We start from the raw sequence: 56,729 nt of genomic DNA, 5'->3' as shown, positions 1-56,729 counted from the left end.
TCAACCACTCGAGATGGCGCACTGTCGTGAACGTCCCCGTCGTGTCGACGAACTCCGCCGGCAGCGCCGTCCCGGCTTCAAGATGCATGGCTAGCCATTCCTGAGCTTCAGGAATATCGGCGCGTGCGGCCATTTCAAGCGCGTGCCACGCCTTACTGCGCACGGCCTCCGAGCCAATAAGAACGTGTTTTTCTAAGATCAGGCGCGCAAATACATACCCGGCGTTCCAGACACCGGCGTCAAACGCCATCTCGTACCAGCGCAGGGTGCGGCCGGGATCGGGCGTACGTAGCACGACGTCGAGCGGAATATGCTCGCCAATCAGTAGCCAGGCTTCCCGTTCATTCTGCAGGGCGGCTTTCTCAAGCCAGTAAAAGGCAGTCATATGATTGACCGTGCAAGTACCCTCCCCGTACAAATAGCGTTTACCTAGTGCCACCTGCGCAGTTGTCTTTCCTGCGCGTGCTTCCCGCATTAGACGTACTTCTTCAATAGATGCCATATTGCGTTATCTAAATAGCTTTCGTGATTAGAACGGCACGACCGGTCTGGAGGCCGAATGTCAACGATACCAGTACTCTCATGGCGCACGTCGGAGTATGCTGTCGTGAAACCGCTTCACTGCGCCATTCAGCTGGGAGGCTTGACCGGGAACCGCAACCGGAACGTCGTCATCCCGTTGAGGACACTTTCTACCTCTACTTTACCACCATGCAATTTCATAATTGAATCAACAATTGCCAGACCCAGCCCGGTGGACGACCCCGACCGACTGCGTGACTGATCCGCCCGGTAAAACCGGTCGAAGATCCTGGCGAGATGAGCCTGTTCGATTCCCGAGCCCGGGTTGGCCACGCCGATGACATTCGATGTCGAGCCTCGCTCCAGATACAGGCGTACCGTGTTGCCAGCCGGTGTGAAACGGATCGCATTGGCGACCAGGTTGCTAACAGCTCGGCGAAACAGTGCGGGATCGGCGGCGATGGTCCCTTGCCCGTCAACGGTAATTTTGACCTTTGCATCCTCTGCAATGCCCTCAAAATAATCTGCAATCCGTTGCAGTTCGTTGAAAGCGTTAAGCGCCTGTACCGAAAGGGCGACCTGTGCATTGTCGGCGCGGGCGAGAAACAGCATGCTTTCGACCATGCGTGACAACCGCTCATACTCTTCCAGGCTAGAGCTAAACAGCGCAATGTATTCCTCGTTGGAGCGTGGCTGCGACAGTGCAACCTGTGTTTGCATTGTCAGGTTGTACAGCGGCGTTCTCAAGTCATGGGCAAGGTCGGCGGAAAACTGGGACAGCCTTTGGAAGCTGTCCTGCAGCCTGTCGAGCACCGCATTGAAGGATGCCACCAGGGTTTGCATCTCTGGCGGGGCCAGATGCGCATCCAGCCGCCGCTCGAGGTGCTGGGCGGTAATCGAGTGTGCTTGGCTGGCAATAATTTTTAATGGCCGCAGCGCCCGGCGTACGGCGAGATAACCAAGCAGCGCCGCCAGGACCGACGCGCCGATCATAGCGGCGAGCACTTCCTGTAGATAATCGGCCAATAGCTGCGTACGCTCGGAAGCCGTACGCCCGACGACCACCTTGACAGGTTCAGCGGCCTTATCAAGCTTTGCCCATGCTACGATGGTACGCGCTGTCTTTCCCGAAGCATATTCCCAATTCCAGATCAAACGAGGGTGCGGTTCCTGACCGATGGGAACAATTTGCGATGGCGTAAGTGCACCGGCCGCATCATGGTTTTTCATGAGCGTTTGTCCATTCACATCGACCAGCATCACGATTAGGCCATGATGTCCCATTGCGGCATCGATGAAGCGATGTTTGTCTTTAATAATGGCGGCGGAATCGGGCGTCTCCAATAAGATATGACGGAATTGCTCAATTTTTTCAACTAGCTCATGATCGTCGCGTGCGGCCAGCTGGCTCGCCAGGGCACGATACAAATAGGTGCCCACACACGCAAGAATGATCAGCGTGGCGATTGCATACAAGCTTGCCAGCTTGCCTGTCAATGTCATCGGCAAGCGGGCAATCAATCGCGTTCCTCTAAGACATAGCCCATGCCCCTAATCGTATGGATCAGTTTGTGCGAATAGGGATCATCGACCCTCACCCGGAGCCGCCGGATTGCAACATCCACGACGTTGGAGTCGCTGTCGAAGTTCATGTCCCAGACTTGGGAAGCGATTAGTGAACGCGACAGCACCTCGCCTTTACGCTTGGCCAACAGATACAGTAGGGCAAATTCCTTTGCTGTCAGATCGATGCGGTCGTTACCACGCACCACACGGCGCCTGACCACATCGATCTGCATATCCGCGATCCGGATCTGTTCAGCCTCGCGGATCGGACCTCGCCGCAACAAGGTACGAATGCGCACGACCAGCTCTGCAAACGCAAAGGGCTTGACTAGATAATCATCCGCCCCCAGCTCAAGCCCCTTGATCCGGTCCTCAACTTCATCCTTTGCCGTCAGGAACAGCACCGGCGTTTCTTGAGTAGCGCGCAATTCTTGGATGACCTGCCAACCATCCATCTCCGGCAGCATGACATCCAGAATCACGATGTCGTAGTGGGCCGACTGGGCCATATGCAGGCCATCTACTCCCGTGCGAGCCCAGTCGACGACGAATCCGGACTCGCTGAGGCCCTTGCGCAGGTATTCGCCGGCCTTGGCTTCATCCTCAACGACTAGCACGCGCATGGCTCACCCGATGGCAATATGGTTGTGCAAAATGATCAAGAAAAGCATGATAAGGCGGCGTCCATGCTTGGCATGAGCGCCGTACAGGAAACCACACGTTGTTGAAGATCATCAATGCCTCGTGGTCATAGTCGGGTGGCAGCTTGTGGCAGGGAGACTCACTAATGGTGGTGGTGTGCATGGCCTGCGTGGTTGTTATCGTGTCCCGGCCCTTCACCGATGATGCAAAGTTCACCTTCGAGTTCGACATCGACGGTGACGTGTTCAAACGTACGCTCATCAAGCAACCGACGAACGTGTGCCTTGGCCCCAATCATGTCGTCCCGGCTAGCCTCGCGGGCCATGACCAAGTGCGTGGTCAGCACGTGAACCTCTCCGTCAACGGTCCAGCTATGGGTATGGTGGAGGGACAGCACCTTTGGATACGCGAGCACTGCGCGCTCGAACTTGTCGATATCAAACGCCTCCGGTACTTTCTGGATGAACACGTTAAAGACCTTGCGCAGGTTGCGGAGGACGTTCCAGAGCACGAACAGGGAAATGCCAATCGACAGCAGCGGGTCGATAATAGGAAAGTCCCACAGTGTCATCACGCCGGCGCCGATCAGCACTGCCACCCAGCCGAGTGTGTCTTCGAGAAGATGCCAGCTGACCACCTGCTCTGTCAGCGATGATCCGCGCTTGACGCGCAACACGGCCGCGCCATTGAAAATGACCCCGATGATCGCCAGTACCATCATGCCTGGAGCATCGACCGGTTCTGGGGAAAACAGGCGGCTAACGGCATTCCAGAGCACAAAGCCAAGGCCAAGAATGAGCACCAGCCCGGTAATCAGCCCACCTAGCAGCGAGTAGCGGCGATAGCCATAGGTATTTTTCGCGGTGCTGCCACGTCGGGACAACCTGTCGAAATACCAGGCGAGGCCGAGCGATATGGAATCGCCCAGGTCGTGCACGGCGTCGCTAAGGATAGCGATGCTGTTGGTGTACAAGCCGCCGATCACTTCAATGATCGTAAACGTGAAGTTGAGCAGGAACGCCGTCCTCAAATTACCCGTGCTTGCGTGCCCATGTCCATGGCCATGACTGCCGTGTGAATGTCCGCCGCCCATAATTGCTCGCTCTTGTTATGTTGGTGTGACACGCTTGCCCCGATCGGGGCAAGCCATGTCTAGAGTGGTTTAATTCAGCGTGAAGCGTACGCTCTGCGGTTTGCCGCCGCTGGTTACAGACGCGACCACCTTGGTGCCCTTCTCTACTTTGAAGTTGCCTTTGGCTTCCAGCTTATTGCCCCCGGCCGGAACCAGCTTTACTTCAGACTTGTCGGCGGCCGACAGCAGGGTCAACGTCGCCGATGCATTTTTTGTGTCGACCGGCTTGCCATGGTCGGTCACGTACAAGGTGATCGTATCAGGCTTGGCCACCAGCTCGTAGTTGACATCCTTGATGACGGAGACGATGCCACCGTACGCAGGCTTGGCGTCATGCGCGTGCTCGCTGCCTTTCTTGTCGTCGTGGCTATGGCCCTTATGGTCATCGGCAGCCGTAGCGAGATGGGTAGTCGAAAGGGCAAGTACTGCGATGGCGGCCGAAGCCAGCTGATGCAATTTCATATCTTCTCCTGATGGTGGTAAAGAGGTGTTAATGAACGGGATCCAATGGCTCCGGCATCTGAATGCCGGGGCCATTGGGTTAGGTGGGCAGTTGCTGCGCAACCGGTGTAGCCAAAACCGGCTGCACGTCCGCGTCTTCTTCCTTCCGGTATGCAATGCGATATAGCAAGGGCAATACCAACAGAGTCAAGGCTGTCGACGACAGGATGCCGCCAATGACCACGGTAGCCAGCGGGCGCTGGACTTCGGCACCCGTTCCAGTGGCAATGGCCATCGGAACAAAGCCTAGCGACGCCACCAGTGCGGTCATCAGCACCGGACGCAGCCGTGTCAGCGCGCCTTCCCGGACTGCTTCGTCCAGAGAGCGGCCTTCCTCCCTCAAGGTACGGATGAAGGAAATCATCACTAGACCATTGAGCACCGCAACCCCTGACAGCGCGATGAAGCCGACTGCTGCTGAAATTGACAGCGGAATGCCGCGCATCCAGAGTGCTACCACGCCACCGGTCAGTGCGAATGGAATGCCACTGAACACCAGCAAGCCGTCTTTGATATTACCGAACATGGCAAAGAGCAAGGTGAAGACCAGAAGCAGAGCAACCGGCACAACTACCTGCAGGCGCTGTGCTGCCGATTGCAACTGCTCGAACTGTCCGCCCCAGGTCGTCCAGTAGCCGGCAGGGACCTTGACTTGCTCATTAATCGCGCGCTCAGCTTCAGCGACGAACGAGCCGATATCCCGACCGCGTACGTTGGCGCTAATGACGATACGTCGTTTGCCATCCTCACGGCTAATCTGGTTCGGCCCCGGCGCCAATTCCAGCGTCGCCACTTCGCCCAACGGGATGAACGCAGGGCGGCCGTTACCGTTTTCGCCGCGGGGTAACGAAACAGGCAGGCGTTTCATCGCTTCAAGATCGTTTCGCAGACTATCCGGCAGGCGGACAATGATGTCGAACCGGCGGTCCCCCTGGAACAGGGTTCCGGCTTCCTTGCCGCCAATAGCGGTGGCCACCATCTCCTGCACATCGCCGACGTTCAGACCATAGCGGGCCGTTTTTTCGCGGTCGATATTAATGGTCAGCATTGGCAGACCCGTAGTCTGTTCAACCTTGACTTCAGCAGCGCCGGACACACGACCAAGAACAGTGGAGATTTTGGCTGCGGTGTCATTAAGCACCTCCATGTCGTCGCCGAATAACTTGACCGCGACGTCACTGCGCACGCCTGAGATCAGTTCATTGAATCGCAACTGGATCGGCTGCGAGAACTCATAATTGCTGCCGGGGACTTTTGCGATGGTTTGCTGGACGGCGGCCAACAGCTCGTCTCGAGTCTTCTTCGGCTCCGGCCACTGGTCCTGCGGTTTGAGCATGATGTACCCGTCCGAAATGTTGGGCGGCATCGGATCAGACGCAATTTCGGCGGTACCGGTACGCGCGAAGATCCGTTCAATTTCGGGATGCTTCTGCTTCAAAGTTCGTTCAAGCTGCTGCTGCATAGCTACCGATTGCGACAGGCTGGTACCTGGGATTCGCAGTGCCTGGATCGCAAAGTCGCCTTCATTCAAGCTCGGTACGAATTCGCTTCCCAAGCGAGTGGACAGCAAGCCCGACAGAATGACGGTGACGGCGGCGAAGGCCAGCACGACCGGCTTGTTGGCCATCACGAAGTCCAGCACCGGACCGTAAAGTCGCTTGGCGCCCTGCATCACAATGTTTTCCTTTTCGGCGACCCTGTTGCCGATGAAGAGCGCCACGGCTGCAGGAATGAAGGTAATTGACAGAATCATCGCACCCAGCAAGGCGATCACCACCGTCAGCGCCATCGGATGGAACATCCGTCCTTCCACACCGGTCAGTGCGAAAATCGGCAGGTACACGACCATGATGATGAGCTGGCCGTACAGCAGCGGACGGCGGGCCTCACGTGAAGCGGCAAATACTTCATGGAAGCGCTCGGCGCGGGTCAGTGGCCGCCCGTGGTGGGCCTGCGCGTGCGCCAGGCGGCGTACACAGTTCTCCACGATCACGACAGCGCCGTCAATAATGATGCCGAAATCTAATGCACCCAAGCTCAAGAGATTCGCACTGACCTTGTTCGACACCATGCCACTAAACGTAAATAGCATCGACAGGGGAATGACCATCGCGGTGATCAGCGCAGCGCGGATATTGCCGAGGAAGAGGAACAGAATCGCAATAACAAGCACCGCCCCCTCAATGAGGTTTTTCTTGACCGTATTGATGGCCTTGTCAACCAGCAGCGTACGGTCGTAGACCGTGACCGCCATCACACCTTCGGGAAGCGTACGATTGATTTCAGCCATTTTCTTGTCAACCGCCTGAGACACGGCACGGCTGTTCTGGCCAATCAGCATGAATACGGTGCCAAGAACGACTTCCCGCCCGTTTTCCGTTGCAGCACCGGTACGCAGCTCACGACCTATATCGACCTCGCCGATATCGCGCATCCGTATCGCCACGCCCTGTACGTTGCCGAGAATGATGTTACGGATATCGTCGATCGACTGTACCTGACCCGGCGCGCGAATCAGCAGTTGCTCGCCGCGTTTTTCGATATAGCCGGCACCGGCATTGCTGTTGTTCCGGTCGAGCGCGTTGACGACATCCTGGAGCGTCAGGCCATAGGAAGCCAGTCGTTCGGGGATGGGCGCGACTTGATACTCCTTCTCGAAACCGCCAATCGAGTTGATTTCGGTGACACCAGGCACATTGCGCAGCTGGGGCTTGATGATCCAGTCTTGAATTTCACGTAGGTCCATCGGCGTGTACGGTGCGCCGTCCGGTTTTTTCGCGCCTTCCTTGGTTTCCACCGTCCAGAGGTAAATTTCGCCCAAGCCTGTTGAAATCGGTCCCATGGCCGGCGTCACGCCTGCCGGCAGCCGCTCCTTTGCCTCCTGTAGCCGTTCGTTGACCATCTGCCGCGCAAAATAAATATCGGTGCCGTCCTTGAAGATGACGGTGATTTGCGACAAGCCATATCGGGACAACGACCGGGTCTGCTCCAGATTAGGCAGGCCGGACATGACTGTTTCTAGCGGAAAGGTAATCCGCTGCTCCGTTTCAAGCGGTGAATATCCTGGTGCCGACGTATTGATTTGAACCTGGACATTGGTAATGTCAGGGACCGCGTCAATGGGTAGCTTCTGGTAACTGAAAATGCCGATAGCGGCCATGCCGAAAACTGCCAGCATGACCAGCCATCGCTGCTCAATGGCAAAACGTATGATGCGCTCAAACATGGATAGGTCCTTTTCGCATCAATGAGTATGTTCGGCGCTGGCTTTACCCTGCTCCGACTTGACGATGAAGCTACCGGTGCCTGCGTACTTACTACCAGCCTTCAATCCCTTGACCACCTCGACCACCTTGCCGTCGGTGCGGCCGAGGGTGACTTGCTGGGGAATAAAGCCGCCGGGAACGCGAACGAAGATGGTCGGCTTATCGTTGACCGTCTGAATGGCATCAGTGCTCACTGCGACCGGTACGTCGGCCTGATTCGAGACAATTTCGACATTCACAAACAGGCCCGGGCGCCAGGACATGTCCGGGTTAGGCAATGACACCCGAGCTTTGGCGGTACGGGTTTGTTCGCCTAGCAACGATCCAACAAAAGAAATCGTGCCAGACGCTTTCGCATCGAATGCCGTCGCCTTGACGGTGACTTTCTCGCCAACGCGCACTGCATTCAGGTCTTTGGCAGGGACAGCCACCTCCGCCCACACCGTTGATAAATCCGAGATAGTAAAAATGCTGGCATCTTCCTTGATTGCCTCGCCGAGGGAGATGTGCTTTTCCATTACCATGCCGTCGAACGGTGCACGAATTTCATAGGCATTCAACGACCCGCCACCGCTAGCGCCGACACCAAATGCAGCCAGCTTTTGCTGTGCATTACGTACGGCAATGTCGGCTTCCTGCATTGCTTGTTGCGCCTGCAAGTAGTCCTGTTCGGCTGAGATCTTTTCCTGCCAGAGTTTCTTTTCACGTTCGTAAGTGGTCTTGGCCAACGCCAGGCGCTTCTGCGCGGCGAGTAGCTCGCTGCGCTGTTCGGACAGGCCCGAACTGGCAAGAACTGCCAACACTTGGCCCTTCTTGACCTTTTGGCCTAGATCGACCTTGACGCTTTCTACGACGCCGACCATGCGTGGCACGACATGCGCGGTACGGTCCTCGTTGTAGCGGATTTCACCAGGCAGCGTCAGCGCACTGTTGATCTTTGCCGGGCCAGCGCTATTGATGACCACGCCGGCCGTCTTTGCCTGCTCGTCGCCCATTTCAATGGCGCCTTCCATCTGCTCGAAGGTAAACAGATAGGGTTCGGTACTGGTCTGGGCAGCGATGGTCGCCTCAAAGACATGCGGCTCGGCCACCGGTGCAGTACTTTTTAGGTAGTCCTTTTCAGGCGCAAACGCCAGTTCCTGCTTCTCACCATCCGGGCGTGTCAGCGTAACAGAGACTTTCGCCGCGTTGGGTGCCATCGGCTTGTTCTTCTCAAACAGGTAGACCCGGAAGCGCGGCTCACCGCCCTCTTCAGACAGCACCACTTCCAAGCCAAAATCGCCCTCGGCAAACAGCTTTCCGCCGTGCGGACCTTTCGCCTGTTCTTCCTCGTCACCGTGGCCATGTTCATCGGCCTTGCCGCCCTTTTCCCCGGCATGGGCGTGCTTGTCGCCGCCTTTTTCTTCGGCGTGTCCGGCATGGTCGCCATGTCCGCCCGCAGCCGGCTTGGCATTATCCATGGTCATGATCAATGCGCCAAGCAGGACGCCGATGATGACGATGGCAAGAATCGAGAAGAGCTGTTTCTTTGTAAGATTTTTCATGATCTGCTTTTATCTCTGAGTCACGGGCACAGTTTCACCGAGAATGCGGTCGATGTCGGCAGCAGCGCGGTGCGCTTCGGACAGTGCACGTAGATATTGGGATTTCACTTGCAACAAGGTGCGTTGCGCATCGAGAACATCGAGGAAGCCAAACTTGCCATACTCAAAACCGGTGGCTGCTGCATCGTAGGCGCTTTGTGCGCCCGGTATCACTTCGTTTTGCAGCGACTGTGCTTCCTGCCGGGAGATGCTAAGCTTTTCGTAGGCCTGCGCGAGTTCGCTGTTTAAGCGAATTTCAGTGGCCGATAGTTCGTCGCGCGCCTTGTCGGCGCGCCGCAGCGACTCGAGTACGTTGCCACGGTTAGTGTCGAACACTGGCAGCGGGATCGAAACGCCCACGATGGCCTGATTGCGGCCGAGTTCTTCAGAACGCTTGACACCAAGGGTGACCGCCATGTCCGGGATGCGACGGCTGCGTTCAACTTGGGCCAGCGCCTGGCGTCGGTCAACTTCGTGCCGGGCTCGTGCTAGTGCGGGTGCGCTGGCTAAGCGCTGGGTCAGCGCAGGTTGCTCTGGCAACTCCGGCAGGGCATCAATGCGGCCGTCGACCTGATCAAAGCGCGGGAATGTGTTGCCCCAGGTGGCACTTAGCCGCTTTCGAACCGAGGCCAACTCGCTTCGTGCCTGAGCCAGTTCCAGGCGCACGCTAGACTCGGCGACCCTCGCCCGGGTTTCTTCTACCGGCGATACCTTGCCCGCGAGCACGCGCTTGTTGGCCACGGTGGTGGCTCGCTGTGCCAGCTCACTGGCTTGCTGGGCCAGGCGGATGCGTTCCTGTGCAGCGAGTACATCGAAAAAAGCGGCAATGACGTTGGCGCGGATATCTGCCTTGGTGGCATTGAGGTCAGCGACGGCAGCATCGAGGCCGCGTTCCGCCGCACGCATGCGGGCCGAACGCTTTCCACCGAGTTCAATCGGCTGGCTAATTTGCAGCGTGGACTCACGCGTTTCCCGGCGGCGGTCTTCCACACCAACCTCCAGTGAAGGGTTTGGTAGCACATTGGCCTGCACGACGGTCGCTTCTACGGCTTGAAGCTCGTACTGGGCAGCAGACAAGTCTGGGCTGTACCGCATAGCAAGATCCAACGCTGCCTGCAGCGTCAGCGAGCCCGCCGGTTCGACTGCGCGGGGAGCATACGCCTGCGCAGCGACATGCGTTTGATCTGATCCGGTCGTTAAGGTTTGTGCATTCCCCGACGCGCTCAACAGCACCAGACTGAACGGTAAAATATACCGATACATCAAATTCTCCTGATTAATGGGAAAGAATTTGACGAGACGCTACGCCGTGTTTTACGGTGTTTTACCTTGTAATAAGCGTGGCTAGTCGTCTCGTCGCGTTAGGCGACAAGATGCCAATCTGGCTTGTGAGGGCCGTCTGGAATGTGAGATGAATAGGAAGGCGAGAGCGGTGCGATGTGTACAACATCGTTGGGCGGGACGCCCGACACGAATGTTGCCAAAAAGGAAACCTGCGCAGAGAAATGGCAAACGCCACAGTCGCTGTGGACTTGCTTGCTCTTATTCGGCTCCTGCACCTCCTCATCCGTGCTCTGATGTTGATGGGTATGGTGCCCAATATGGGAAGTTTGTTGCGTCTCCTGTTCATGCTGACAATATGCCGCAGCCGCAGCCCAAGCATACTGGAGCGGTAGAAACGTTATCAGCAGAATAAGAAGGAGCTTTTTCACAGCTCGAATCATAGCATTAATTGTGTACTACCTGCGGCAAAGGAATGCCCCCAGCCTTGCCGAGCGATATCCTATTTTCTACCTCGTGTCCGGTCCTTGCGGGAGGCACGGCCTAGCTTGCCGGGAGGCTTGCGTTTTTTTCCAGATCGGCTGAACCAATACAAGGTCCCGAAAATAATTAAACTAGTAATGACAGATCCGATCAGGACCGTATAAATGACTTCGGCGGGGAACCCGGAAGTGGAGCGCATATGTTTCCCTATAAGCAGTTCTCGTAGGTAGTGTGCGGAACTATACCTGAACCCCTTCACTACCCCGGGCAAAACGGACCGGCGCGGCTAGCTGGCCAGCGCGAATCGCGCTAATCGAAATAGTCAGCGTGGCCGGGTCGGTAACAGAGCGGCTGCATTTGAAATTGAGGCCAAGCTGTTGGTCAGGTTGACGTCGACAAACTCTGCATTAAGAGGCCCAGTGTCACGGCGAGCGCCACTCAGAGCGGTCTGTCGTTCTGACCTGTGCACCTCCATGCAAAAGTCCGGCTTCCAATATCCGGGTTGGCTGAATGCTCGAGATGCCTAGCCACAAGGTTTGCAGCAGAATAAAGGCATGAGCTAATTGAGAAAAGATCGCACTTTTTCAATGCCTTTCACATCGGGCTGTCGATACGCGTTAGCGCCCTTTTCGATTTCAAAAGAGCAGACCGCCCTGGCGCTTCGTCCATCGTTTTCAGTTGCCCACTGTAGTTTCCAAAGAGTTGGCTTAAGCTATACTGGACATAATAAAGCTTCCCCGCATCAGTCCGAAGCGAGATAGCCGCGTCCACATCCGTACGGACGCCTATGTGATGCAAGCCGGGATCAACGTCAATAACGACATAGGTGAGTGGCGCCATCTCCGCGACCAATTGCTGATCGACAAAGACCTGAGACCTTTTAATAGGTTCAACAGTAAAGGGCCTCACCAAATAGATGCGGACTTTGTCTGGCAATGCTTCAAAGCGCTTGGCCGCGACATCTTCCTCAGCAAGTGCAAGCGGGACCGTTACGCATTGTCTAGTCCTTCCCTGTTGATTGCAGGGAGCAAAACCTTCCTTCATTGGTGCTGATGTACAGGCTGCCAGTACGGCAGATACGATAACCAAACTGATGCTTTTCATAGGCTTGCCCACTGTCGTCTACTGTTGTTAAAAGTATTGCTTCCATAGCAGGCAAACGATACTTACTTTATACACCATTGTTGTTGATTAATCTTTAGAGGTCCAGATCGCAATACGCCGATGAAGAGGAAGTGATTGGCAGAAGCTGCAGTATCAACCGTGTTCGCCTTTGAGCTCCCCCACCTTCAACCTGTGGCTGCTGCGTGCGCGGATAGGATAAGGAATCCTATCGCCAGACAGCGAGGATCCGCCGCGAAAATGTATCTTGCCGCATTGACGTCGCGATGATGCTTTGTGCGCTCCAGGCGCTGCAAGTCCACGCCCTTATTCAAAGACCTTCCTGCCTAGTTGCACGAGTGCAGCTTTCACGGGAGCAACGGGCCTTGGTTGAATACACGTCATTGACTTCTTCGAACCATACACCTGCGCGGTCGCCCTTATACAGTAGCATGACGCGTAATGCACTCCAGCCTGCGTCCAGCAACGACTTTGCCTTGTCAGTCATGAGCAGCGGTTGCGCATTCGCGTTACCAATGAAGATTGCACCACAGTTCCTGACGAGACAGCTGCTTAACTGATGATGAAACTCTTCCTTCGCGCCGCGATCCCGGCATGAATGGCCTTGAGGCGGGCATTCTTGTAGGTACGCTGTGCAAGGCCATGCATTTTATCCATTGCCCGACAAATCCGTTGCACGTCAATGACTGTGCCGTCATGGGTGGCGATAAAGCTTTTTAAGCCAATGTCGATACCGACCGACTCCGCGAACAATTGCATCTACGCCTAGAGCGCCTGCCTGGGCGTGGCGCAGAGGTTGATGTACCAGGGGGTCAAGGGCATCTTCGCTTATATTGCCCGAACCTGGATTGTAGCCATAAAGCCCGTAGCTGTCCCACAGGCTCAGCCAGTAGCTGTCACGTTACAGACGATTTGCGCCAAGCCAGACGACATTTCTTGTGTTGCAAGCGCCGAGTTACATACCCATAGGTGACCTGCTGCAACACAGCTGAACCGACTTACAGACCTTCCATACCAGTGCTGTCTAGATAGGACTGCGCTTCGGCGGACCTGATAAAGCGCTGCGCGCTCGAGCACCTCGATAGACTGTTCGTTGATGTAAATCCATGCGAGGTTAACTGCATGCAACAGCGGCCTAATGACCTTGCCATGGCGGTCTTGAGGCGAAAATGAAGGGTGCGTCTGGGACTTCGGCGCGGGATTCATACTGGAAAAATCTACAGGAAAATTGCGGTACTTATGTAGCTTATTCAAAGCAACGCTTTACGCCGTATCCCTTAACGACACCTGCACGAAGGAGCCTCTCGCGCATTTCGGTGAAGGCTACGTTACCGAGCGAGAGGGTACGAGGTTCTGCCGCGCGGGTGATTAGATCTAAACATCAAGTCTAAAAAATGCCCCGATGTGACATGAAAGACATCGGGGCAAAAAGGATGTCACCATCAGGATGGATGACAAACTTTATTATAGAAAGTCCTTGGCATTCCACGAACACTTATTTTCCATAATATGACCTTGTGCTTTGGCTGATATGGATAAGCCTCCCGTAATAGCGTTGTGTTAAATCATTGCTTGGTGAAGCGCTTAATGAGCTTTAGCATTGTTCGATAGAGTTCGTGTTGCGTGGGGCCGGAGACACGGCCACTGATGCCTAACGGCATTGAGGCATCTTCTTCAATAAATCTAATCTGAGATTGCTCGAAACCTCGCCAGCAAGAGGACCCATAATCTGCAAGCGAACGGCCGGGGGATGCACACGCCAGCGGGAAATTACCCGGTTGTCCAGTCAAGTAAGGTCTGCATAGCAGACATGTAAGCTGTCCTGTCCTATACTAATACAATTTCTTCGTATCACATCCAACTTTATTCGATCATTCCCTTGAGCACTCTTTCTTCCAATATTGATCTTCAACATGGCGCATGACCAGCAGCCCTCAGTAGTCCGTCGTCTTAATTTGGTTGAGACCGTGCAGAAGGCCATTGTTGAGGCGATCAAACACGGCGAGTTCAAGGTGGGCGAATGCCTGCCTACCGAGCAGCAACTAAGCATGAGATATGGTGTATCGCGCCCGACTATGCGTGAAGCATTGGTCCGCTTACGCGCGAAAAGTCCTTTTTTATCCAGACAAGGCCATCGCACTCACATTGATTTCCATCCCGATGTAGATAAGCCACGCCTATCCTTTTCGGACATTTCATGCATTGAAGATTTTAAAAAATGCTATGAATTCCGTTGCAGCATTGAAGCAGGCTCCGCCAGATTTGCGGCATTAAATAGGAACGACGATGATATCGAAAGGATTTGGCAAGCCTTTCATCTGCTTCACGGTCAAGTCGGTCATGACGAAATGCCGGTAGATGCAGATTTCGCTTTTCATACCTCGATCGCATCGGCGGCAGGGAACCCGCTCTTTCTGACCATGCTCACGTCAATACACGATCAGGTATTGTTCGTCATGGATTTATCACGCAAATTTTCTCATCCGCGACAACTACAGAGGATGGCGGCCGTTGAGGAAGAGCATCGTCGAGTAGTGGAGTCTATTGTCAGGAAAGATCCCGCTGCCGCCGAAGCAGCAATGCGACTTCACATTGATAACTCTGTAGCACGCGTTCTGGGTATTTAAACGTGGACGAACCCAAGATATTGAGACCAAGGAATCCCGCAGTGTGAATATTCATTGTGCTTCACCTGGGTCGGCCCACCGAGCAGTAGCATCTATCTGATTCCGTCGTCATCCGGCACCGTAGACAAAAAGATGGTCCGGCTGGGATGAAACGACGCAGGATCTGATGACCGGCCAATAGAGCGAGGTTTAAATGCGAAGGCTGTAATCACTGATTTGGCCCGTAGGAGCTTCACCCCTATTTTGCGGTATTGCTCGCCTCGAAGGCGATCATATTGGGAACAAAGCATTGGCCAGTTTGCTCCTATGTGGAGCACAACTGCTATTTATGCGGCGACGTTTTAGAACGATAAGGCCTCGCGCGGCACCTGCTCACCTTTTAGATACCTTGTATGCGGACACACATTCAAGCTAGCTTAGTTGAAGCTCGAAATGCAGTTGATCAACTGTTGCGCAACGAGACTGCGCTAGGAACTATTGAGGCGGCCGCAAATTTGCTCATGACAGCGTTCGACCGCGGGGGGCGTGCGTTCTCATGCGGAAACGGTGGGTCCATGTGCGACGCCATGCATTTCGCTGAAGAGCTGACCGGACGATTTCGCAAGAACCGACCGGGCATGGCGGCTATTGCCATCAGTGACGCGACGCATATTACCTGCGTTGCCAATGATTACGGCTATGATCAGATTTTCGCACGCTATATCGAATCCCATGGACGTTCCGGCGATGTGCTTCTCGCAATCAGCACCAGCGGCAAAAGTCCGTCAGTGTTGACCGCAGCACAAACCGCAAAAGATCGGGGAATGCATGTGATTGGACTAACAGGACCAAAAAATTCACCACTGCAAGCGCTCTGTGATATCCAGATTTGCACAGAAGCGGGTGAGTTCGCCGATCGAGTTCAGGAACTGCATATCAAGGTCATTCACATCCTAATCGAATTGATCGAGCGAAGAAAATTTCCCAGCAATTATTTATGACATGCTTTGTGCACGAACTTGGGCGACAAAACAACACCCATGGACGTTGACACCATTCATCCATTTTACAGAGGCTGCCTTCACCGGCCTTCCCCCACCCCAGTACACCTTTATCATTGTTAGAAAGCTATCCCGCTTCAGCGACGCGTACACCGTTGCCGTTTGTCCACCGCTTCTACAAGGTTGCTACGCATAAATTGCAACAATTGAGCTTCTGCTCCTTAGACCAGCCATGTGCATCATCAACTGTGCCAAGAAGTAAGTTTCATGAGAAGTTTCACCATTTAACAAAAGTGAAGACCTGAATTACTTGTTTGACAAGCGGTCGACCCGAGGCGCATGTCCCCTCCCCTAGGGCAAATAACGGCGGCGTAGAGCAAGCGTGAAGCCGACGGTGCGAATCCTGTCAGTCAAACAGCCGCTTTGAAAATCCGCTAGGACCGGATGCTGGAGATCGTCGATGTCTCCGGCCACCGCCATTCCTACAACGCATGCGACGTTGGGAGACCTCTTGCATCAGAACGCCTGAGGGTGTTGCGTTTACCGCCCATAAGCTTCGGTCTCGTGCTCTTAACGAGCACAGCGCAACTGCACTTGCGGGTAACCAGACATGACGATCATGATGCACTAAGTCGTCTGCTCATATCCATGTGACCTGTAGTCGGTAGGCGTCGCTACATCCAAGGAAACGGAGACGGCTCCTACTTCGTTTTATGGCAGGTAAGACAAACCCCCTTGCCGCTAAAAGTTAGCCCCCGCCTCGATAGATGTTACCAAGGTCAGTCGGGTGCTTACTTGTTGGGTTGGCAGGACCTGGCCCAAACGTGGAGCAACCCGCCAGAATTACAACTGTGATTGCGATAAAAAGCTTTTTCATTCTGTATTTTCCTTTCCTACGAATTTCAAATATAGGGTATGAGTGGCTAGTAGCTGAACCAACCGTGCGTCGATTACCTAGTTACTACAAATCACTGACAACAACAGCATGCACACACCGTAGCCCTGAGCGTTAAGTTTAGTCCGTACTCCTGTTTTTCCATACCTCCAAACCAAGAGAAAAATATGCTCCATCTAGGGATACCCAGCATGTCTTGAACAATTCAGACTTTCCCAGACGTTTCCGAAGCACACGAATAGACACGGCTCGTTTCGCCTGTGAAGGGTGGGAGTTCAGTTGCCAAGCGAAATGGCGACATCGCTTTGCATGCGGTAAAGCTATTCAGTCTACTTCCGACGTACGTTGGAAAGAGTTCTTCGAGAATCCCCGTTCGATGACAGTGGTATAAGTGAGGAAGCCTGTCGGCCATCCGGCGGGCCACCGGTCGAGCTGCGCAGGGCCATCCCATACATAAGGGGAAAAGTAACGACGGCGCGGAAATCAGGCTTCGGCTATTTACGAGCGGGACTGGAAGCACAGCGAGCGTCAACGGCGTCATGGCACGCTTGATGACACTACTTGCACTCGTGCAGAGAAGACAGCTTAGTCTTACTCTTTACGCAATTCTTTTTCGTTCACCCATATTTGTCATAGGAGCGAGGCGCAAATGAAAACATGAACGGGTCGATGCGCCAGTTCTTCCCGAAGAACATGGCCTTACGGCATCACTGTCAGAAACATTGATTTAGCAACATATAGCCTCAACCACGGACTAAGAAAGTTCCTTGGCTTTAAAACACCACATCAGGTCTTTATGAGCCAGTTACAATCCATTAACTAGCCGTTGCACTTCAGAAGTGAATCCGCTACGCAGGGCTCACACTTTTATTGCATTGATGTCCATGACTATCGCTTTGAGTACTGCACTTACCACATAATATCTGCTACCGATAATCCCCAACGCTTATTATTGTTTTTCGCAGTCTATTGGAATGGAACACGACAAAGGTGCCTGGCTTGGCACCTAGCCATACCGTCGGATCGGTTCCTAACTGTTTCACGAGAGTTTTGCTCTCAAATACTTCAGCTACGCTTCCGTCTTGCTTCACAATCGTTCGCAGCTTATGCGCGTCTTGGGGAATTATCTCACTTGCTAGCCTTTGTGAGTTGTCTAGCGAGAGCGGTTGGGCCTGATCCCATGTGTAGTACAGCACATGCGTTTTTCCTTTTGATGTGCCAAGAGCGTAACGACCATCATGACGGCAATGTGCATATTTGCATTTGACATCTGCTTCTCTAAAAAGCTTGATGGCTTCCTCGGGACCACTTCCAAGGATTGGAGGCGATATAGCCCCAGATAGAGCGGGAATCAGGAGAAATGCTGCAACACCCAAGTTATGTAAGTGCATGTTATCCGCTTTGTTGGAACTTTACCTTGATGATTTTCCGTAAAAGGCTTGCCAATGATAGCCGTGAGTCAAAGTGCCGCGCAATGGGAACCGCCCATTCACGCTATTAATATTGATTTCTACGATCACAATAACGATTCTGTTTGACACCGGTGTGACAAGTCAACGCGCATGATTGCGTGCTGGAACGACAATTCCGATTCCACAAACGCTCCAAATCATTATATGAATTGAACGTTGAAAGGATCACGCATACCAACAGTGGTCTTGGCCGCAAAGTCATTCAAGCCTACATCGCTTAGCAATAGCGTTGCCCCGACCTCCGGCCCTCTTTTGACCAACCACTCCCCTTGAGAGTACAACGACAATCAGTACAGTAGACCACACGGTCCAAAGTGTATGGGTAGGGAAATGAGCACCACGTGCCCGCTGGGCAAGTCCTAAGGTAAGACCCGGGATTAAGCTGACAACAAATATGGTGTATGCCCTAGCCGGGCGTTCTAGGAGCCGAAGCACAACAATCGACGCTATCCATAGCGTGCTGGAGGCATGCCCGGCGCGAAAGCAATGTCCAGCCGACATCTTTGGAGGTAGGCTATCGAATAGTCTGGGATAGTGAGCGTAACCGCGGTAGCGCGCAAGCTTCCACGGTCAATGGCGACTCGACAGGCTCTTTATCACGTTGAACGAAATCGGCACTAGCGCAGCAGAAGTGGCGACTACAACATGAGCGCAGCGCATGCGGTATTCTGGAGCGTGCTTCGATTGACTCTATCGGCATTTAGCGCCGCAACTGGCACCATGCCGATTCCAATCGTCAGTGATTTCATAGTCTGATTGCATGAATTTGTCCAAGAACCAGCGATCTCGAAATGGCAAATCATTCTTGGCAAAATCAACCACTACATCTGCAAAATAGATATCGACATCAGTGTCTCGGCCTTGTCATATCAACAACGCCGCCGATCTCAGTAAGGGCACCATCGCTCTTCCATATAAACGGTCTGTCATGCGCGTTCTGGAATAAAACGGCATCCCTCGACAACATCACGTTTGGGGTCGTAGACTGCTGTTTGTACGCGCATCATGCCAAGCATTGAATGAAAAAGGTGATCATGGCTGACAGGTTGAGAGGCGCGACTTTGCAAGCAGGCAGTACTGATGTTGCTAGTGGTGGCGAAGCCTTGGGACATCCATATCATCATGGGTACTTCCAACTGTTCACGTGGAGCAATCGCATTAGGCAGACCGTGCAGATAGATACCTTTTTCCCCAAGGGACTCGCCATGGTCTGAAAGGTAAAGCATGGCTGCTTCGTGCGTCTCTTGTGTCTTCAGGCGTTGAATCGTACGCGCTAGAAAGTGATCGGTGTACAGCATTGCGTTATCGTAGCTGTTGACGATCTGCTCGCGGCTACATTTTCCAAGATCCGGATCATCGCAAGTCGGGAGAAAGTGGCGGAATGCATCGGGGTAGCGGTGCGAATACGCTGGGCCATGATTGCCGATCTGGTGCAGAACAATAACTAGGTCACGCTGGTGGCGCTGAAGCTCCCGCTCGAAATCGTCAAGGAGGATCTCGTCAAGACAAGTTCCTGCCTTGCAAAATCGCGGATCCTGTTTGTCTCCGGGACGTTGCACCTCAAGTCCATCGCATACGCCCTTACATCCGGATTGATTGTCGCGCCAGATGGTCTTGACCCCCGCATGTTCTAGCACATGCAGAACCGATTCATGGCGCCTTATCTTCTTTTCGTCGTAATCCTTGCGCCCGAACGGCGAGAACATGCAGGGTACTGATACTTCGGTGTTCGTACCGCAGGAGACTACGCGCGTAAAATTGATGACGCCTTCGCGGTAAAGCTCGGGCGTGGTCTGCCGCTGATAGCCGTTCAAACCCCAGTTGGCGGCTCTTGCGGTTTCGCCGACGACGACAACGAGCAGGCGGGGCTTCCTTCCTCCAGCGGCACCAGCGGAGACCGCATCGGTCCCAATAGCAATTCGGGGCTGCCTAGCCTCATCGGATTCCGCTGCTGCCAGACGCGCGGAGGAGATGAGGAAATTGGCTGGCGTAATCAGATAGCGCATTTCCTTCTGATTTCTCATCAACGCCGACAGGTCCTGAAATCCGAGTATTAGGCTGCCACAGGCTATCAGCAGAGACGCCATAATAAATCCAAGACGGCGCAATATCGTACGTCCATAGGGTTGCTTGCGCAGTCTTACCTGCGTTATCAGCAATGCAGGCAACATGCCGTACACAAGGACGTCAGCAAACATGCCGAATGATACAAGTTCGCGGGCTTCCTTGAGATCAGTATGAAGGACGCTGCGCATCATGCTGATGTCAAAAAAAACCGTGTAGCGGTTCATGTAATGTGCTGCCAGCGCCGACAGCACGAACATTCCGGCAAGTATTGGTTTCGCTGTGCTCCGTACGATGAAGATGCTGAGGATCAGGCAATGAGCGGCTGTGATCAATATCGATGAAGCGGCGGCTTGCAGCCAGGTGGCAACCAAGCTCCAATCATGGCTTGCATTCCATGCTGACCAGAATCGTTGGTTTGCAAAGAGAGTGAAGAAAACACTCGATACGACGATACAAGCCTCTGTGCTGCAGCTAGAGCGCCAGTGCGAAAGCCAGGCGCGTATATTACGCAGAACGTTGCAGCAGTGCTGACATGACTGACGAATGTAGGTCGCGTTGAACACCTGGCACCTGCTGCAAAAGTAAAAGCAGCAGAATAAAAGAGATAACGTTAAGGCCGTGTTAAGGCTTTAGTGTCCCGGCGCAACAGGCGGGAATTCGAGAACAAACCGGCTGCCGCCTTGCTCAGGCTGTTCAAATCGAATGTCCCAACCTAAGTGTTCCGTGACGCGCTTGACAATGGACAATCCTAAACCCGTGCCTTCTGTTGAAGTTTCGCGGCCATGAACGAAGCGCTCGAACAGGCGCTGAGCTATTGACTCGGGCAACCCTGGTCCGGTATCTTCGATGACGATACAGCCGTGACGGAGCCTAACTGTTACGTCGCCGCATTCGGTGTGCTGGAAGGCGTTACGAACCAGATTTCCAACTGCAATGCCTATGAGTTCTGGACGTCCTTGAGCCCACACACCGTCAGCTTCCTCGAAGCGCCACTCCACCGATTTTCCAACTAGCAGAGGAGAATAGCGTTCAAGCTCAATACGGACTAGCGAATTAACGGACACTACTGTTCCTGCCAGCTTTTCCGGTGCGCGCGAAAGCAGGAGCAATGCACTCACTCGTTCGGTGGTCTCTGCGGCCACACGCCTGATTCGTTCGGCTATTTCTTGTTGCCCAGGACTATTGTTGAGACGTAATTTGAGCAACTCGGCAGCGCCGAGCATGATGGTCAGGGGGGTGCGCAATTCATGGCTTACATCACTGGTAAACAATCGTTCTCGAGACAGGAATTGCTGCAGCTCTTCAGTGCGGTGCGCAAATGCACGTGCAAGTATGCCAATTTCGTCATCCGCATCAACGCCTGGAAGCGCGGAGGGCCGAGTGCTAGCGGCTACCGCGTCCGCTAGCGCGGTCAATGGCGCCACAATGCTTCTCGCAGTTGCAAGTCCGACTATCAAGGCCAGTAAAAGGCTAGTAATAAAGCCAATACCTAATGAAGAGAAGATGACGAACTCTAGATGCTCGAACTGCGTCATGTCCTGGACTACCGCATACCGGCCACCATTGTGATCACGCACCAGCGCCTGAGATTCTCGTCCATGTAGAAGCAATTCTTGGATGCCAGGTTGCACGCTACGCAGTTCCTGTGGAATCCCGTCGCCAATGAAAATGCTTATACCTGGTGGCGGCACATATTGTTCTTGCCGACTATTGTGTGCGATCAGCACTTCAATAATTTTTTCGAGTCTATCGTCCATCACTTCGGACTCAATTACCTCAACGGCAGTATAGGAAACCAGGCAAAAGAATAGCGACAGAATGAACGCCAGCAGTGCGAAGGATTGAGCAATACGCCGTTTAAGAGAACGTTCAGGTCTCATTGTCGCAAACCAGTTGATAGCCGAAGCCGGGGCGGGTGATCAGCATAGGGCAATCAAAGGGTTTGTCCAGTGCTTGGCGCAACGCGTGGATATGCGTGCGCAGGGAATCACTGTCTGGGGGATTTTCACCCCAAATCGCTTTCTCCAGCGTCTCACGGCTCGCCATAAGCGGTGCGCAACGCATGAGCGTATGCAGGATCTTGTACGCGGTCGGTGTCAGAGTGAGGTTAGTGCCTTCCCGGGTTGCGGTGCCAGCTCGTATATCCATCCTAATTTCACCGAATGTCAGGACGTGCTGAACTTGTTCATTGCGCATGCGCCGGACAAGCGCCTTGAGCCGTGCATCGAGTTCAAGCAATGAAAAAGGTTTGACGAGATAATCGTCGGCGCCAGCCTTAAACCCTGTTACTTTGTCCTGTTCAGTATCGCGCGCGGTGAGCATCAGAATCGGTACCGGATTGTGATGATCGTCACGCAGGTGACGACAGACCTCGACTCCATCCATTCCTGGAAGAGACAGATCGAGAATAATGGCATCGTAATGGTTGCGTATTGCCAGTATCAGACCGGCATTTCCGCTACGGGCTACATCAAGGGTATAGCCGAGCGGTTCCAGAAATCCAAACAAGTTGGCGATGATATCTGGATTGTCCTCGATGATCAGAGCATGCATACTGTCTTGTCAATTGATGGGCCTACTGAGTCGCTGGGCAATTTTAGCTTCGCGCCAAGAATGCCGATGTGGCGCACGAGATAAGGGAGTGCTCTAACAGCCGGCGTCACGCCTGCGATAAAACATTTTTGTTCACCCGAAGTTATGCGCAATTAGCACGATTGGTTGATGTTAGGCCCACAACGATCGTCCACTTTCCTTATCAAGAAGCACCTCATGGGGTGTTGCGCCGCACTTCCGTCGACCGCGCTGGAAGCCAACTGTGATAATAGCAGCGCAGCATCGCGCACGACTCTCTTGAAACAGCTCGGCCCGGTTTTGTTGCTGCGCGGTTTTGCCAGAAGGTTGAGAGGCGTTTAACGCGAGTCTACTCATGCCGCAACTTGGGTAACTTATATTTCTGCTCCCGGTAGAGCAGTGAAGGCATGATCACATGCGCCATTGCCTTATCGACCTGGGCCTTCTCCGCTGTTTTCGTATCGATGTTCAGTTCACCGGTCAAGGCGTCGTAGCGCCCCGACAGTGGAAGCTGTCCAGGCCGCAGGATCGTGGTCGATGGACCTTCCAGCCACGCAAAGTAATTGTTGAACTGAATCAGTGCACGTCCAGGTGTTGTACTGTCCCTTGCAAAATCTCGGCCAGTCATGGGGTGCGTGCTGGATACCCCCATCAGCGAGAGCAGTGTCGGACCAAGATCGATCTGGCTGGCGATAGTGCTTACCCGCTTTGGCTTGATGTCTGCACCGAGGATGAGTCCAGGGATATGAAACTTCTTGATTGGTACCAGGCTGTTGCCATAGACCCGGTTGTCATGGTCCGCCACAATGAGGAACACTGTGTCCTTCCAATAGGCTTGCTTCTTTGCTTCGGCAATGAATCTGCCAAGCGCGTAATCTGCATACTTGACCGCATTGTTTACCGTTTGCTTGGCTGGGTCATGCAGCGCAATTTTTCCATCCGGGAATTCAAAGGGTTCATGATTCGACGTGGTGAAGATCAGGCTAAAGAATGGTTTTCCTTGGGCGTGCAAATCGGCCAAGCGTTCCAGTGACTTATCGAACAAATCTTCGTCCGAGGCACCCCAACTGCCTATGAAGGCTGGACGCATTTCCCGAATATCAACCACCCGCTTGAACCCATTCCCGGTAAAAAAGCTTCGCATGTTGTCGAAATGCGCTTCGCCACCGTAGACAAATTCAGTGTGGTATCCCTGTTGTCCAAGTCCCTCGGCGAGCGTATAGAAATTTTTCTGGGCCAGCGAGAGTTTGACGACGCTACGCGCAGGCGTTGGCGGAAAGCCTGCGACGACAGCCTCGATGCCGCGAATCGAACGGGTACCGGTCGCATACAGCTGCTCAAACCACCATCCCTCGTTCTTCAGCTTTTCCAGCTCTGGTGTGACGGGCACCCCGCCTAGCGATTCGACAAACGTCGCCCCCAGGCTTTCTTCCAATACAATGACCAGGTTGAGAGGCCGGTCACGCTTGACGGCCGCCTGCTGGAAATGAAGAGTAGGCAGTTTTGGATCCGTAAAGGAATAGTCGCGAAGCCAGTTCGCCGCTTTTACTTCGGGGAATACCTGCGCGGCTGGAAACGCACCGTAAATTTCAGATGAGACCGCCTCTCTTCGCATGGAATATACCGCCTCCAGGACTGACCATCCTGAATTGATGATCAACGAGTTGACCATGGAATCGCCCGTGAGAGCGAACAATGCGGGATTTGCAGGACGGTGTCCGGTCGTAGAACGAATTTGCATGAAGACGACAACACAGAGAATCGGCCATACAAGTAGCAACTTCTTGGCTGGCCACATCTGTGCGCCGTCTGAGGCATGTTTTAGCAGATAAAAGATCGCAAGGCCCAGCCCGATCGTGAGGCTGACACCGGCTATCAGCGCGGTACGAAAACCGTTCCACAGCGTTGAGAATACCTCTTGAGGATACGCGAGATACTCGACGAAAAGGCGGTTCGGCCGAACGTCATATTGCATGATGAACTGCGGCGATGACAGCTCCATAAACAAGATGAAGACGAGTGCGATCGTCCCCCAGGAGACAGTTGCAATCTTCCAGAAGCGGGTAAAGTGCCTGTAGGCGAACAAGGGGGCCAGCAACACTGGAATCGCCATGAAGTATCCGACGAGGATCAAGTCTGCACGTACACCCTGGATAAGAACCGTAGTTGGGACTCCCGTAGCGTTTACACGATCCCATTGCCATGCGACGAGAGCGATTCGAGAAACAGACAGAATTGCAAGTCCGATAAGTAGCGTGAGAATAATGGTGCTGAAAGGACCGGCCGATTTGCCTACTTGTATGAACCAAGCTGCAAAAGTCCGATGTCTTGTTTGCTCGTTTGGTATTGTGTTAATCATTGTCGGAGGGATCATGAAGTGCGACGAAGCCGTAGGCTTTGCCGTGAATGGCATTTTTATAACTGATTCTCTAGTTCGTCACGGGCACATGCCTGTAATTAGATGGAAGTAGAAATTTCAGCGATTTCGAAACGATGACTAGAATAGCTAGGCCGATGTTAAGAACGCGTTAAGGCCGGCGCCAAATGTCGGACAACGCGCTCCAATTTTCTCAATACTCGACAGCACTTTGCGGGGACCTGCTGGAGACATTGGCCTTCCCGCGAGCGTGTGCAGGCCGATGCCGAGGTGGCAGCACTTCGTCATACTTGCCGTCCACACCCCGTTTTGATCCGCTCCGCGCCGATCAGCAGTCTCAGCGGGGCACCATAGAACGGCTTGTTCTCAGGTGTGATTCAATGGAATGAGGGGCTTGAGCAATAAGGTGAAATGCAGACCTGCCCTTTTTAGCATCTGCTACAAATTGACGGTTGCCTCAGGCATCATGTGAGCCGGGAACGTGACTGGCAATCCGATGCTTTTCAGTACTAGATCATTATTCGCTACATTTCTGGGCATGGTTTTCCTACCCGTTCAGCCAGTTTTCGATCTTCAGCCCCGGATATGCTGTGAAGTCGCGTTCGTTATTGGTGACAAGGGTGACATTAAGAGCGACGGCATGTGCGGCGATTAGCTTGTCCAGCTGATCTTTCTTACGATCACGTGTCGCCTCGCGGATCGGACCATATGCCGACGCAGCGCTGATATCAAACGGAGCCACGGGAATATCTTCGATTAGTGACCTAAGGTTAGATCGCGCTCTCTGACTATTCTCGGACACCGTAACACCATACTCGAGTTCGGCATAGGTAATTGCTGACACTACGACATCGCCGACATAACACTGAGCAAATCGTCTTGCGACCTGCTCAGGCTGGTTTTTCATTAGGTAGATACACATATTCGTATCCAGCATAAAAAGTGCCATTACAACGCATCCCGATCTGCTTGCTGCTGATCGCCGCGTCCGTCTGCCATAAAAGCTGTGCTGAATTGAGCGAATTTCTCCAGGACATTGCCTAGTGAACGACGTGCAGGGCGAATCCTAATCTCATCGCCAACACGCTCGATCTCCAAATCGATATCGGTGCGCTCGTAAGCCAGTTCCGACGGAATACGAACCGCCTGAGAATTGCCATTTTTGAATGCTTTAGTCTTTTGCATACTACTTAATTCGAATGTGTGTACATGGATGTATCATACACTATCCATCCTCCTTGGTAGCTACGTGTGTGTACACACACCGGCTAGTTTTTTGGATTCGGCACTAGACCGTTAGGGATATACAAAAAGTGGTCACGGCCTTAGCCAAAGCACTCTTGACCGTTTGGTACGATACGGCCATTTATTCACGATGATCATAAATTGCAACTTTCCTTGAAGAATGCACTGGGCTTCTATTCAGAGCGTACGCTCCGATGGAAGGTATTGGCGTTGCAGCAGTTTGGCGTAGAAGTGAGTATTAGAAAGATCCGTCAATTGGCAAAATGTCTGGCGATGCCAAGAACAATCCGAGAGGAAACCTTAAGCAAAGTGAGTTTAGTAAGCAATTTCACGCTGCGCTTGAATATGTGTTTCATTAGCTAATGCGGTGAGTACACCGCATTCCGAAGATGCACCCGGTACAGCACAACGGCTACGAAGTCCTTTCAGTTGTTCCTGAAGATCTTGCAACGCCTTCATCTGGTTTTCGACCTCTACCAAGTGCTTGTCGAGGAATGCGTTTACATCACTGCAATTAATGCTAGGGTTGTCGCGGAGTTCAACCAACCGCTCGACCTCTTGTAGGGTCAGTCCCAATGAACGGCAGTTTCTGATAAACAAGAGCCGCTCCAAATCCTTGGTAGCGTAGATGCGGTAGTTCGAGCCGGTGCGCTCCGCCGTTCCCAATAGGCTCTTGCACTTATAAAACCGAATGGTTAATGTTTTACAACCTGCTGCTTTTGGTAATTCACCAATCTTCATTCTTTCCTACATTAACCTTATACCTAGTATAGGGTCTACCGCTGTCAATGTGTAGAATCGCTGGGAGAACAAAATAATGTCTGAATCGAATATCCGTCGCCGCAAGAGTATCTTCTCGATACCAAAAATGGATTGCACTTCGGACGGAAACCTCATCCGCATGGCGCTTAACGATAGAGACAATGTCGAGTCATTATCCTTTGGTTTGAGAAACCGTGAGCTGGAAGCACTCCATAGAGGCGAGACCAACGAAATTATCAGCCGCCTTGAACCCTTGAAGCTGGGCGCGGTACTGCGCGAATCTATGGATCTTTCCTCGATGGACAAGACGGAACATAGGGAAAGCACCTTCTACATACCGAAAATGGATTGCCCGTCTGAAGAAAACCTCATCCGGTGGCACACGGCAACGAATTTACTGTGACTTCATTGACGTTCAATCTGGGCCAGCGGGAGTTAAAGGTAACACATCAGGGCGAGCCAGAGACTGTCCTTGCTCGACTCCAACCTCAGTAGCGTCTAACGAGGCGGGGGTTAACTGATAGCGGCAAGGTTCTTACCGACCTTGCTGTAGAACGGAGCGGGAGCCGTCAGCCTAGAACAGGTTGACGGCTCCCGGAGTATTTCATATTTGAACAGACGAATCAGTGCCTTGCGGTCGCGTCGTTTGGTTGCGAAGGATTGATGACTTGAGCGGCGACCAAAGTGATGGCTCCAGCCACGATTGCGCAATCAGCGAGGTTGAAAGCAGGCCAATGCCAACCGGCCCAATGTAAATCTATCCAGTCAATCACCGCCCCTCGGACAATTCTGTCGTAGAGGTTGCCGGCGGCACCGCCCGCGATCAGCGCGAACGCGATACGTAACGTCTTCGTCAGCGAATCGTTGAACAGTATTCCAGTCCCAAGCCAAGTAATCACTGCAACGGCAAGTGCCGAAAAGAAGTAGCGCTGCCACCCGCCGGCGTCGCTCAGGAAACTAAACGCAGCGCCGGGATTGAGCCAATGCCCGAGATTGAAGAACGAAGTGATCGGTACCGATTCGCGTAGCGCGAAGGCGTGGAAAATGGCCTCCTTGGTCGCAATATCGAGTGCAAAGACAATGATCGCTACAGCAACGGCCAGTCGCCTGACAACTTGATTGGATGGTGTCATGGGTCGCCTACCTGAGCTGCAGTATTCTTCTCGCGCCGTTCAGCACGATGACGCCAATGATCGTTCCGATAACCAGGTCAGGATAAGGAGACTGCGTCCAGGCTACTAAAATGCCAGCAGCAATCACTCCCAGATTTGCAATGACGTCGTTGGCCGAAAAGATATAGCTGGCCGTCATGTGAGCGCCGCGGTCTCGTTTCTTTGATATCAGCACCAAGCATGTGACGTTCGCCACCAAGGCAATCAAACCAACGCCCATCATCAGCGTCGATTCCGGTTCACTGCCAAAGATGAAGCGACGGACAACTTCCGAGAGGGCTCCAACGGCCAAGATGAGCTGAAGCCAGCCAGCAACATGAGCAGCTCTTGATTTCATGCTTGCAGCCTTGCCTACCGCGTATAGGGCAAGACCGTAGACCGCCGCATCAGCGAACATGTCGAGGGAGTCTGCAATCAGGCCAGTCGACTGCGCGAACAGCCCGAGAACCAGTTCGAAGACGAACATCAGGCCGTTGATCGCCAAAAGAATACGAAGGGTGCCCGCTTCAGCTGCATCTTCATCTTTCGTTACGGCAGTTCCCTGTCCAGCGCTCACAGGCACTGATTCACGAAGCACAGCACCCAGATTCAGTCGGCCCAGGCGTGTTAGGACAGCATCTGCGTCACCACGGTGAACGATGACAACCTCGCGCATGGACAAGTCAAAGGAAAGCGACCTGATATCCGACAGGTCGCCCAGGGCCATCCGAATCATGTTTTCTTCTGATGGGCAGTCCATCTTTGGAACGGCAAAAGTACTCTTGCGGAAATTGCTGCGGGTCGCCTGCGAAAACAGCACTTGCGATTCTTGAAGGACGGTACCCAACTTCAACGGCTGGAGCCGGGCAAGGATCGGGTCGGGCGCACCCTGATGCGTAACCGTCACTTTCCGTTTGCCAAGATCGAATGCTAATGACGTTACACTGGACTCATTGCCGAGTGCCATCCGGATGAGGTTTTCCTCGGATGGGCAATCCATCTTCGGTATCGAAAAGATGCTTTGCCGGTGTTCTGCGTTGTCTGAGCTGGGAAGCTCTATCGATTCGCGCAGCACCGCACCGAGCTTCAAGGGCTCCAGGCGGCTAAGAATGCCTTGGGGTTTGCCTCGGTGAAGCGCTTCCAGCTCGCGCTTTTGCAAGTCGAACGACAGTGACTCAACATCGTCTCGGCCGTTGAGCGCCATCCGAATGAGGTTTTCCTCCGAAGGGCAATCCATTTTGGGTATCGCAAAAATAGTTCTTCGACGAGTGCTATTCATTTCAGACGCCATGTGTTGTTCTCCGCACGATTTCATACCTGAGCCAAGGATAAACCTTATACTTGGTATAAGGTCAATGGAGGAGCCATGAAGATTGGTGAACTGGCAAAAGCAGCAGGTTGCCAAACTGTAACTATTCGCTTCTATGAACGCAAAGGTTTGCTGGGCGCCGCGCAGCGCACGGATGCCAACTATCGCCTCTATGGCACCAGAGATCTGGAGCGGCTTTTGTTCATCCGGAACTGTCGTTCATTGGGGTTGACGCTGCAAGAAATCGAGCGGCTTGTCGAGATTCACGATAACCCAACCGTTGACTGCAGCGATGTGAATGCGTGCTTGGACAAGCACCTTGTTGAGGTCGAGAACCAGATGAAGGCATTGCAGGCCCTACAGAAACAATTGACACGTCTTCGGACCCGCTGCGCGGTACCCGGAGCGTCATCAGGGTGCGGTGTACTTTCAGCGCTGGCTAACGAGACCTCCGTTCAGGTGCAAAGCGCCGTAGATAGGTGACGCAGGCCAATTGACGGCGTCACACGAGGCTGAAACATATTGCCGCCTGCGTCATACTCCCTACAGAGACGAACCCATTCTGAAGACCAAGACAGTACTAACAATATTTGTGCTTATCCCTTTGTTGGCCCTCTCTCCCCATTTTTCTCTATAAGGTGAAAGTACTTGAACCGAGAATCCCTGGAAAAAAATCAGATTCCGATCTATTTTGCTGCCGTCGTAGCTGCCGCCGTCGGCGGTCTTGCCGCTCCTACAGCGTCCCAGAATCTAGACGTGCTGGTCACTCCCGCCATCGCGGTGCTGATGTACGCAATGTTCTTGCAAATACCCTTCCTTGACCTCAAGGATGGGATCAGTAATAAGAAGTTTATAGCTGCGATCCTCGTGGCCAATTTTCTATTCGTTCCTCTATTGGTCTGGATTTTGACGCGCGGGCTCAGTGAGCATCCGGCCATCCTTGTTGGGGCGCTACTAGTGTTGCTGACTCCCTGCATCGATTATGTAGTGGTGTTCACACATATTGGCAAAGGCGACTCGAAACTGGTTTTGGCTGCTACGCCGGTTTTGCTGCTGCTCCAGCTAATTCTGCTACCTATTTATCTCGGGCTGATGATCGACAGTCAAAACCAAATAGGGATCGCCATAGGCCCGTTTGTTGAGGCATTTCTTGTCCTCATTGCGGCGCCCCTGATCTTGTCTGTCGCAACCTCTGTGCTCGCGAAAAAATCGGACGTCATCAACAAGTGGAATGCTGGTTGGGCATGGTTGCCAGTACCTGCCATGGCAGCAGTACTGATCGTCGTTATTGGCTCCCAGATCAGCGCCGTAGTGAGCGAGATCGATCGGCTTATCCCGGTAGTTCCGGTTTACATCGGCTTCATGGTGTTAGCACCGATAGTGGGAGCGCTGACCTCGCGCATCTTCAATCTACAGGCAGAGGCCGCCCGCGCGGTCACCTTTAGTTCGTCCACTCGTAACTCTCTGGTGGTACTGCCACTGGCTCTTGCTTTACCAGAGGAGCTTCGAGGAATAGCCGCAGCCGCGGTAATCACTCAAACCCTAATCGAACTGGTCAGTGAGCTTGTTTATATTCGCCTTATCCCTGCCCTTGTGTGGAGAAAAAGGAACTCACCGATGGCAACGGAGCATTAGCGCACAAATATTACGCCGGGTACGAAAACAGAGACTCGACGGCCCAAGGTGTTTCTTGAGCCTATTCCGATTTACCTTCGCTTGAGGCTAATGAAGCCGGGAGTGTCGGCGGGAACACCCATCGATGCACCGCCTCCGCATCCGGCGGCGCTGGCAGGTCCCGCGGTTGACGACAGGTCTTCAATAATCGTGCAATCCTTGGCCGTCCCGCCGCAGCAAGCCGTGTTGCAGCTATCGACAAAGGCAACCAGGCTCGCTTCCAGCTGCCGAAATTCCGCAATCTTTGCCCGCACCGCGCTCAGGTGTTCTTGTGCGACGTCGCGCACTTCCACGCAGGAACGATCCCCTTCCTCGAACAAGCTGACCAGGTTGCGCACCTGCTCGATCGGAAAACCAAAGTCCCGACAGCGCTTGATGAACAAGAGCCGCATGTGATCAGCGTCGCCATAGTAGCGACGCCCGTTGGCGGCCCTGGTTGCGTGGGGTAACAGCCCAATCTCTTCGTAATACCGAATCGTCGGCACCGTACATTGGACCTGCTTGGCCAAGGCACCAATGGACAAGTTGTCATCTTTCATCGACTTCCCTTCAAAAAGATCTTGATCCTCAACTTACTTGAGGATGTACAGTGAATGCAAGTACTTTTTTACCAGGGTACGACAAGGAGAAATCGATGAAGAATGTTTTGAGGAAATACGGGCTACTCGGAGGCACTGCAGCGGCATGTGTCGCCTGCTGTACCGCGCCGCTGTTCATGGGACCGCTGCTGGCTTGGTTAGGAGCGTCCACGCTTGGGCTGGTCGGCTTGCCTTGGTACCTGCTCTTGTTGACGATACCGGCACTGCTGATGCTCGCACGGAAAATGGGCAAGCATAACGCCCAGGCAGCCGCTGCCACCGGTGGTGATTGCGGTTGCAGCTCGCCATCGTCAACTGACGAAAGGAAGACCAATGGTTGCCAATAAACCTGCCCCCATCGCCTGCACGCTGTCGCCTGCGGAATTTAAACACCGCGCTGCATGGATTGCGCAACTGACTGAGACGGCGCTGATGGCGCATCGAATTCACGGTGGTACCGCGCATCTGCTCTACCGCGTTGAGGCAAAAGAAGCGGTCGAACAACTGGTTCGGCAGGAGCAAACCTGCTGTGCTTTCCTGCAGTTTGAGATGTCGGAGACCCCGCTTGGCGTAGAGGTCAACATTACCGCTCCGCCTGAAACACACAGCGATGCCGCAGCGCTGTTCGCCCATCTGTTGCCGTCTCACAAATCGAGCGTCAGTTCAGATTCAGCACCTGCTCCACAGATTCGAGGATGCGGCTGCGGCAGCGTTTGTGGAAGCTGACATGGAACTTATACGTATACCTGGCGGATTGGCGGTGTCCTTCTCCGGCGGGAGGTTCGCTGCTCCTGCCCGCTCCTGGGTTGTGGGCGTCTTCCTAACTCTGCTGCTTGGACTCTACGCTACGCTTGCGCATTCCCGACCCGCGGAGGTCATGACTGAGCACGTTCGGGCTGAATTGGTCGCGCATGCGCCCGAAGGTATCGCCGCAGGCCAGCCTGTTTGGTTTGGTCTGCGGATCCGGCACCAGCCCCATTGGCATACGTATTGGAAAAATCCAGGTGATTCAGGGTTGGCAACGAGCCTGACGTGGACGCTGCCGGCCGGATTTGTCGCTGGCGAAATCGCGTGGCCGACGCCCAAACAATTGCCGTTCGGCCCTCTCATGAACTATGGCTACGAGGGAGATCTATTGCTTGCGGTACCTGTCACGGTACCAGACGGCTTTACAGGGGCATCATTGCCCGTGTCGCTGCGCGCGGACTGGCTAGTCTGCAAAGACGTCTGTATCCCTGAGTACGGCGAGTTCAAGCTTGAGCTCCCGACACAGCCGATGACCGCTCATGCGGCACTGTTCGCCCAAGCCCATGCGAACCAACCGCGAACGGTGTCGACATTGAGGGCCGAAGCTCACGTGGATGCCGACAAGCTGGTAGTGGCTATGCAAGGCGTACCGTCATCACTGCAAGGGAAACCGGTGCAGCTGTTTGTGGAGACAGCCGGGGTCGTTGAAAGCGCAGCTGCGCCCATAGTTGAATGGAATGGGGACCGACTCGCGATGCGTCTGCCGTTGTCAGCGCAGCGCAGCGAAAGCCCCGCTTCCATGCATGCCGTGTTGACCGCTGGGCATCAGTCATCCGGCATTCTCGTGAGTTTCGATGTTAAGGGGCCATGGCCGCAGCCTGGATCGGAGGCTTCACCTGCAGCCGATTCGCTTCCCGACAGTACACCCGCCACACCTTGGCTGTTGAGTCTGGTATTTGCCTTTCTCGGCGGCGCTATCCTCAATCTCATGCCGTGCGTGTTCCCGGTTCTGTCGCTCAAAGTGCTTGGCTTTGCCCAGCATGCGGGTGATAGGCGGAAAGTCGTTGCAGGCGGATTAGCTTATACCGCCGGCGTGGTGACGTCGTTCCTGCTTCTGGCGGGCTTGCTACTGGCCTTGCGCGGCAGCGGCGAGCAGTTGGGATGGGGATTTCAGTTGCAATCGCCGATGTTCGTCGCGGCATTAGCTGTGTTGTTTAGCCTGATCGGCTTGAATCTGGCCGGCCTGTTCGAATTCGGTAGCGTGCTTCCAAGCGGCATTGCATCGGCGCGTGCCCGCAATCCGGTCGCCGACGATTTCCTCAGTGGCGTGCTGACGGTGCTTATTGCCTCACCCTGTACTGCGCCGTTCATGGGTGTAGCTCTTGGTGCGGCCTTGACGCAGCCGACGCCGCAGGCAATGGCCGTCTTCGGCGTGCTTGGCCTTGGCATGGCTGCGCCTTATCTGACGGCCAGCCTGTTTCCGCGTCTCGCCCGCCTCTTGCCTCGCCCCGGCGCCTGGATGGCGCGCTTCAAGACGTTCATGGCGTTCCCAATGTTCGCCACCGTTGTCTGGCTCATTTGGGTTCTTGGTCAGCAGATTGGCATCAATGGCGTGGCCGCCATCCTGGCATTGCTAGTCGCCGTGGCGTTTGCTGCTTGGATGTCTGGTATCCCAATGCGCACCAACTGGAACAAGCTGGCATCGATGGGGACCACAGGCGCCCTGGTGGTTGCTGTTTCGGTCTGGGCGTGGCCGTCGCTGCAAAGCGAGCCGTTGACGGATGTATCCGGAAAGGAGGCAACCACCTCGGCTTGGCATGCGTGGTCGACAGAGGCAGTAGAACGTGCAAGGCAGGAAGGCCGCCCGGTATTCGTTGATTTCACCGCAGCCTGGTGTGTCACCTGTCAGTACAACAAACGCACCACACTTTCCGACGAAGCGCTCCTGAAGGAGTTTGCGGCGAAAAACGTGCTGCTTCTGCGTGCCGACTGGACACGCCGGGACGAAAGAATTACTCAGGAGCTGACTCGCCTGGGACGCAGCGGCGTGCCGGTGTATGCCTTTTACGCTCCAAGCTCAAACAAGCCGAAGCTGCTCTCCGAACTACTCAGCGTTGCGGAAGTGCGCCAGACGCTAGAAGTTCTCAGCAAGTCAATTCCGCAAACCAATACCCTATAAAGGAAATGTTCATGAAAGCCATCGTTGCAACGTTTATGTTAGCCGCCGCTGGTACAGCATCAGCGCAAGCCGTCGTCGGACAAACAGCCCCATCGTTCACGGCGACCGACGTCGCTGGGAAGACGGTATCGTCTTCCCAGTTCAAGGGCAAATACGTCGTGCTGGAATGGTTTAATCCGAGCTGCCCGTTCGTGCAAAAACATTACAACAGCGGCAACATGCCGGCAGTTCAGAAGTATGCCGTCGACAAAGGCGTAGTCTGGCTTTCCGTGCACACCACTTATGAAAGCACCTCCGAAGAGGCGGCCGCATTGGGCAATTGGATGAAGTCGCACAAGGCGACGCCTTCTTCGGTCCTGGTTGATGCGAAAGGCACGATGGGCAAAACCTATGGCGCCAAGGCGACACCGCATATGTACGTCATCGACCCATCAGGCAAGCTGGTGTATGCAGGTGCGATTGATAGCAAGCCGACTGCCAATCCGGCAGATATTAAGACAGCGACGAACTACGTCGTGCAGGCTCTCGACGAGTCGCTGGCTGGGAAAGCAGTGAGTAAGCCGGTGACGCAGGCCTACGGCTGTTCAGTGAAATACAGCTGGACAGGGTTGTGGTAGTACGACGGAGGTAATGCTTTAAAGGCCATCGTCAGTGTGTGGTCACCTGACCAGTAGGCGTGCCACACCTACTGCAACAGGCATTTAGTTCTCCGTGTTTTCTCTGTTGCAACGTAAGCACATTAAAAGCCGCCTTGCTTTTGTTCGATACTTCAACTATCATTGAATAAAATAATTCAAGGATAATTGAAATGGAAGTGAAGAACGTTGTTGCTGCTCTCGCAGCACTCGCTCAGGAAACCCGTCTGGCGGTATTCCGGCTGCTCGTCCAGGCCGGTCCAGGCGGGTTGCCTGCAACCCAAATTGCCGATGGCGTCGGTATCGCCCCCTCCTTACTCTCCTTCCATCTCAAGGAACTGCTGCATGCCGGCCTCATCTCGCAGACCCGCGAGGGGCGCTCGCTGATTTACGCCGCCAACTTTGAGGCGATGAATAGTGTGCTCGGATTTTTGACCGAAAACTGCTGCGGCGGCAATGTTTGTTCTCCCGTTCGTGTTCCCAACTGTTCCGAAGAAGGAGCTTGCTCATGAAACGCCTGCACGTACATGTCTCCGTCGACAATCTCGACGCCAGTATCCAGTTCTACACCGGCATGTTTGCGGCCGAACCGACTGTCGTCAAGACGGACTATGCAAAGTGGATGCTCGACGACCCTCGAGTGAACTTTGCGATCTCTCAGCGAGGCGCACAAACTGGCCTGAACCATCTTGGCATCCAGGTGGAATCGGCCAGCGAACTGAGTGAAATGCAGTGTCGCCTCGGTGCCCTGCGGCCCGGCGTGACAAAAGAAGAAGGTGTGGCATGCTGCTATGCCAAGTCGGACAAGTACTGGGTAAATGACCCATCGGGCATCGCGTGGGAGACCTTCCACACGCTCGATAACATCCCGGTGTTTGGCGAGCCCAACAAGACGTCCTCGCCAGACGCGGCCTCGACGACGGAGACTGAGGCCTGCTGCGTTCCCCTTGCCAAGCCGCGCATCAAGCTTTCCACAGAGGGACCGTGCTGCGTGCCAACTACGCCGAAGACGACTTCCGGAGCTTGCTGCTGAACCATGACTTCGCTTCGAGTTGCCACCGCCCGAGATCTGCCGGCGCTCCGCGATCTTCTTGGGAGCGCTCACCTGCCATATCAGGATCTGACAGTTGCCCATCTCGCTGATTTCCTGATCGCGGCAGACGAATATTCCATTCATGGCGTCGTCGGGTTGGAGCGATACGGCGACAACGCACTCTTGCGTTCCCTCGCCGTGCGGCCGGGAAACCAGTTCGCGGGGCTGGGCACACAGCTAGCCGCTGCTGCAGAGGAGCATGCAAGAGGAGCAGGCGTAGCAACCCTCTATCTGCTTACCACAACGGCCGCCGGGTTCTTCGAACGGCGCGGGTATGACGTCATCGCGCGCAGCGAAGCACCGGCCACATTACAAAAAACCACTGAGTTTTCCAGCTTATGTCCGTCACAGGCGATCTGCTTGCGGCGGAACCTCCACCATCAACCTTAAAGACAATCATGACTGACAAGACCTTCAACGTGCTGTTCCTTTGCACGGGCAACTCCGCACGTTCCATCATGGCAGAAGCCCTCGTCACGACTATGGGCCACGGACGCTTTCAGGGCTTCAGCGCCGGTAGCAAACCGGGTGGCAAGGTCAACCCCTTTGCGATCGAGCAGGTAAAGAAGACCGACTACCCAATCGACACTCTGCGTAGCAAGAGCTGGGACGAGTTTGCCGTGTCGGGCGCGCCGCATATGGACTTTATCATTACCGTGTGCGACAACGCCGCAGGGGAAGTCTGTCCGATCTGGCCTGGACATCCAGCGACTGCCCATTGGGGTTTCGAGGATCCAGCAGCCGTCGAAGGCTCGGATGACGACAAGCGGGAAGCATTTGAAAAGATTTTCAAGCAGATCATGGCCAGGATGAACGCGTTCGTGAGCCTGCCGCTGAACATGCTGGAGAAGCATGCGATCCAACAGGAAATCAAGAAGATCGGCGATACGCCTGTGACATCTGCTTGATTCGCTCGACCGCCGTGTCTCAGAGAAGACGCGGCACTTTCCATTACCTTGACCATAATGACAACAACTCACTCTACTGCTGTTGCTGGCGGCGCTGCGCCGGCAATCGGATTCTTCGAGCGCTACCTCACCATCTGGGTAACCCTTTGCATCGTTGCTGGCATTGTCTTGGGCAAAGCATTGCCCGCGGTCTTTCAGGGAATTGCACAGTTCGAGATCGCCCAAGTGAATATTCCGGTCGGGATACTTATCTGGGTAATGATCATTCCAATGCTCATCAAAATTGACTTCGCTGCGCTATCGCAGGTTAAAGGGCAATGGCGTGGTATCGGTGTCACGCTCGCCATAAACTGGCTGGTGAAGCCGTTCTCGATGGCCTTGCTCGGTTGGCTGTTCATCCGCCATGTGTTCGCCGCGTGGCTTCCGGCCGATCAGCTGGACAGTTACATTGCAGGTCTCATTCTTCTGGCTGCCGCTCCATGCACGGCCATGGTTTTCGTCTGGAGTCAGCTCTGCAAGGGCGATCCGTATTTCACCCTGTCCCAGGTCGCGTTGAACGACGCCATCATGATTGTGGCCTTTGCCCCGTTGGTGGCATTGCTGTTGGGTCTGTCTTCCATCACTGTGCCATGGGATACGTTGATCACGTCCGTCGGTCTTTACATCATCGTTCCAGTCATTCTCGCCCAGCTGATCCGTAAGGCGTTGCTGGCAAAGGGACCGGGACATCTTGAGCGCGCCGTCGGGAAACTCGGCCCATTCTCGATTTCAGCGCTGCTGCTGACCCTCGTGCTGCTGTTTGCATTCCAGGGCGAGGCGATCACCGAGCAGCCGTTGGTGATCGCCATCTTGGCCGTCCCCATCCTGATTCAAGTGTTCTTCAACTCCGGCTTTGCCTATTTGCTCAACCGGAAATTAGGCGTTGCCCATTGCGTCGCCGGGCCATCCAGTCTCATCGGCGCGTCCAACTTTTTCGAACTTGCCGTCGCTACCGCGATCAGCCTGTTTGGCTTTCAGTCCGGCGCCGCACTGGCCACCGTTGTCGGCGTTCTAATCGAGGTCCCCGTGATGCTGCTCGTCGTTAGTGTCGTCAATCGTTCGCAGGGCTGGTACGAAGCAAAGGCATAAGCACTATGGACATCAAGATTTATCACAATCCCAGTTGTGGCACGTCCCGCAATACCCTCGCACTCATCCGCAATACCGGCGTCGAACCGCAGGTCATCGAGTACCTGAAGACCCCGCCGAACAAAAAAGACCTCGACGAAATGATTGCAGCTGCTGGACTGACGGTTCGCGAAGCCCTACGGGAAAAAGGTACGCCGTACGCCGAACTTGGTTTGGAGAATCCCAATCTCACCGATGACCAACTGCTGGAAGCCATGTTGGCCAACCCGATTCTCATCAATCGTCCATTCGTCGTTACTCCGACTGGCGTTCGGTTGTGCCGGCCATCTGAAGTTGTGCTGGACATCCTTCCACTGCCCCAGAAAGGTTCCTTTAGCAAGGAAGACGGGGAAGCTGTTATCGACGCTGAGGGCCGGAGGATCAAAGCAAATGGCTGACCTGTCGCATCTCCCTAACATCAGTGCTGCGCATGTCGACATCCCTGCTCAAGATAAGCTGGATGCGCCGCAGGTGTCGACTCACGCACCACGCATTCTCCTGCTGTACGGCTCGCTACGCGAAAAGTCGTACAGCCGCCTTCTGACACTGGAAGCGGAGCGGATTTTGCAGCACTTCGGCGCTGAAACCCGAATCTTCGATCCGCACGGGTTGCCCATGGTGGACAGCTGCGCACCGGACCATCCGAAGGTGCAGGAACTGCGTAGCCTTTCCACTTGGTCGGAGGGGCAAGTATGGTGTAGCCCGGAGCGTCACGGCGCAATGACCGGTGTTTTCAAATCTCAGATCGATTGGCTGCCACTGGAAATGGGAAGTATTCGTCCGACGCAAGGCCGAACTCTGGCGGTCATGCAGGTCTCAGGTGGCTCCCAGTCCTTCAATGCTGTCAATCAGTTGCGGGTTCTTGGGCGGTGGATGCGGATGGTGACCATACCAAATCAATCATCGGTGGCCAAGGCATATCAGGAATTCGATGACAATGGCCGAATGAAACCGTCTTCGTACTATGAACGCCTCGTTGACGTAATGGAAGAGCTCTTTAAATTCACCCTGCTTGTGCGGGATCGCTCGGACTACCTGACAAGTCGGTACAGTGAACGCAAGGAAGCCTTTCCGGAACTGGCCACCAGCCTGGCAGCGGCTGCGATGGATCACGAAACTGGCCACGACGAGACCAAAGACGAGCTGGAGTAGCTGAGGTGAGCGGATGTGGTTGCGACGCTCTATCCCATGGCAGTGTCGCGAATGCCCTGTAACGCATCCTGGTGTCGTTGTTTGTGCTCTATTGTCATTGGCAATTTCACGATCAGCGCAAGCAATATCGGTACACGTCCGCATTCACTGAACAGCTTTACTGGAGCGATCATGGTGTCTCGTCCGGTGATAGCCCAATAGGGTAAATGGCGCGCGCTGACAGTAGCGCTATGCCAAGCAATGCGCCCGCCTTGCTGATTTGCCAGCGCTATCTCCATGAAGCTACACAGTGTCGCTATAGCGTGCCGCCCCAGTACGTGGTTTGATACCCATTGTTCTGCACCGCGCGTCCAGCACGAAGGGCAAATGGGTGCATGAGCAGACATCCATCTCGCCAAACCCCAGGGTTGAGCTTGTTGTGGAGCAAGCAGGCTAGATGGCGTGCCGTTGCCTTCCCAGTGCATCCGCCAGCGTAGGAATGCCTCCGCCACAGGACAAATGGTTGCTGTGCTGACTCCTTCCAGGCGCCAGTCAAGACAGTATCCCGCTGACGTTATACAGCACCGGTGGTCCCGTAGAACATGCCGCCACAGGTATCGACGCACCGCTCCATAGACCAGGTAGCCGGCACGAAGTCGTTCATCCCATGCTTTTTTCGTCGCGGACGCCGCTACTTTGTTCCGGACTATGGCAGGCAGAAGAACGAGTTTGCGCTGCGACTTACATCGAATAGGCAACTCGGATGGTCCCTTGGTTTCAACCGTCAGGACGGGGCGAGCCCCTGACGGTCGTGAAGTCCACTGTTGTTCCCCTAACGCACGCCATACGCTATCAATGAAGGCCGGATAGTCGGCGGCAGAACGCTGCCAATTGCTGCTGGCAAATACAACGGGGCCCAGTCCGGCGCGTATTCGCTGGCGATTGATGTCCTGCCGAGTTGGCAAGGTGCGGTCTTCAAATGCACACAGGGCAGCAAGATCGGAAATCCAGCTTGTCATTGGCGGCAGCGCTGCCAGCAAGCGTTCCTTGGGATCGCGCAGCGCTGGCGCAAAATCAGCATGGCATGCAGGACAGCGGAAGGGCTGGGCAAAGACCGCCGCTTGCAACTGGTAGGGAATGGATGCGCCGCAGGCCTGGCAACACGTTCGGATGGGATTGCCGTGAACTGGGCAGCTGCGTATCAGCTCCAACTGAAACGCTGGTGAATGAAAGCCGGTTCGTGCACACTGCGGACACCAGCAAAGCATGTCCCGGAACCGTCGCCGGCCGTTTGCGAGCTGCTCTGGCAAGAACGCTTGCTGGATGTGCTGTGTCTGCAGGCGCAACAATCGCGCCATCTGCGCCAGATCGAACATCGCGCTGTGACGTAGGTCCACGGCCGGCGACCGGACGATCGCGGTCTTTTTGCCGCAGTCCCTGCGAATGAAAATCTGGGCGATTTCCGATGCGTTGAGCGCATTGAGCATCGCAAACTTGGAGAGCAGAGCATAGACGGAATCAAAACCGTGTATCCAGTCTTCGCGCCAACACCAACTCTTCTCCAGATGCAGCGGTTCGTCGACCAGGATGCGCGCCACTTTCATCGCTCAGGCCTGTGCCGCCAGATCATCACTGATCACCATCCGCAACTCTTCCTGCGCCGCGACAAAATTCGATTCTTTAATTGCCAGCTCCCAGGTCGAGGGCGTGATCCGGAAACCGTAGTCATCCTGCTCTGCACTTTCGCCCAAGGCAATTTCAACCGAGCGGGCAAAGTACTGCATGGGAATTTCCAAATCATAGGAAAACCCTGCATCATCATGGGCATCCTCAAAAGCATCCCACAGGGCCGCCGCCTGGTCGACCAGCCGGAATCCTGTGCTGTAGGCGGCCGGTAGGAAGAAGCGCGTGTACGGCCAGTCGCTCTTGACGGGAAAGCGTGCTTCGTCATAGCCAGCCAGACAAGTGGCCAGGTCATCCGCGGACAACAGGCCATGGAACTGCAGTTCGTCAATCATGAAGCGCGACACGATCTGCGTCTCACGACTCAGGCGAAATGCACTTTTCTGATTCAGTAGCTGCGGCTGCCCGACAAGCAGCGTAATCATCCGGATGCCATGCCGCTCGAGCTCATCGTGGACGTCACGAAGCCATTCATACTCGATGACGTCCAGTCGCTGTGCCTCGTCAGCGAACATGATGAACCAGTTGTAACCGGAACGACTCACCAACTCCATGATCCGCTCATTGAGCCGGGTCCGCTTCTTCGGAATACTGCCCATGAGCGCGCCCGGGTGGCCGACTGCTTCCAGCAGCAATGAAAAAAACGCATCGTCCGACTTTGATTTCTTTTTCTGACAGCCAAAGCTGAGAATCACCGCCTTCGGGTAATCCTCATGCAAGACGCGCATCACGTATCGCACACCATAGGTCTTGCCAAAGCGTGGATGAGCAAAGACGATGCCGCCAGGGGTGCGCAGACGGACCAGCTTTTTGACGCGCAGGTACATTTCCTCGATGGAGGGAGTCGGCACGATGTACTTTTGTTCGACGACAGGATGGCGGTCAAGAGCCACAGGACGATGATAGGTGTCGGCCAAAGTATCCTCCCGATTAGAAAGTAATGGTGCGCCTGATCTTCAGTATTCGCGCTTGGGGCGGTCCGGCAGCGGCCACGGGTTCGGTCGGTTTCTTCACCGCGGGGACCACATTCTGTGAGCGCAACTCTTTGCCTGGTGGCGATACCGCGTCTGATTGCGATTTCGTGACTGGTGTGGCCACGCCTTCATTGGCTAGCGCCTTGCGATTCGAATTCGCCTTCGCCAAATCGGTCGCTGCGCGTTTGCTGGTTCTTGCCTGTTGACGTTTGTATTTTGCCCAGCACTCGACGGGGTCATCGCCGTCCCGGTACTGAAGCTTGCCGGCCCGCTTGAGTCGGAAAATCTCCTGCCGCACGCGCAGCGAATGCGGCGTGTAGCACCACGGGCGGGCTGCGGTCAGAATCCCAAGCTCAGTACCATCCTCAAAAAAGGCTTTCACGGTGCGGATGTCGCGCACATCAAAATACACGCGAAGCTTTTTACCTATCAATGCGGAGCTGCTCGACAAAATCGGGCTGCTATAGCGTACTTCTTGGAAATTGATATGCGGACGGTTGGAGACATCGTCGCCTTTGATAGGTTTGATTCGCGCTTCTTGTAGTAGGCAAAGATTTTGTTGAACAACTCGCGGTAGCGTACGCAAATAGCCGGTATCCCGCGCGAGTAGCTGCGCCATCGCCTCAAGGGGCGTCCGATTGGAGATGCCGCTGTGGGAAGTGCCGTTGTAGTCGCCTACCAGTACTTCCACCATATCCTCAAGTTCCTCAAGTTCGACAAGCAGGCTGATATTTCCGTGCGGGTCATTCAGCAAGCGTTCAATTGATTCCGGACTGCTTCCCGTCGTGCCGGGCAAGCGGTGCGCAAAATTGCGTGCAAGGAGATGAAAGAAACGCTCGACAAATGGACGCTCGTTCGGCTCGGCGGCTGCCCCATTGTCAGGCCAGCACCCAATAATCTGATTTAGGCGGGTGACCGTATCAACCGCAAGGTGTGATTTAGCTCCGTCAAAGCGAAACCATTCCCAGCATGCATAACGCGTTTGGGGGAGGACTGCAGACGGGAATCCGCCTCCGGTACGTATGGTTAGGCCCGGAATCTTGTAATGTCGCGGCTGAAACGGTGTCAACGCCGCCTGCAGAGCACCAGCAACGTCGTCCTTGTTGTACTCCCTTGAAGGGCGAGTTTGTAGCCAATGACGGCACGGCTGGCAACATCGAGCAAGACCAGGATCCAGATGCGAGTCAGTTCCAGCATGGTCTCGAAACCGAGTGGATCCATAAGCCGGACAGTCAACCGCAGATCGATCTTGTGGCCATCGAACTCGACAACTTCGAATGCGCGGGTTGCGGGTGGTGACTACGGCACGAGCGGCGGGTCGAAGTGCGTTCCCTCTGGCATTGGGTCGTCATGGATTGGGATGAGTGCGCGGCTCTCCGTTTTTTGCAAGTAGGCGGCCAGCGAGCGCAGGCCAGCCATCGCTTGACTGAATGGATACTCGTGCGGTCCGATGCCAACCGCGCGACATTTTTCGAGAAACGCTTTGTGAATCCGGGCAAGTGCCTTGTGCGCACGGCGTGCCTTGCCGTGGTGACGACTGCGCTGCTTGATATAGCGACGCAGCAGTTTTTCCAAGACGGGTTGCTTCTGCAGCAACAAGGAAAATGCACCAGCCAGACCCCGACCGTGCAGCTGATTATCGCTGTTGAACATGTGCATTCGCTCGTATTGCTTCAGTCTGGCATACGGAATGGCCGCGCGCATCCCGTAAATACGGCCGTCGGAATGGGTAGTCAGGCACCGATCGATAAGGCGGTAGACTGTCTTTGGATCAATGCCAGTGGCAACATTGATGTCGGCGAGGGGCACTTGCGGGTTCTCGATGTACAGCTCAATGGCCCGCCGGCGTGAGAGAAAGCGGGTTCTGTCGGCTTCGCCTAGTGCTGAGACATCGACCGATGGCCAGACGGACAGATCGCGTAGCTCGTCGGGGAACGAGTCGCGACTGAAACTGGTTCTACCGAAAGGATGCGTTTTCATGCACCCACCAACATGGACGCAGGGCCCAACGGCTGGGCGTCAATGTCAACGCAACGCAATCTTCCTGTATGGATTAGACTGAACGTAGCCGTTTGAATCAGAACGGGATCCTCGTCTGGGCATAGCTCCATCAAGGACGATAGCGATTGTGGCTCGGCCATGCAGCCCAGCACGCGCTTCAACAGCGACGTCGTCAGGTAACGGCGGTTGGCTGACAACGTGCGCACGATGCGGCCCCAGTTGTCAAGGAAGTGCATATGTGTGCAGCGATCCATGGGCTCGACATGGCGGACGAACAGCCGTTGCGAAGTAGCCCAGGCAGAAAAGGCAGGCAACGTTCTTTCTCGTTCGTCCGATGGCGGGTTCGCTTTGTTGGGCTCGAGCAGCCAGAGCTCTTCTCGAGCGGAGTAGGCAACCCAAAAGTCAACGACCCGTTTGGGCGCAGTGTCGGGGATAGCAACCGGACGCTCGCAGTAGTACAGAACGAGTGGATCGGCTTCCAGCTGAAGCCATGTGTTGAGCGCTGCTGGCCTGAACAAGGTGAGATTACGGTTCACCTTCGGGCCAAACACATCGTAGCGATGACTTTTGTAGGGGCTGAAGTTGCTTATTGCTTTAGAGAACCGCAGGTTCGTCACTATCGCCACTCCAAGCCGATTACTACGGCTGGAAGAAGTGTAGGAGAGAGATTCGGGAATTGACAGATTTACTTCCAACTTTAATGAAGTAAATGTGCCAAGGCAAAATGGTATCGGGTAACTAATTCAACGACTTGCGAAGGTTGTGCGTGGGCAGTTTTACTTCACCGGACGTGGATGAAGGCGACGCCCGCCGCCGCGCCGAAAACGAATTGGCGGAGGTCCGGAGGGACGTTGCTGAGAAAGAAGCACGCTTCAACAACCGGATCGCTGAAATGGAGTCCCGCATGGACGCCATGCGTCAGGAGCACGCCGCCGCCCTCCTCGCTGAGCGTCGTGCACGGACGGACGAAGTGGAATTGGTCCACCAGACTCACGCAGGCGAACTGTCTGACCGGAACTTGGAAATATCAGCATTGAAGGGTGAAATCGCACATGCCAGAGGTGAACTTGCCATGCTTCTTGCAGAGCGTGCTGAGCTCACAGGGAAGACTGCCCAGCTTGAGAAGGAAAACGCACGGCTCAATGAAGGCCAAAATCGTCTTCAGAATGAACTGCGGACTGCAGTACAAGAGCGTACTGCGGCCGACGCCCGGTCGACCGCGCAGGAGGAGTTCAGGAAGGCCGAGACAGGACGTGCGGAAACTTTAGGGACGCAGCTTGCAACAGCCCAGAAGGAAATTACGGAACTCCAAAAGATACTTGCCATCCTAAACAGCCCTACGTCGAACGCTCAGTCGGTAGTGCGGCTGAACGACAACGCCGGGTGAAACACTGCACAGGGAGGCATGAATCATGTGGAATGATAAGAAGAACGGTTGGGAAGAGAACGGTATGTTCATCCCAGCCTTTGACTGGCTTGCCTGGTACGCAGCTCCCACTCAGTTAGGCCCGTCACGGTTAGATTTTAGGCCGCAGGACTTGGCTCTGGCTTTAGCCAACGCTAGATGTAATCATGGACGGGCCCCAGCACGATCGGCCGACATGCGAAGCCTTAATAGCTTTTTGGGTGTTCCCAATGCCGCTCCTGAGAACCTTCGTAGTGGCCAGACGAAGGATGCAGAAGACCTGCTGGAAGAGGTACGTAAGCAAGTGCGGCCGGAAGCCCCCTCTCGGTTGGAATGCTACTTTGTGAGCGCCAGCCATGACGTGGCCCAAATACGACTAAACGAACTCCGTGGTGAGCGGGGCATTTTCAGGTGCAGGATCTTAAAGGACGGTTACGTCTTTCCCGGAGATATTCGCTTGTTTCAACGTGTCTGCGATTCTCAGCGTCGAGAAGACGCAGAACGATACTGGGTTGGCGCGGATCTAGAGACGACCGATCCGAGCCATGTCGAATACCTGGTAGGCGGATCACTTTACTTCCCCGACTGGGAAACGATTCCAGACCTCGATCTAGGCAAAATCATTGATTACCAAAGCCTCCGTGAGTTCTGCCGAGAGAATAATCTTTCGATGGACGGATGGTTCGGGCCCAACGGTCCGATTCGTTAATATTTGCGTTAGGGTCTGACACTGCCTGACAAACCAGGGGTCGATTCCACCACCACATCACCAAGGGTTCGTAACCTTTCCCAGCAACAGATCTTCGTTGTGCTTAAATTCCCTTGACTCAACGAGGCGATCCAGTTTTTCTTGTGCACCCGGCGTTCCTCGTTTGACGGCTTTCCGTGCGGCCCGTAGCTGTGCTGATTCTTTGCGTTTAAGTGTTTTATCGCGCTGGCGACGTGTTTTTGACATAGATTACTCTCCTTCGAAAATTAAACGGGAATTTGCTCGGTACGGTTACGCACTTTCTGGCTTACAAGGCCATCTGGTCCTAATCTATGCGAGCCACATCCGAACAACCGGGTTGCTGTAATAGTTTCGAACGGTTTGTTTCCCAAGGCTGGCGTAGCTGCAGCATCCTGCCCAAAGCAAAATCATTCTTGATATTCGCTGTCGGTTTTGTTACCACTGTGGGTGATCCTGTGGTGTAGGCGTCGCCATAACGCTCACGAACCTGGCTCTCGAAGGCTTTAAGTTCGCTCTCGCTCATATTTGCCGGAAGTGTGCGGCTGATCTCAGCCACGAAAAATTTTGCATTGCCATCGGCCATCACCGGCCGCATCGTGAATCTGATGAGCTGTCCATCGCTTGCCTTGACCCTTCCGGAGACGGAGTCAGGTGTGCACACGGTCTTAATCCGTTCGGATACTTCATTTGCATTTTTCCTGGTCAGATCACCACCGGTGTAATAAAGCTTTTGCCCTTTAGAGTCCAAACCGAAGATTGTCCCCGAACCCTTGTGCCAAGAGAAGGGGAATGTCCCGCTTTCATCCAAGCTAATCTTTGCTACTTGGCTCACATCCATACCAAGGCAGACCTGTCCAGCACAGATCTTGTCAGGAGTATTTGCAAAGGCGCTAACACTGCATGTTGCTGCCGCCAAGACGGCGAGCGATTGTGATCGAAACAAATTTACGGAGTGAGTCATTTGTATCCTGAATAGTTCTAGAAAAGCAGATTGTAAAGCGGTAGTAATCCGACTAGTTTACCTTCCGCGCACGGCATACGATAGGGCATCGCTAGCAAAAATAGAACGCATTGGTACGCCCATTCTTTCATAGACAAACTGCACTTAAGGTATCACCAACCTTCGGAGGCGCGGTGCTGTGGTCGTGGAACGAAAGACGACCGTGCACGAACGCTCTATGGCCATATATCGTTACGTGCTCCGCATACTGGATCGGGCGGTTGTGTCCGTCGACGAAGAGATGAACCCGTCTTGGGTTGAGTGAGATCTCCACACCCGTGAATTCCGGGGCATCCAATGAAAATTCGCCGTCAATGGAAGCCATCGGGTGCTTGGCCTCTGCACCTGAGGCAATCTTCTCTCGAGCTACCTGACCGACATTGAACCAGGCATTGCGAAGTCGGACACATTTCAGGTATGTCAACGCTTCGCCGTTGTAAAGCCCCTTTCCGCGGGTATAGCCGTCGGACTGGTTCCCTGCATGAACAGTCTGGACGGGTATGCCCCTCTTTGCCAACGGAAGATGCAGACGAACGCCAACGACCTGTCCCGCGACCGGACTACGTCCTTTTGCGAGGACGCGACGGCTACCGGCATCTGCCGCTAGTGCCTCGGCAACGATGTCATCAGCGACCATTTGGATGGTGCGGTTGTCGTACAACGGATGGTCAGCTGCGTCCATTGAGGACGGCGCCCCGCGGCCTGATTCCGGAGACGCTAACCAGCCGAGTAGATCACCGCTGCCGAGTCCCACCTCATGCCTGTATCGCATGTTCGATCCTTGGTTGTCTTGGTGCTTACGTCGCTTATGCGACGAGCAACAGCTTCTTGTCGTCGTAGCGAGCCTTACCGGCACGCACCAGCGATAATGCGGCGCCGCGGATTTGCGGTAGGGAGAAGACTTGTTGGCTCCGACTTTCCAGCTCGGCCAAGATCCCCGGCACGTTTAGCGGACCAGTTTGGCGGATCACGTTCTCAACATGCCACGCGGGACCTCGGTCAGGAACCAGACCGATGGAACGAACGTGATACTTGACGCCCATCTCGTCAGCGCGGCGCATGAGCTCCTCTGCATCGCGGTCGTCGTGGCGCGCTACCAGTCCTATCAGGATGCCGACGAAGCGGCCGCCGTGTGCCTCGCCAGATAGTGCTAAGCGATGCGCCGCCTCATGAAGAATGACCCACGGGTTTCTCGCCCATCTCGGCAAGGTGATCCGGTGATCGTGGTGAGCGAGAGGCCGGCGCTGGCCACGTGAGGGCCGTTCGATCTCGGGCATCTTGACCCCTGCCCTGCCCAAGCGGCTGCGCTCTGCTCGCCATATCGGCTCCAGCCACGCCGCACACTCGTCGAGTGTTGTGAAGACCGGTCGATCGGTAAAGGCATTAGTTACTGCCTTCTCCCAGGCATATACGCGTGATCGCTGATTGTCGCGTGGTTTCTTCATCCTACAGTCCCTCAGTTTTCCTATTGATCCGTTCATCACCGCTGTGCAGAGCCCCTTAAACTCATTCACATGCTGCATAGGAAAAGCTTACGCGGCCGTGCCAACCAATTCTGAGAAACTTCTGATTACACCAGTACGTTCCACGAGGGTTAGGTTCTTAAAGTGGATGAACACGCAAGTAACGCGCGTCTATCTGTTGTAAAGGCGCATTTCAAAACTAATAGTTGTCCTGTATCCTACGCGGCGTGAAACTGTTGGTAGCTGCGCATGGAAAACTTCGCCTTAGTCACGAGTATTCTTCTTCCTTTCCTGGTTGTGATCGGTGCTCTGCACCAAGCCCTCAATCGCTGGCTGGCGCGGGGCAAGCTGTCGCGTTTTTCGGCGATTGCGATTATGTGGACAGCAGTGCTTGGACTACCGACGGTGATTACATGGTGCGTAGTGCCCATGTGGTTCAAGCTATACACAAGCCAACCATACCTCCAGTCGGCAGCGTGGGACATCCGATTGGCTACGATGACGCATATCGGCATGATTATCGCGTTCCTCTGCGGCGCTGCCGGCGGATGCTTCGCAACATGGCAGTACGCTTCCTATGGGCGTTAGAGGGAGCACAGCTCAAGGCGTGGCGCTCTCCCTCTGATCGCGCATATGGCTACTTTCAGTCCTGCATAACGCTACTAGCCCCACCCCGGCTTTTGATTACGTTTCCAAAGCTATAGCCTTCACTCATACCAACGACGTGTGGATGCCACCTTGGAAAACAAAAATATCACCACCTTACAAGACACTAGCCTTGCCGCTGTGATCTCGCTGACTTTGGTCATCGTGGTCGTTCTCACTGGAGATCCACTGTACCTCGGAGTCTGGTATTACCTGGTCGTCCCATCTGTGATCGTCGGGATCTGCATCGCGATCCGGCCAGCCCCGATGTTCCTCACCGGAGCCGCTACAGCAATCACCACCTCATTGCTTGCGTTTATGGTCGTCAATTGGACTGCGGCCAAGCCGGAGGGCCTGTTGGGGCTAGGGCATATCTTCTCGCTGCCAGGTGGAGTTTTGGCGGCGATAGTCTCTGCCTTCGTTGCTCGGTCGACGGCCGGCGCTAAACCAGTGACACAGTTCATGCTCGGCTTTATGGGATTCGGGCTGGGATATTTCATGAATCAGCTGGTCGTTTGCAATACCGTGATGTGGTGTGGACTTCTTTCTGCACCGGTTAGATGATCGAGTCCTGATATGCATACGGTCCTCATCGCCCCAAGTTGATGTCCATAACGGATGGTGCTATTGAAAATCGAAGCCAATCCACCGGACGATATGGTTCTCGTTGACCATTCCTGAAGAAATCGTCATGCATGAACTGAAAATACCCCCCCAAGTGGAAGGCGACACAAAAGCCATCGAACTCGCTCGCGTTTGGTGGGCAGATAACATGTCTCACGCGAGTTTGCGTATGGGCGGTCCTAATACGACTAGGGACCGGGCACTCGCGGAAATCGACGAGTGGGGAGTTGTCCTTGGAGGGATGGTGAGACTGCTAGCGCAAGGGTATGGAAGGTACGAAGTTGATGAGACCGAAACCTTGGTACGTCTCAAAGCTCATTTTCTCGAGGCGCTTAGGGAGATAGATCCGATCCTGGCGGGCCGCCACCATGACGAGCACTGATTCGCAACAGTCCTAGTAAAAGGTGATTGTTGCTCTTCATTCAAGGTTTGCACAGAATGTGTGGATAACCTTGTGGGCAAGATGCATTTGATTTTCCTCAAGCGAGCTATGGCGCGGCATCGAGACAGATTGCCTAAAGTTTCAGCAGTTTCATTTGAGGATCTGGTCCGGTGACTGAGGCTCTGAAGGGCGAATGATCAAGCGCGTGCAGATGCCGGTAAGCCAAAGATTCTGTCGAACGTCCAGCTGAATACGAAGGTATAGCAGAGGAAGAAAGCGGCCAACCCGATATTCATTGCTAGGGCCTGCATCAGACTCACCTTCAACCACCAGGCCATCAATGGCACGAAGATGAGGAGCAGGCCGCCTTCAAAACCTACTGCGTGGCTAATGCGTCGCTTGATGCTGCGGCCGCGTACGACCTGACGGGATTCCCACGCTTCAAATGCACTGGTGAAGACGTAATTCCAAGTCACCGCAATAGCAGAAGCCGCAATCGAAAGCACCGTTGCTGACCCCAGGCTGCTGCCCGAGATCGCTGCAAAGCTCACGCTGCAGATAGCAATGGCGATCGCCTCATAGACACTGACATAGACAATTTTTCTCGTGTAACCCTGCACCGTTTCGTCCCGTGAGTAATGCCAAACCATTTGCCCGTTCGTTTGGCAAAGATCCTATCACTGACCTAGAACAGTTCGCTAGTCTTAGGGCTATCTGCTTTCCAGCAATCCTTGGTCAAAAGCTCAGCGTCAAAAAGGTTTGCGCGGGTTTGTGTCAGCGCGAGGCGGGCCTCCTCACTAGATGTACGGGCAATGTACATATCAAGGAGCACGATACTTGGATTCACGTCGAGCAGTTTCGCCACTCTTACAGCAACTTCGTCGCGGAACTGCACGCTTCCCTTCTCGTACAAACGGACCGAGTGTGGCGATGCCCCGATCAGCCTAGCTATTTCGCTTGGCTCCGTCAGTCCAAGCTTGCTCCGAAGTGCCTGTAGATAATCTGAAGTGAACATAAATTTATCCAGTTACATTGCTAGGTGTTTCGTCAATCTCAAAGAGACAGTCTCTTGGAGTAAGGCCTCGCGCGCATGCCGAAGTAATTTCAACGCCATCAATGCCGAGTTCGTGCCACTTCCCACCTTGTGCGGTCCATTCACCGGCGTCGTAAGTTGGACAGGTATCGAATGCATGCCAACATCCGCCGGCATCCATAGCCACGTAGCGTGGGACAAAGTTTGGCGGAAATGGGATCTCGTTTATGCCAAGATCTACAGCACTCCTTGCGGAGCCGATGGCGACCGGACTATCTGTTGCGAACATACGGATACTTTGGAGTTGCGTGGCTTGGTGCGGAACGTAAGGACCAACGACAGAAGGTGTGAGACTATCTTTCCTTTTGGAAACTACATCATCGCAGCTTTGGTCCGTGTATTCAATATCCGCCTTGAGTGTCGGCCACTTCCATGCCACTTCGGATGCCATAGTGTTGCTAAGATGCGGCGGCAGGATGTTTCACCAATTTGAAATGCAAAGGACGCACGATGGTAGATATCGAATTTGAGAAAATCGACGAGCGAATCACTGTTCGTTTTCGGCGCGAATACAGATCAGAGGTCCTGCAGCGGTCCTATATGACCAATGAGCTAATCATTGTCGTTCGGGAGACCTACCTGGACGACATCAAGTCCGATTTTGCGGCTTACGCCCTCCTCTCCGACACGGAACAGAGAGCCTTTATTGATCGGCTGCGACTGGTGCCACATTACACAGGACCCATGCTTGAGTCGCAAGAGGAGCGATCGTAGGCTAACCCGACGGTCAATGAGATTTTTCGAATTTGTAGGCCTTTACAGTTCATTCCTTCATTCGGCTACCGGCGGTTCGGCTTTTGGGCTTTGGTTTCGTTTTTTACTTTCAGAGGCCCACTTAGCTTGCCATGCATGGACCAGCTCTCTTGTGAACTTAAAACCCGCTTTTTGCATTAGCATTTCCGGATCATCGCGGCAGAGTGCTCTTACCCGTTCTGTGCCTTCACCAACGGAATCCAATGCCCAAAACAAGTTATGAGTGCGGGCCCCGGCGATCTTCAAAACCTCACTGGATCCTTGAAGGTAGCCCAGCAGCCATGCTTCTTGCAGCTCGGGTTTCTGAGTGATCCAGGTGCGGCAGGTTATCTTGTGAACTGGGGTTGGGGTGACTGCAGCAGCATTGCTGCCAGTAATGAGGGCGACACAGCTTAGGACGAGTCCAAAAGCTTGGGGCGAGATGCCCCTCCTCAGTGCTGTGCTCATCGGGCTTTTCATTTTTATTTCTGTGTGCGTTTCCAGTGCATGTTCAATTGTAAATCGAAGTTGAGATGCACCGGATATTTTCATCACGACCGCTTTCCATTGTCTCTACCACATGGTGCCGGCGGCACCGAAAATCACACCTGGTACAAATAGACCGATAAACACGACGTCCCTCAGGCGCTCGAACGGTAATCGGATAGGTAACCATGGTTTCATTCCTTTGGTCAGGACAAAGGCGGTGCCTTGCTTCCGTTTAAGGCTTGAGCTGCTTGATCAAATGTGTATGTTGTTTCATACGGCTGCCCCCATTGCTCCATCATTACCTTAGCTTTATTGACAACCAAGGCGTCTGCCAGGTCTGCTGTACGCATTCCGTCTGTAGTCTTAACTGAAGGCGCATTGACGTAATCATTGAGCGCTGACCACACAGCCTGCTGGCTCTCGAATACGACGTTGGGTTCTTCCAGCAATCCCATGACGACAGCTTCAACATCGTCCTTTGACGCTTTGTAACGCTTTCCCCTCAAAGTCCAGATCGTCTCGACTAGCACTACATCGGTAATCAGGATTTGGCTGGCCCGGTCAAAGATCATTCGCGCCCGCTTTGCTTGTGCTTCGTCATCATTGAGCAGACGGCGCAATAGGACATTTGTGTCGATCGCAATCATGCCGCGTGCTTTTTCCGCTGCGTGGGTTCGTGACGTTGTGAAATGATGTCTTGCATGGAATCATCGTCAGAATATTTGGCATCAGCTTTTAAATGTTTCAATTTGCCATCACTGCTGCCCTTGACCTTCTTTATGATCGTGATCCGCCCCCCGTATTCAAGGAACGACAAATCATCGCCCGGCTGCACTAACAGCCGGTCGCATAGGTCTTTAGGCAAGGTAACTTGCCTCTTTTGGCTTAAGGTTGGCATGGCGATGTCCTTACTAAGTGACGTATAGTAAAGATACGCTTGTCTTTACCGAAGGTCAAGTAGTAAAGAATAGGTCAATGGAAATCGCGGCTCTTGATGTTATTGAGATCCCCAAGCATGGCTGTGTGATCAACTAGCATTTTGGCAATTAGATGCGTTGAGGCACCATCCCGTTGCCAGACGCCGTAGACGGTCAGCAAGGTAGCGTTCAGCACCTCCTTTTTCTGCTTTTCCACCAAGCTCGGCCAGACAATCACCTGTGTTGTTCCTGTCTCGTCTTCTATGGACACGAACATGACGCCATTGGCCGTGCCAGGGCGCTGGCGTCCGGTGACGATGCCTGTGGTTCTGGCCAGCTTCCTGTCTGGGAAAGTCTGCAGCTCTTCGGCCGAACTGAGATTCATGGCGGTGAAGCGATCGCGGAGCAACGCCAGCGGATGCCGACGCAGCGTCAGGCCAGTGCTGTGGTAATCAGCGACGATATCCTCCCCTTCTGTCGGCGCCGGCAGCTCAAGCGATTCTTCATAGATTGGAGCGTCGCGGAGCAGCTTTGGCATCGGCCGCATGCCGGCGACTTCCCATGCTGCCTGGCGGCGGTGGCCAGCCAGTACGACTAGTGCATTGGCTTTTGCCAACGCTTGAAGATCGTGTGTGGACAGGTTCGCCCGCTTGGCCATGTCCTCCACACTGGAAAACGGCTGAATTGCGCGTGCCATCGTGAGATTATCGGCGCCTTCGATGGATAATCCCTTCACTAGGCGCAGTCCCAAGCGCACAATCGGCTGCCCGCTGCCATCGCCGGGATACTCTTCTCGTTCTTCGAGCGTGGCATCCCACTCGCTCACCGTGACATCGATCGGGCGCACCTTCACGCCGAAGCGTTTCGCGTCCTGAATTAACTGGCTGGGCGTATAGAAGCCCATCGGCTGGCTGTTCAGCAGCGCGGCGAGGAAGATCGCGGGTTGGTGACATTTGAGCCAGGCACTCACATAAACCAGTAGCGCAAAGCTCGCGCTGTGGCTCAACGGGAAGCTATACGAGGCAAACGCCTCTCCGAATTTGGCCATGCGCCTCGAATAATTTTCGTCATACCCGCGCTCGAGCATGCCGGTCACCAGCTTATTCGTGTACTCCTCCAGCTGCCCTTTCTTTTTCCAGGAGCCGAGCGCGCGCCGCAGCTGGTCGGCGTCATCCGCCGAGAAACCGCCGCAGGCCATGGCGAGCTGCATCAGCTGCTCTTGAAAGATCGGAATGCCCAAGGTCGGCCCGAGGATCTCGCGCACCTCCTCGCTGGGATACTCGATCGGTTCGAGGCCCTGCCGCCGGCGCAAGTACGGATGCACCATCTCGCCGTGGATAGGTCCCGGCCGCACCAATGCCACTTCCACGACCAGGTCGAAAAAGGTTCGAGGCTGCATGCGCAAGAGCATGGAGCGCTGGGCGCGCGATTCGATTTGGAAGACCCCGACCGTCTCTGCCTTGCAAATCATTTCGTACGTGGCCGCATCTTCACTTGGCACATCCTGGAGGGTTAAGATCTCGCCGGTGCGGTCACTGATCATGTCCAGCGCCCGCCTGATTGCGGAAAGAATGCCAAGCGCCAGTACGTCGACCTTGATGAACCGGAGCACTTCGATATCGTCTTTGTCGAACTCAATGACAGTGCGGTCCGCCATCGCGGCGTTCTCGATTGGCGCCAGCCGGCACAGACTGTCCTGCGCGATCACAAAACCGCCGACATGCTGCGACAGCTGGCGGGGGAAGCCAAGCAACGTTTCACACAGGGCGACTAGTTTTTGGACGATGGGGGACTCGGGATCGAGTCCATGCTCCCGCAGGCCTTCCTGATCGATGCTGTTCCCGTTCCACCAGTTTTGCGAGGACGTCAGTGCGTTCAGCTGCGCAAAGTCCATCCCTAGAGCCCTACCGACGTCCTTTATGGCTGACCGCGGCCGAAAGGTAATGACGGCACCAGTAAGTGCGGCTCGATGACGGCCATAACGACGGTAGAGTTCCTGGATGACGATCTCACGCTTTTCGTGCTCGAAGTCGATATCGATGTCCGGCGGCTCGTTTTTCCGACTTCGGCTAACGAATCGTTCAAAGAGCAAGTTCATGCGCGAGGGATCGACTTCCGTAATGAACAGGCAATAGGCCACTACCGAGTTAGCGGCGCTACCCCGCCCTTGACACAAAATGCCCTGCCGGCGCGCAAACGCGACGATATCGCCAGCCACGAGAAAATAAACTTCAAAGGCGAGCTCTTCTATCAGAGCCAGCTCGTGGAGGATCAATTCTTGGATTTTTGCCGGGATTCCGTTGGGGTAGCGCTGAGACGCGCCCTGATAGGTCAGATTGCGCAAATGACTGGTTGCCGTCTCGCCGGCGGGCACGATATCGTCCGGGTAAGAATAGCTGACTTGATCCAGCGAGAACGTGCAGCGCGCAGCAATCTCTAGTGTCTGCTCGAGGAGCGGGCGCGAATAGATTTGCGCGAGGCGGATCCTCTGCCGCAAGTGCTGTTCCGCATTGGGATGGAGCTCCAGGCCGCACTCGGCGATCGACTTCCCAAGCCGGATCGCCGTGATGGTGTCGTGAAGCGGCTTGCGGGAACGAACATGCATCTGGACATCGCCGGCTGCCACCAAGGGAAGCTTGGTCGCGTTCGACAGCGCCGTTAGCCGCTCCAGCCACATATCATCATCCGGCATCTGCAGCAGTTCCACAGTGATCGAGGCGCGGTCTGGGAAGGCGGTGGCAAACCACGCCGCCTGTTCCATCAACACTTCATCGGGCAACGCCCGATTGCCGATGTAGACGGCGTAGCAGCCCATCATATTACGCAGGTGCGCCGCTCCATGTCGTGGCTTACCGTTGAAGACAATGTCCTCGCGCCGCAGCAGGTAGCTCCCTTTGGGCGCGCGGCGGCGGCCAACAGTCAACA

At 54.5% G+C, this 56,729-nt stretch carries 59 protein-coding genes and 1 pseudogene (2 of these 60 only partly in view); 24 read left to right on the top strand and 36 right to left on the bottom strand.

The annotated features are described in order from the left end of the window. From RY831_RS04750 to RY831_RS04705, 11 genes are all read right to left on the bottom strand, one after another. Positions 1-502, bottom strand: the start of a protein-coding gene (locus RY831_RS04750; RefSeq protein WP_326505160.1) for a tetratricopeptide repeat protein. 1,073 nt of this gene lie to the left of the window's left edge; only the first 502 of its 1,575 coding nucleotides appear in the window; it begins with the start codon at positions 500-502; the stop codon falls past the left edge of the window. Between the two features lie 128 nt (positions 503-630). Further along, entirely contained in the window at positions 631-2,043 is a 1,413-nt protein-coding gene (locus tag RY831_RS04745) for a heavy metal sensor histidine kinase (protein WP_326505159.1), read from the bottom strand. Then, the gene (locus RY831_RS04740) at positions 2,040-2,711 is read right to left on the bottom strand and encodes a heavy metal response regulator transcription factor (protein WP_326505158.1); all 672 of its coding nucleotides are present in this window, start codon (positions 2,709-2,711) and stop codon (positions 2,040-2,042) included. The genes RY831_RS04745 and RY831_RS04740 overlap by 4 nt, the downstream gene beginning before the upstream one ends. Before the next feature lie 161 nt (positions 2,712-2,872). Beyond that, positions 2,873-3,823, bottom strand: a complete 951-nt coding sequence (locus RY831_RS04735) for a cation diffusion facilitator family transporter (protein WP_326505157.1) — start codon at positions 3,821-3,823, stop codon at positions 2,873-2,875. Positions 3,824-3,892: 69 nt separating this feature from the next. Then, on the bottom strand, positions 3,893-4,324 hold the full coding sequence (locus RY831_RS04730) for a hypothetical protein (RefSeq protein ID WP_326505156.1): 432 nt from the start codon (positions 4,322-4,324) through the stop codon (positions 3,893-3,895). Between the two features lie 79 nt (positions 4,325-4,403). Next, positions 4,404-7,589, bottom strand: a complete 3,186-nt coding sequence (locus tag RY831_RS04725; protein WP_326505155.1) for a CusA/CzcA family heavy metal efflux RND transporter — start codon at positions 7,587-7,589, stop codon at positions 4,404-4,406. A gap of 18 nt (positions 7,590-7,607) precedes the next feature. Next, positions 7,608-9,173 (bottom strand): efflux RND transporter periplasmic adaptor subunit, encoded by a 1,566-nt coding sequence (locus tag RY831_RS04720; protein WP_326505154.1) that lies wholly within the window; start codon positions 9,171-9,173, stop codon positions 7,608-7,610. Positions 9,174-9,182: 9 nt separating this feature from the next. Then, positions 9,183-10,475, bottom strand: a complete 1,293-nt coding sequence (locus RY831_RS04715; protein WP_326505153.1) for a TolC family protein — start codon at positions 10,473-10,475, stop codon at positions 9,183-9,185. A gap of 98 nt (positions 10,476-10,573) precedes the next feature. Beyond that, positions 10,574-10,936 carry a cation efflux protein, CzcI family gene (gene czcI / locus RY831_RS33205; protein WP_367576081.1) on the bottom strand — a complete coding sequence of 121 codons (363 nt, stop codon included), beginning with the start codon at positions 10,934-10,936 and terminating at the stop codon, positions 10,574-10,576. 634 nt (positions 10,937-11,570) lie between these two features. Then, a complete protein-coding gene (locus RY831_RS04710) occupies positions 11,571-12,080 on the bottom strand; it encodes a DUF2846 domain-containing protein (protein WP_326505152.1) in 510 nt (169 codons plus the stop codon). A gap of 570 nt (positions 12,081-12,650) precedes the next feature. Continuing rightward, positions 12,651-12,857 (bottom strand): hypothetical protein, encoded by a 207-nt coding sequence (locus RY831_RS04705; protein ID WP_326505151.1) that lies wholly within the window; start codon positions 12,855-12,857, stop codon positions 12,651-12,653. A 1,154-nt stretch (positions 12,858-14,011) separates the two neighbouring features. On the opposite strand from RY831_RS04705, the gene RY831_RS04700 reads away from it, so the two are divergent. The 3 genes and pseudogenes from RY831_RS04700 to RY831_RS33395 form a co-directional block, all read left to right on the top strand. Beyond that, entirely contained in the window at positions 14,012-14,725 is a 714-nt protein-coding gene (locus tag RY831_RS04700) for a FadR/GntR family transcriptional regulator (protein WP_326505150.1), read from the top strand. 392 nt (positions 14,726-15,117) lie between these two features. Further along, complete coding sequence (locus RY831_RS04695; RefSeq protein ID WP_326505149.1) at positions 15,118-15,705, top strand: SIS domain-containing protein; 588 nt, start codon at positions 15,118-15,120, stop codon at positions 15,703-15,705. A gap of 1,489 nt (positions 15,706-17,194) precedes the next feature. Continuing rightward, positions 17,195-17,423 (top strand): annotated as a pseudogene (locus RY831_RS33395) (IS30 family transposase); the annotation flags it as partial. Between the two features lie 1,575 nt (positions 17,424-18,998). Here the strand turns inward: RY831_RS33395 and RY831_RS04690 are convergent. The 7 genes from RY831_RS04690 to RY831_RS04660 form a co-directional block, all read right to left on the bottom strand. Continuing rightward, entirely contained in the window at positions 18,999-20,702 is a 1,704-nt protein-coding gene (locus RY831_RS04690; RefSeq protein WP_326505148.1) for a phosphoethanolamine transferase, read from the bottom strand. A gap of 66 nt (positions 20,703-20,768) precedes the next feature. After that, positions 20,769-22,019, bottom strand: a complete 1,251-nt coding sequence (locus RY831_RS04685) for a sensor histidine kinase (protein WP_326505147.1) — start codon at positions 22,017-22,019, stop codon at positions 20,769-20,771. Further along, complete coding sequence (locus RY831_RS04680) at positions 22,009-22,692, bottom strand: response regulator transcription factor (protein WP_326505146.1); 684 nt, start codon at positions 22,690-22,692, stop codon at positions 22,009-22,011. The genes RY831_RS04685 and RY831_RS04680 overlap by 11 nt, the downstream gene beginning before the upstream one ends. Positions 22,693-23,059: 367 nt before the next feature. Further along, positions 23,060-24,823 (bottom strand): LTA synthase family protein, encoded by a 1,764-nt coding sequence (locus tag RY831_RS04675; RefSeq protein WP_326505145.1) that lies wholly within the window; start codon positions 24,821-24,823, stop codon positions 23,060-23,062. An 811-nt stretch (positions 24,824-25,634) separates the two neighbouring features. Continuing rightward, on the bottom strand, positions 25,635-26,036 hold the full coding sequence (locus RY831_RS04670; protein ID WP_326505144.1) for a type II toxin-antitoxin system VapC family toxin: 402 nt from the start codon (positions 26,034-26,036) through the stop codon (positions 25,635-25,637). Then, positions 26,036-26,272, bottom strand: coding sequence for a type II toxin-antitoxin system VapB family antitoxin (gene vapB / locus RY831_RS04665; protein ID WP_326505143.1), 237 nt, complete (start codon positions 26,270-26,272; stop codon positions 26,036-26,038). The genes RY831_RS04670 and vapB overlap by 1 nt, the downstream gene beginning before the upstream one ends. Positions 26,273-26,647: 375 nt before the next feature. Further along, the gene (locus RY831_RS04660; protein WP_326505142.1) at positions 26,648-27,073 is read right to left on the bottom strand and encodes a MerR family DNA-binding protein; all 426 of its coding nucleotides are present in this window, start codon (positions 27,071-27,073) and stop codon (positions 26,648-26,650) included. A 76-nt stretch (positions 27,074-27,149) separates the two neighbouring features. Here RY831_RS04660 and RY831_RS04655 point away from each other — a divergent pair, with 76 nt between their 5' ends. Next, positions 27,150-27,497 (top strand): hypothetical protein, encoded by a 348-nt coding sequence (locus RY831_RS04655; RefSeq protein WP_326505141.1) that lies wholly within the window; start codon positions 27,150-27,152, stop codon positions 27,495-27,497. Positions 27,498-27,717: 220 nt separating this feature from the next. Here the strand turns inward: RY831_RS04655 and lspA are convergent, their stop codons facing one another. Then, complete coding sequence (gene lspA / locus RY831_RS04650) at positions 27,718-28,227, bottom strand: signal peptidase II (RefSeq protein ID WP_326505140.1); 510 nt, start codon at positions 28,225-28,227, stop codon at positions 27,718-27,720. A gap of 7 nt (positions 28,228-28,234) precedes the next feature. Beyond that, entirely contained in the window at positions 28,235-29,305 is a 1,071-nt protein-coding gene (locus RY831_RS04645; RefSeq protein WP_496196638.1) for a cation efflux transmembrane domain-containing protein, read from the bottom strand. Positions 29,306-29,611: 306 nt separating this feature from the next. Here RY831_RS04645 and RY831_RS04640 point away from each other — a divergent pair, with 306 nt between their 5' ends. Both RY831_RS04640 and RY831_RS04635 read left to right on the top strand, forming a co-directional pair. After that, positions 29,612-30,037, top strand: coding sequence for a Cd(II)/Pb(II)-responsive transcriptional regulator (locus RY831_RS04640; protein ID WP_326505139.1), 426 nt, complete (start codon positions 29,612-29,614; stop codon positions 30,035-30,037). 165 nt (positions 30,038-30,202) lie between these two features. Further along, complete coding sequence (locus RY831_RS04635) at positions 30,203-31,189, top strand: arsenic resistance protein (protein ID WP_326505138.1); 987 nt, start codon at positions 30,203-30,205, stop codon at positions 31,187-31,189. 71 nt (positions 31,190-31,260) lie between these two features. On the opposite strand, the gene RY831_RS04630 is transcribed toward RY831_RS04635, so the two are convergent. Further along, positions 31,261-31,767 carry a MerR family transcriptional regulator gene (locus tag RY831_RS04630; RefSeq protein WP_326505137.1) on the bottom strand — a complete coding sequence of 169 codons (507 nt, stop codon included), beginning with the start codon at positions 31,765-31,767 and terminating at the stop codon, positions 31,261-31,263. Between the two features lie 50 nt (positions 31,768-31,817). Here RY831_RS04630 and RY831_RS04625 point away from each other — a divergent pair, with 50 nt between their 5' ends. The 11 genes from RY831_RS04625 (at position 31,818) to arsH (ending at position 39,687) form a co-directional block, all read left to right on the top strand. Then, positions 31,818-32,153, top strand: a complete 336-nt coding sequence (locus tag RY831_RS04625; RefSeq protein ID WP_326505136.1) for a hypothetical protein — start codon at positions 31,818-31,820, stop codon at positions 32,151-32,153. After that, a complete protein-coding gene (locus tag RY831_RS04620) occupies positions 32,140-32,532 on the top strand; it encodes a hypothetical protein (protein WP_326505135.1) in 393 nt (130 codons plus the stop codon). Before RY831_RS04625 ends, RY831_RS04620 begins: the two co-directional genes overlap by 14 nt. 151 nt (positions 32,533-32,683) lie before the next feature. Next, a complete protein-coding gene (locus RY831_RS04615) occupies positions 32,684-34,732 on the top strand; it encodes a protein-disulfide reductase DsbD family protein (protein ID WP_326505134.1) in 2,049 nt (682 codons plus the stop codon). 11 nt (positions 34,733-34,743) lie between these two features. Next, positions 34,744-35,349 (top strand): redoxin domain-containing protein, encoded by a 606-nt coding sequence (locus tag RY831_RS04610; protein WP_326505133.1) that lies wholly within the window; start codon positions 34,744-34,746, stop codon positions 35,347-35,349. Positions 35,350-35,540: 191 nt separating this feature from the next. After that, the gene (locus tag RY831_RS04605) at positions 35,541-35,879 is read left to right on the top strand and encodes an ArsR/SmtB family transcription factor (protein WP_326505132.1); all 339 of its coding nucleotides are present in this window, start codon (positions 35,541-35,543) and stop codon (positions 35,877-35,879) included. Further along, a complete protein-coding gene (locus RY831_RS04600) occupies positions 35,876-36,400 on the top strand; it encodes an ArsI/CadI family heavy metal resistance metalloenzyme (RefSeq protein ID WP_326505131.1) in 525 nt (174 codons plus the stop codon). Before RY831_RS04605 ends, RY831_RS04600 begins: the two co-directional genes overlap by 4 nt. Positions 36,401-36,403: 3 nt before the next feature. Continuing rightward, positions 36,404-36,850 carry an arsenic resistance N-acetyltransferase ArsN2 gene (gene arsN2 / locus RY831_RS04595; protein ID WP_326505130.1) on the top strand — a complete coding sequence of 149 codons (447 nt, stop codon included), beginning with the start codon at positions 36,404-36,406 and terminating at the stop codon, positions 36,848-36,850. Between the two features lie 8 nt (positions 36,851-36,858). Beyond that, positions 36,859-37,368 (top strand): arsenate reductase ArsC, encoded by a 510-nt coding sequence (locus RY831_RS04590; RefSeq protein ID WP_326505129.1) that lies wholly within the window; start codon positions 36,859-36,861, stop codon positions 37,366-37,368. A gap of 57 nt (positions 37,369-37,425) precedes the next feature. Beyond that, on the top strand, positions 37,426-38,496 hold the full coding sequence (arsB, locus tag RY831_RS04585) for an ACR3 family arsenite efflux transporter (RefSeq protein ID WP_326505128.1): 1,071 nt from the start codon (positions 37,426-37,428) through the stop codon (positions 38,494-38,496). A gap of 5 nt (positions 38,497-38,501) precedes the next feature. Beyond that, complete coding sequence (gene arsC, locus RY831_RS04580) at positions 38,502-38,933, top strand: arsenate reductase (glutaredoxin) (protein ID WP_326505127.1); 432 nt, start codon at positions 38,502-38,504, stop codon at positions 38,931-38,933. Continuing rightward, positions 38,926-39,687: an arsenical resistance protein ArsH gene (gene arsH / locus RY831_RS04575; protein ID WP_326505126.1), complete on the top strand. Its 762-nt coding sequence runs from the start codon at positions 38,926-38,928 to the stop codon at positions 39,685-39,687. Before arsC ends, arsH begins: the two co-directional genes overlap by 8 nt. A 29-nt stretch (positions 39,688-39,716) precedes the next feature. Here arsH and RY831_RS04570 read toward each other — a convergent pair whose 3' ends face one another. Genes RY831_RS04570 through RY831_RS04560 form a run of 3 tightly spaced genes read right to left on the bottom strand, consistent with a single transcriptional unit; the run spans position 39,717 to position 43,392 of the window. Next, positions 39,717-41,270: a hypothetical protein gene (locus RY831_RS04570; RefSeq protein ID WP_326505125.1), complete on the bottom strand. Its 1,554-nt coding sequence runs from the start codon at positions 41,268-41,270 to the stop codon at positions 39,717-39,719. A 3-nt stretch (positions 41,271-41,273) separates the two neighbouring features. After that, positions 41,274-42,266 (bottom strand): AAA family ATPase, encoded by a 993-nt coding sequence (locus tag RY831_RS04565; protein WP_326505124.1) that lies wholly within the window; start codon positions 42,264-42,266, stop codon positions 41,274-41,276. A 13-nt stretch (positions 42,267-42,279) separates the two neighbouring features. Beyond that, positions 42,280-43,392, bottom strand: coding sequence for a hypothetical protein (locus RY831_RS04560; RefSeq protein WP_326505123.1), 1,113 nt, complete (start codon positions 43,390-43,392; stop codon positions 42,280-42,282). A gap of 44 nt (positions 43,393-43,436) precedes the next feature. Between RY831_RS04560 and RY831_RS04555 the strand changes: the two genes are divergently transcribed. Continuing rightward, on the top strand, positions 43,437-43,622 hold the full coding sequence (locus RY831_RS04555; RefSeq protein ID WP_326505122.1) for a hypothetical protein: 186 nt from the start codon (positions 43,437-43,439) through the stop codon (positions 43,620-43,622). Here the strand turns inward: RY831_RS04555 and RY831_RS04550 are convergent, their stop codons facing one another. Next, positions 43,623-44,303, bottom strand: a complete 681-nt coding sequence (locus RY831_RS04550) for a hypothetical protein (RefSeq protein WP_326505121.1) — start codon at positions 44,301-44,303, stop codon at positions 43,623-43,625. It abuts the gene before it with no gap. After that, a complete protein-coding gene (locus tag RY831_RS04545; protein ID WP_326505120.1) occupies positions 44,300-44,941 on the bottom strand; it encodes a hypothetical protein in 642 nt (213 codons plus the stop codon). The genes RY831_RS04550 and RY831_RS04545 overlap by 4 nt, the downstream gene beginning before the upstream one ends. 149 nt (positions 44,942-45,090) lie before the next feature. Here RY831_RS04545 and RY831_RS04540 point away from each other — a divergent pair, with 149 nt between their 5' ends. Together RY831_RS04540 and RY831_RS04535 are read left to right on the top strand one after the other, a co-directional pair. Then, positions 45,091-45,711, top strand: a complete 621-nt coding sequence (locus RY831_RS04540; RefSeq protein WP_326505119.1) for a hypothetical protein — start codon at positions 45,091-45,093, stop codon at positions 45,709-45,711. 25 nt (positions 45,712-45,736) lie between these two features. Then, positions 45,737-46,438: a DUF2441 domain-containing protein gene (locus RY831_RS04535; RefSeq protein ID WP_326505118.1), complete on the top strand. Its 702-nt coding sequence runs from the start codon at positions 45,737-45,739 to the stop codon at positions 46,436-46,438. A gap of 57 nt (positions 46,439-46,495) precedes the next feature. Here the strand turns inward: RY831_RS04535 and RY831_RS04530 are convergent, their stop codons facing one another. The 4 genes from RY831_RS04530 to RY831_RS04515 all read right to left on the bottom strand — a co-directional run bounded on the left by RY831_RS04530 (position 46,496) and on the right by RY831_RS04515 (position 48,904). Beyond that, positions 46,496-46,684: a hypothetical protein gene (locus RY831_RS04530; RefSeq protein WP_326505117.1), complete on the bottom strand. Its 189-nt coding sequence runs from the start codon at positions 46,682-46,684 to the stop codon at positions 46,496-46,498. Positions 46,685-46,763: 79 nt separating this feature from the next. After that, on the bottom strand, positions 46,764-47,420 hold the full coding sequence (locus tag RY831_RS04525) for a hypothetical protein (RefSeq protein ID WP_326505116.1): 657 nt from the start codon (positions 47,418-47,420) through the stop codon (positions 46,764-46,766). A 127-nt stretch (positions 47,421-47,547) separates the two neighbouring features. Further along, on the bottom strand, positions 47,548-48,141 hold the full coding sequence (locus tag RY831_RS04520; protein WP_326505115.1) for a L5-gp82 domain-containing phage-derived protein: 594 nt from the start codon (positions 48,139-48,141) through the stop codon (positions 47,548-47,550). Between the two features lie 124 nt (positions 48,142-48,265). Next, positions 48,266-48,904 carry a hypothetical protein gene (locus RY831_RS04515; protein ID WP_326505114.1) on the bottom strand — a complete coding sequence of 213 codons (639 nt, stop codon included), beginning with the start codon at positions 48,902-48,904 and terminating at the stop codon, positions 48,266-48,268. Between the two features lie 267 nt (positions 48,905-49,171). On the opposite strand from RY831_RS04515, the gene RY831_RS04510 reads away from it, so the two are divergent. The 3 genes from RY831_RS04510 (at position 49,172) to RY831_RS04500 (ending at position 50,573) form a co-directional block, all read left to right on the top strand. Then, positions 49,172-49,510, top strand: coding sequence for a hypothetical protein (locus RY831_RS04510; protein ID WP_326505113.1), 339 nt, complete (start codon positions 49,172-49,174; stop codon positions 49,508-49,510). 150 nt (positions 49,511-49,660) lie between these two features. Then, positions 49,661-50,131, top strand: coding sequence for a hypothetical protein (locus tag RY831_RS04505; RefSeq protein WP_326505112.1), 471 nt, complete (start codon positions 49,661-49,663; stop codon positions 50,129-50,131). Positions 50,132-50,258: 127 nt separating this feature from the next. Continuing rightward, entirely contained in the window at positions 50,259-50,573 is a 315-nt protein-coding gene (locus tag RY831_RS04500; protein ID WP_326505111.1) for a DUF5076 domain-containing protein, read from the top strand. 197 nt (positions 50,574-50,770) lie between these two features. On the opposite strand, the gene RY831_RS04495 is transcribed toward RY831_RS04500, so the two are convergent. Both RY831_RS04495 and RY831_RS04490 read right to left on the bottom strand, forming a co-directional pair. Continuing rightward, a complete protein-coding gene (locus tag RY831_RS04495) occupies positions 50,771-51,193 on the bottom strand; it encodes a PACE efflux transporter (protein ID WP_326505187.1) in 423 nt (140 codons plus the stop codon). Between the two features lie 65 nt (positions 51,194-51,258). Beyond that, positions 51,259-51,588, bottom strand: a complete 330-nt coding sequence (locus RY831_RS04490; RefSeq protein WP_326505110.1) for a helix-turn-helix domain-containing protein — start codon at positions 51,586-51,588, stop codon at positions 51,259-51,261. A 528-nt stretch (positions 51,589-52,116) separates the two neighbouring features. On the opposite strand from RY831_RS04490, the gene RY831_RS04485 reads away from it, so the two are divergent. Beyond that, complete coding sequence (locus tag RY831_RS04485; RefSeq protein WP_326505109.1) at positions 52,117-52,380, top strand: hypothetical protein; 264 nt, start codon at positions 52,117-52,119, stop codon at positions 52,378-52,380. A 57-nt stretch (positions 52,381-52,437) separates the two neighbouring features. Here RY831_RS04485 and RY831_RS04480 read toward each other — a convergent pair whose 3' ends face one another. From RY831_RS04480 to RY831_RS04465, 4 genes are all read right to left on the bottom strand, one after another. Next, positions 52,438-52,953, bottom strand: a complete 516-nt coding sequence (locus RY831_RS04480) for a hypothetical protein (RefSeq protein ID WP_326505108.1) — start codon at positions 52,951-52,953, stop codon at positions 52,438-52,440. A 137-nt stretch (positions 52,954-53,090) separates the two neighbouring features. Then, complete coding sequence (locus tag RY831_RS04475) at positions 53,091-53,534, bottom strand: type II toxin-antitoxin system VapC family toxin (protein ID WP_326505107.1); 444 nt, start codon at positions 53,532-53,534, stop codon at positions 53,091-53,093. Beyond that, a complete protein-coding gene (locus RY831_RS04470) occupies positions 53,531-53,785 on the bottom strand; it encodes an AbrB/MazE/SpoVT family DNA-binding domain-containing protein (RefSeq protein ID WP_326505106.1) in 255 nt (84 codons plus the stop codon). The genes RY831_RS04475 and RY831_RS04470 overlap by 4 nt, the downstream gene beginning before the upstream one ends. Positions 53,786-53,859: 74 nt before the next feature. Continuing rightward, positions 53,860-56,729, bottom strand: the 3' portion of a protein-coding gene (locus RY831_RS04465) for an error-prone DNA polymerase (RefSeq protein ID WP_326505186.1). 286 nt of this gene lie beyond the right edge of the window; 2,870 of the gene's 3,156 nt are visible here — the last part of the coding sequence; its start codon lies beyond the right edge, outside the window — the gene reads right to left on this strand; its stop codon occupies positions 53,860-53,862.

It is taken from the genome of Noviherbaspirillum album, from assembly GCF_035916955.1.
Taxonomy (GTDB): Bacteria; Pseudomonadota; Gammaproteobacteria; order Burkholderiales; family Burkholderiaceae_D; genus Noviherbaspirillum; species Noviherbaspirillum album.
Note: the sequence above shows the minus strand (reverse complement) of the source record. Positions and strands in the feature narration are given on the sequence as shown.

What these genes read in the sequence shown, in the direction of transcription:
- RY831_RS04475 (WP_326505107.1), bottom strand. Translation starts at nt 53,534, where the DNA reads ATGATTGCGATCGACACAAATGTCCTATTGCGCCGTCTGCTCAATGAT.
- RY831_RS04500 (WP_326505111.1), top strand. Translation starts at nt 50,259, where the DNA reads ATGCATGAACTGAAAATACCCCCCCAAGTGGAAGGCGACACAAAAGCC.
- RY831_RS04570 (WP_326505125.1), bottom strand. Translation starts at nt 41,270, where the DNA reads ATGAAAGTGGCGCGCATCCTGGTCGACGAACCGCTGCATCTGGAGAAG.
- RY831_RS04710 (WP_326505152.1), bottom strand. Translation starts at nt 12,080, where the DNA reads ATGAAAAGCATCAGTTTGGTTATCGTATCTGCCGTACTGGCAGCCTGT.
- RY831_RS04485 (WP_326505109.1), top strand. Translation starts at nt 52,117, where the DNA reads ATGGTAGATATCGAATTTGAGAAAATCGACGAGCGAATCACTGTTCGT.
- RY831_RS04730 (WP_326505156.1), bottom strand. Translation starts at nt 4,324, where the DNA reads ATGAAATTGCATCAGCTGGCTTCGGCCGCCATCGCAGTACTTGCCCTT.
- RY831_RS04530 (WP_326505117.1), bottom strand. Translation starts at nt 46,684, where the DNA reads ATGTCAAAAACACGTCGCCAGCGCGATAAAACACTTAAACGCAAAGAA.
- RY831_RS04620 (WP_326505135.1), top strand. Translation starts at nt 32,140, where the DNA reads ATGGTTGCCAATAAACCTGCCCCCATCGCCTGCACGCTGTCGCCTGCG.
- RY831_RS04680 (WP_326505146.1), bottom strand. Translation starts at nt 22,692, where the DNA reads ATGCATGCTCTGATCATCGAGGACAATCCAGATATCATCGCCAACTTG.
- RY831_RS04630 (WP_326505137.1), bottom strand. Translation starts at nt 31,767, where the DNA reads ATGAAAGATGACAACTTGTCCATTGGTGCCTTGGCCAAGCAGGTCCAA.
- RY831_RS04610 (WP_326505133.1), top strand. Translation starts at nt 34,744, where the DNA reads ATGAAAGCCATCGTTGCAACGTTTATGTTAGCCGCCGCTGGTACAGCA.
- RY831_RS04510 (WP_326505113.1), top strand. Translation starts at nt 49,172, where the DNA reads ATGGAAAACTTCGCCTTAGTCACGAGTATTCTTCTTCCTTTCCTGGTT.
- arsC (WP_326505127.1), top strand. Translation starts at nt 38,502, where the DNA reads ATGGACATCAAGATTTATCACAATCCCAGTTGTGGCACGTCCCGCAAT.
- RY831_RS04705 (WP_326505151.1), bottom strand. Translation starts at nt 12,857, where the DNA reads ATGCAATTGTTCGCGGAGTCGGTCGGTATCGACATTGGCTTAAAAAGC.
- RY831_RS04490 (WP_326505110.1), bottom strand. Translation starts at nt 51,588, where the DNA reads ATGTTCACTTCAGATTATCTACAGGCACTTCGGAGCAAGCTTGGACTG.
- RY831_RS04525 (WP_326505116.1), bottom strand. Translation starts at nt 47,420, where the DNA reads ATGACTCACTCCGTAAATTTGTTTCGATCACAATCGCTCGCCGTCTTG.
- RY831_RS04660 (WP_326505142.1), bottom strand. Translation starts at nt 27,073, where the DNA reads ATGAAGATTGGTGAATTACCAAAAGCAGCAGGTTGTAAAACATTAACC.
- RY831_RS04640 (WP_326505139.1), top strand. Translation starts at nt 29,612, where the DNA reads ATGAAGATTGGTGAACTGGCAAAAGCAGCAGGTTGCCAAACTGTAACT.
- RY831_RS04740 (WP_326505158.1), bottom strand. Translation starts at nt 2,711, where the DNA reads ATGCGCGTGCTAGTCGTTGAGGATGAAGCCAAGGCCGGCGAATACCTG.
- RY831_RS04715 (WP_326505153.1), bottom strand. Translation starts at nt 10,475, where the DNA reads ATGTATCGGTATATTTTACCGTTCAGTCTGGTGCTGTTGAGCGCGTCG.
- arsH (WP_326505126.1), top strand. Translation starts at nt 38,926, where the DNA reads ATGGCTGACCTGTCGCATCTCCCTAACATCAGTGCTGCGCATGTCGAC.
- RY831_RS04515 (WP_326505114.1), bottom strand. Translation starts at nt 48,904, where the DNA reads ATGAAGAAACCACGCGACAATCAGCGATCACGCGTATATGCCTGGGAG.
- RY831_RS04605 (WP_326505132.1), top strand. Translation starts at nt 35,541, where the DNA reads ATGGAAGTGAAGAACGTTGTTGCTGCTCTCGCAGCACTCGCTCAGGAA.
- RY831_RS04685 (WP_326505147.1), bottom strand. Translation starts at nt 22,019, where the DNA reads ATGAGACCTGAACGTTCTCTTAAACGGCGTATTGCTCAATCCTTCGCA.
- RY831_RS04520 (WP_326505115.1), bottom strand. Translation starts at nt 48,141, where the DNA reads ATGGACGCAGCTGACCATCCGTTGTACGACAACCGCACCATCCAAATG.
- RY831_RS04550 (WP_326505121.1), bottom strand. Translation starts at nt 44,303, where the DNA reads ATGAAAACGCATCCTTTCGGTAGAACCAGTTTCAGTCGCGACTCGTTC.
- RY831_RS04675 (WP_326505145.1), bottom strand. Translation starts at nt 24,823, where the DNA reads ATGGCGATTCCAGTGTTGCTGGCCCCCTTGTTCGCCTACAGGCACTTT.
- RY831_RS04590 (WP_326505129.1), top strand. Translation starts at nt 36,859, where the DNA reads ATGACTGACAAGACCTTCAACGTGCTGTTCCTTTGCACGGGCAACTCC.
- arsB (WP_326505128.1), top strand. Translation starts at nt 37,426, where the DNA reads ATGACAACAACTCACTCTACTGCTGTTGCTGGCGGCGCTGCGCCGGCA.
- RY831_RS04670 (WP_326505144.1), bottom strand. Translation starts at nt 26,036, where the DNA reads ATGGCACTTTTTATGCTGGATACGAATATGTGTATCTACCTAATGAAA.
- czcI (WP_367576081.1), bottom strand. Translation starts at nt 10,936, where the DNA reads ATGATTCGAGCTGTGAAAAAGCTCCTTCTTATTCTGCTGATAACGTTT.
- RY831_RS04615 (WP_326505134.1), top strand. Translation starts at nt 32,684, where the DNA reads ATGACTGAGCACGTTCGGGCTGAATTGGTCGCGCATGCGCCCGAAGGT.
- arsN2 (WP_326505130.1), top strand. Translation starts at nt 36,404, where the DNA reads ATGACTTCGCTTCGAGTTGCCACCGCCCGAGATCTGCCGGCGCTCCGC.
- RY831_RS04735 (WP_326505157.1), bottom strand. Translation starts at nt 3,823, where the DNA reads ATGGGCGGCGGACATTCACACGGCAGTCATGGCCATGGACATGGGCAC.
- lspA (WP_326505140.1), bottom strand. Translation starts at nt 28,227, where the DNA reads ATGACACCATCCAATCAAGTTGTCAGGCGACTGGCCGTTGCTGTAGCG.
- RY831_RS04700 (WP_326505150.1), top strand. Translation starts at nt 14,012, where the DNA reads ATGGCGCATGACCAGCAGCCCTCAGTAGTCCGTCGTCTTAATTTGGTT.
- RY831_RS04695 (WP_326505149.1), top strand. Translation starts at nt 15,118, where the DNA reads ATGCGGACACACATTCAAGCTAGCTTAGTTGAAGCTCGAAATGCAGTT.
- RY831_RS04600 (WP_326505131.1), top strand. Translation starts at nt 35,876, where the DNA reads ATGAAACGCCTGCACGTACATGTCTCCGTCGACAATCTCGACGCCAGT.
- RY831_RS04725 (WP_326505155.1), bottom strand. Translation starts at nt 7,589, where the DNA reads ATGTTTGAGCGCATCATACGTTTTGCCATTGAGCAGCGATGGCTGGTC.
- vapB (WP_326505143.1), bottom strand. Translation starts at nt 26,272, where the DNA reads ATGCAAAAGACTAAAGCATTCAAAAATGGCAATTCTCAGGCGGTTCGT.
- RY831_RS04470 (WP_326505106.1), bottom strand. Translation starts at nt 53,785, where the DNA reads ATGCCAACCTTAAGCCAAAAGAGGCAAGTTACCTTGCCTAAAGACCTA.
- RY831_RS04535 (WP_326505118.1), top strand. Translation starts at nt 45,737, where the DNA reads ATGTGGAATGATAAGAAGAACGGTTGGGAAGAGAACGGTATGTTCATC.
- RY831_RS04720 (WP_326505154.1), bottom strand. Translation starts at nt 9,173, where the DNA reads ATGAAAAATCTTACAAAGAAACAGCTCTTCTCGATTCTTGCCATCGTC.
- RY831_RS04655 (WP_326505141.1), top strand. Translation starts at nt 27,150, where the DNA reads ATGTCTGAATCGAATATCCGTCGCCGCAAGAGTATCTTCTCGATACCA.